Here is a 51,642-nt window from a genome sequence, read left to right on the forward strand (position 1 = left end):
GCCCTGTCGGCCGTCGCGATGACTCCGAGCCCCGCCGCCCCGGCCGCGGCTCCCGCGTCGGCCCCGGCGCCCGCGCCCACCCCCACGGCGAGCACAGTGGCCGGCGCGGCTCCGGCGCCACCGGCTCCGGCCGCGCCCGGGCCGGGTCTTTTCCCGCCCTATGTGGTCGGTCCGCCGGGTATCGGAACCGGTTCCGGGATGGGCTCGAGCGCCAGTTCGAGCGCCAAAAGGAAAGCGCCGGAACCAGATAGCGCCGCGGCCGCGGCGGCCGCCGCCGCGCGGGAAGCGGCTCGGGCACGCCGCCGCAGGCGCGCGACTCAGCGAGGGCACGGCGACGAGTTCATGGATATGAACGTCGACGTCGACCCGGACTGGGATGCCTCGCCGCAAGATCGGGACCCGGTCGCGTCCGAGTCCGGCTCCGGCGCGCTGGGGTTCGCCGGCACCGCGCGCCGAGAAGCGGCGGCTGCGGCGACGGGCCTGGCCACGCTGGACGGCGATGAGTTCGGCGGCGGTCCAACGATGCCGATGATGCCGGGCACCTGGGACCGGGGCGGCACAAATCCGGACGGCTAGTGCCGCGGACTCGGCCCGCCTCCGGCGACTTGTCCCGGGCCGCGGGGTGCCGCGCGCTGAAATAATGACCCGGTGGAGACGCTGAAGTCCCGACGCAGGTTGGGGTCAATGGAAGTGCTGGTGGGCATTCTGTTGACCTGCGCCGTGGCGGCGACGACCTTGCGCACCGCGGTCTACAACAGCGCGGCGCTGTCGACGGTGGGCACCGTGTTCTGCGGGATCTTCGTGCAGGCGATTCCGTTCCTGGTGCTCGGCGTGGTGGTCAGCGGACTGATCGCGGTGTTCGTGTCGCCGCAGCGGCTGGCACGTTGGTTGCCGCGCCGGCCGGCGTTGGCGGTGGTGGCGGCCGGCCTGGGCGGGGTCGCGTTGCCGGGTTGCGAATGTGGCTCAGTCCCGTTGGCGCGGCGGTTGTTCGGCGACGGCGGGCCGACGGGAGCCGCGGCGTTGACCTTCATGCTGGCAGCGCCGGCGATCAACCCGGTGGTCCTGGTGGCCACGGCGGTGGCGTTTCCGGGCGCCCCGAGGATGGTCTTCGCCCGCATGGGAGCGTCGCTGCTGACCGCGGTCGTCATGGGCTGGGTGTGGTCGCGGTGGGGCCGTGCGGACTGGATCACCCGTCGGCTGCCCGCCGCTGGAACGCAGACCGAACCGCGCTGGGTGGTCTTCACCGAGGCGGCCCGTCACGATTTCCTGCAGGCCGCATCGTATTTGGTGCTCGGTGCGGCCGCCGCGGCGTTGCTGCACGTGGCGGTGCCGCAGTGGGTGTTCGCGCATCTGGCGACCGACCCGGTGCTCGGGGTCACGCTGATGGCCACCCTGGCCGTGGTGCTGGCGTTGTGTTCGGAGGCGGATGCGTTCGTGGCGGCCAGCATGACGATGGTCCCGCTGTTACCCCGGCTGGTGTTTCTCGTCGTCGGTCCGGCCGTCGATGTCAAGCTGTTCGCCATGCAGGCGGGCATGTTCGGCCGGGCGTTCGCCGCGCGCTTTTCGCCGTGCACCTTCGTGGTGGCCACGGCGGGTGCCTGTGCGATCGGGCTTTTCGTGCTGGGGGCCCGATAATGAGTCGCGAAGCCGAGAACACCGTGTTGCTGTTGGTGGGCATCAGCATCGCCATGATCACCGGGTCGGGAGTGTTCACCCGTTACGTCAAGCCCGGCCTGCTGCCGTGGCTGGCCGTTTCGGCGGCGGTGCTCATCGGGTTGGCGCTGGTGGCGATCGTCGGCGATATCCGGCGGGGCGGGCCCCCGCCGAACGACGCGGCCGGCGATCACGGTCACGAGCATTCCCATCGGACCGGCATCGTCTGGTTGCTGGTGGTCGCGGTCCTCGTGCTGATGTTCGTGGCGCCACCGGCGCTGCGGCCCTCGGCCGCCGCCCCGTCCGTGACTTCGGCGTCCAATAGTGTTCTGAACAAGGCGTTTTCACCGTTGCCGCCCGGGCCGGCACCGGAGGTCTCGCTGCCGGAGGTGCTGATGCGCGAGGCGCACGACACGACCGGATCGTTGACGAACCGGACGATCACCGTCACCGGGTTCGTGCTCAACGAGGCGCAGGGCGTCGACCTCGGTCGCGTCGTCATCATCTGCTGCGCGGCCGACGCCCAGCTGGCCCGCATCCATCTGCGTGGCCCGGCCGCCGGGGGTGCGGCCGGCCTGCCGGACAACACCTGGCTTCGCGTCCAGGGCCAGGTGACTCCCGCACCACGGCAACCGAATTCGCCGGCGATCCCCACGCTGCAGGCCACCGCGGTCACGCGGATCGACGCCCCGCCCAACCCCTACGCCTATCCGCGTTGACCCCTCCCTCGCGTCGGCTCGAGGAGCCACCACCGGTGACTCGCACCGGTTCGCGCACCGCCGGGTGGCAAACACCGGGGCCGGCCCGCACCCATTGCCGTTGCGCGCCACCGGAAAAGGCATGTCGGCGACGCGGCGTAGGGTGGATCGGGTGCGAAGCGAAGGTGACACCTGGGACATCACCACGAGTGTGGGTTCGACCGCGTTGTTCGTGGCGACAGCGCGGGCATTGGAGGCGCAGAAGCCCGACCCCCTGGCCGTGGATCCATACGCGGAGGTCTTCTGCCGCGCCGTCGGCGGGTCGTGGGCCGACGTCCTCGACGGCAAGGACCCCGACCACCAGCTGAAGACCGCCGACTTCGGCGAGCATTTCGTCAACTTCCAGGGCGCCCGCACCAGATACTTCGACGGATATTTCCGCCGCGCGGCGGACGCCGGGGTGCGGCAGGTGGTCGTCCTGGCGGCGGGCCTGGACACGCGCGCCTACCGGTTGGACTGGCCGGCGGCGACGACGATCTTCGAGCTCGACCAACCGCAAGTGCTCGAGTTCAAACGCGAGGTGCTAACCGCCGCCGGCGCCCAACCACGCGCCGAGCGCCGTGAGATCGCCGTCGATCTGCGCGAAGACTGGCCGCAGGCCCTGCGCGACAGCGGCTTTGATCCCGCCAAGCCATCGGCCTGGATCGCCGAGGGCCTGTTGATCTATCTCCCGGCGACCGCCCAGGAGCAGCTGTTCACCGGTATCGACGGGCTGGCCGCGCAAGGCAGCCACGTCGCCGTCGAGGACGGCGCCCCGATGAAGCCCGAGGACTACGAGGCCGCCGTGGCCGAAGAGCGCGCGGCCACCGCGCAGGGCGACGGGCGGGTGTTCTTCCAGCTGGTCTACAACGAGCAGTGCGCGCCCGCCACCGAGTGGTTCGGCAAGCGCGGCTGGAAGGCGGTCGGGACCCCGCTGGCCGACTACCTGCGCGAGGTCGGCCGCCCGCTACCCGGACCGGAGACCGAGGCCGGCCCGATGATCGCGCGCAACACCCTGGTGAGCGCCGTCCGAGCCTGAGGCGCCGAGCCAAAAGCCGGCCACGGCCGCTGGCCGCGGCCCGGTTTCGATGAGTTCTCCCTGAATTTGGCGCCCGCCGGAACTTCTTCGCGCCGCCGCCCGACTACTACCGGGCTGACCCTAGCGCCGCCGACAGCCCGGCGGTTGCCGACATAGCCCGGCGAGGAGTCTCTGGCATGACCGCGCCGATCTGGATGGCATTGGCCCCGGAGGTCCACTCCACGCTGCTGAGCAGCGGACCAGGACCGGCCGGCCTGTTGGCCTCGGCCGCATCGTGGAGCTCGTTGAGCGAGACCTATGCGTCGGCCGCCGACGAGCTCAGCGCGACGTTGGCGGCGGCGCAGGCCGGGGCGTGGCAGGGGCCCAGCGCCGAGCGGTACGTCGCCGCGCACCTGCCCTACCTGGCGTGGCTGGAGCGGGCCAGCGCCAACAGCGCCGCGACGGCCGCCCAGCAGGAGACCGCGGCCACCGCCTACACCACGGCGTTGGCCGCGATGCCGACGCTCCCGGAGCTGGCCGGCAACCACGCCACGCACGCGGCACTGATGGCGACGAACTTCTTCGGGGTCAACACCATCCCCATCGCGGTCAACGAGGCCGACTATTCGCGGATGTGGGTTCAGGCGGCCACCACCATGTCCACCTACCAGGCGGTCGCCGGCGCGGCGGTGGCCGCGGCGCCGCAGACCGATCCGGCACCGCAGATCGTGACCTCCACCAGCTCCGACAGCGGGGACAGCGACGACACCGGCATCGTCGACAACGACGGCGGCAACCCCTACCAGCTGAGCTGGTGGATCAACCGGTTCACGGAGATCTTTCAAACCATCGGGCGAGACCTGGCGGAATTTCAGACGGACCCGGCAGACGCGATATCGGATTTGTTTACCGACGTGCCGTTGCTCATTGCAGACGAGTTCACTCACCTCGGGGAGGCCCTCCAGGCGTTCGCCCCGCAGCTGCTGGCGTTGACGTTCGCCGCGACGGCCGGAGCCGGCGGGGGGTTCGCGGCCCTGACCGCGCTGGCCGCGATCCAGCCCCAACCGGTGCCCGCCCCGGCCGTGGCCGCCGCGCCACCACCCCAGGTGCCGAGCATGCCGGCGGTGGCCGGCAGCCCGACGATGGGCGCCGCTACCGCCCCGGCACCGGCTTCCACCGCGACCACCGCACCGGTGCCCGCGTCAGCATCGGCGCCCGCGGCCGGGGCCCCGCCGCCGCCCGCGGGCGTCGAAGGCGCCGCCTTTCCCTACCTGGTCGGCGGCCCCGGCATCGGCACCGGCTCCGGGATGGGCAGCGGCGTGCGGCGCACCGCGTCCGAGCTTGCTCCCGCCAGGGCCGCCGCTCCGACCGCGGCCTCGGTGTCCGAAAGACAGCGGGCGCGGCGGCAACGTCGGGCGGCGATGCCAGACCACTACCGCGGCTACGAGTTCATCGATCTGGAACCGGGCGCCGAGCCCGCAACCGATGGGGACTCGTCGTGGGCATCGGAGCGCGGCGCCGGCTCACTGGGCTTTGCCGGAACGGCGCCCGCGCAGACCGCCGAGGCGGCGGGGCTGACCACGCTGACCGGTGACCAATTCGGCAACGGGCCGTCGGTACCGATGTTGCCGGGCAGCTGGGAGAGCGAATAGTGGCGGAACTTTTCCGTCCCGCCGCCCGACTATTGGCTGCGTGATCGTTGCACCGGTTCCCGGTCGTCGCGGTCGTCGAGCCCACCCCGATCGTCAAGGAGTCGTCGCTATGACCCGGCCGGTGTGGACGGTGTCGTCCCTGATCCGCTCGGCCGCGGGGGACGGGCGCGGACCGTGCCGGTCGAGTTGATAATGAAAATGATTTTCATTAAGGTAAAGCCTTGCTGTGAGGTCGCCCGACATGAGGCTGTGAGTATGCCGAAAATGCGGGAAAAAGCTACCGGAAATGTCCTCAACAGCGGTAAAAGAGGGGCAGCGCAGTGGTGAGCCGGACAGGCCCAAACGTCTCGACAGTTAGCTTATGCAATGCTAACTTCAGGCGGGTTAAGTTAGGGGAGACTACATTCATGAAAAGACGCGGCCGTGGAATTCGGTGACACCGGCATGCTCACAGTTCAGCCCGTCAATTCAGGCGTGGACGCACGGGTTGACGAAGACGTCGTCAGCCGGTTCGCCACCTGCTGCCGCGCTCTGGGCGTCGTCGTCTACCAACGTCAGCGTCCCGCCGATCTGACCGCCGCTCGCTCCGGTTTCACCGCGCTGACCCGCATCGCCCACGACCAGTGCGACGCGTGGACGGGTCTGGCGGCGGCCGGCGACGTGTCGCTGCGGGTGCTCGAGTCGGTGTCGCGCACCGCGGCGACGGCGGGCACGCTGCAGCGCCAGGTCGATCTGGCGCCCGGCTCGTTGGGCTTCCGCTACGACACGGGACTGTATCTACAGTTTCGCGCCGCGACGCCCGACGACTTCCACCTCGCCTACGCGGCGGCGCTGGCAACGGCCGGGCGATTTGCTGACGCCGACCAGATCGTCGCCCAGCTGACCGCCGGCCGCCCGAACTGGCGCGAGGCCCGCTGGGTGTCCGTCGTCATCAACTACCGCGCCGAGCGCTGGTCGGACGTCGTCAAGCTGCTGACCCCGATCGTCAACGACGCGGACCTCGACGAGGCGTTCTCGCACGCTGCCAAAATCGCCCTGGGCACCGCCCTGGCCCGGCTGGGCATGTTCGCCCCCTCGCTGTCGTATCTGGAGGAGCCCGACGGTCCCGTCGCGGTGGCCGCCGTCGACGGCGCGCTGGCCAAGGCGCTGGTGCTGCGCGCGCACGTGGACGAGGACTCGGCGAGCGAAGTGCTGCAGGATCTGTACGCCGCTCATCCCGAGAACGACCAGGTCGAACAGGCCCTGACCGACACCAGTTTCGGCATCGTGACCACCACGGCGGCCCGCATCGAGGCCCGCACCGATCCCTGGGATGTCGAAACTGAGCCCAGCGCAGAGGATTTCGTCGACCCGGCTGCACACGAACGCAAGGCCGTGCTGCTGCACGAGGCCGAGCGTCAGCTGGCCGAATTCATCGGACTCGATGAGGTCAAGAACCAGGTGTCGCGGCTGAAGAGTTCGGTCGCCATGGAACTGGTTCGCAAGCAGCGTGGCCTCGCGGTGGCGCAACGCGCCCACCACCTGGTCTTCGCCGGTCCGCCCGGAACCGGTAAGACCACCATCGCCCGCGTGGTCGCCAAAATCTATTGCGGCTTGGGGCTTTTGAAGCGGGAGAACATTCGAGAGGTCCACCGCGCCGACCTCATCGGCCAGCACATCGGCGAGACCGAGGCCAAGACCAACGCGATCATCGACAGCGCACTGGACGGCGTGTTGTTCCTCGACGAGGCGTACGCGCTGGTGGCCACCGGCGCCAAGAACGACTTCGGACTGGTGGCCATCGACACCCTGCTGGCGCGGATGGAGAACGACCGCGACCGCCTGGTGGTCATCATCGCCGGATACCGAGCCGACCTGGACAAGTTCCTGGATACCAACGAGGGCTTGCGTTCTCGGTTCACCCGCAACATCGACTTTCCGTCCTACGCACCGTCGGAGCTGGTCGAGATCGCGAACACGATGGCCGAGCAGCGCGACAGCATCTTCGAACAGGCTGCGCTGCAACACATGGAGGCGCTGTTCACGAAGTTGGCTACCGAGGCGACACCGGATGCCAACGGAATCTCGCGGCGCAACCTGGACATCGCCGGTAACGGGCGGTTCGTCCGGAACATCGTCGAACGCTCCGAGGAAGAACGCGAGTTCCGGCTCGATCATTCGGAACACGCGGGAACCGGCGAGTTCAGTGACGAGGAGCTGATGACGATCACCGACGACGACGTCGAACGCTCGGTAGAGCCGCTGCTGCGCGGCCTTGGCCTGTCGGTGCCGGCATGAGCTCCAATAACGAGGCCGACGAACGCCGTTCATTCGCATCCCGCACGCCGGTCAACGACAACCCCGACCAGGTCGAGTACCGCCGCGGTTTCGTCACCCGGCACCAGGTCACCGGCTGGCGGTTCGTGATGCGCCGGATCGCCTCCGGTATCGCCTTGCACGACACCAGAATGCTCGTCGACCCGCTGCGCACGCAGTCGCGCGCGGTGGCGATGGGCGCGGTCCTCCTGGTAACCGGACTGGCGGGCTGCTTCGTGTTCTCCCTGATCCGGCCCAGCGGGACGGTGGGTACCAACGCCGTACTGGCCGACCGGTCGACCGCGGCACTGTATGTCCGAGTCGGCGACGACCTGCATCCGGTGCTCAACCTGACGTCTGCCCGGCTGATCACCGGCCATGCGGTCGATCCCACCATGGTGAAAAGCGGTGAGCTGGACCGGTTTCCGCGCGGCAACCTGATCGGGATCCCCGGCGCCCCGGAGCGCATGGTGCAGAATCCCTCGCACGACGCGAACTGGACGGTGTGCGACGCCGTCAGTGAGCCGGCCCAAGGCGGGCATGCCGCGCACAGCACCGGCGTCACGGTGATCGCGGGCCGGCCGGACAGCAGCGGTGCGCGCGCCGTGACGCTGCAGTCGCGGCAGGCGATCCTCGCCGACCGGGACGGCAGCACCTGGCTGCTGTGGGACGGCAGGCGCTCGCAGATCAACCTGACCGACCACGCAATCACGAACGCACTTGGCTTGGGGCAGAACAACGCCGAGGTTCCCGCGCCCCGGCCCATCGCGCTGGGCTTGTTCAACGCGATACCGGAGGGGCCGTCGCTGACGGCGCCCGCCATCCCGAACGCCGGCGCCCCGGCGCCGTTCAGCGTGCCGGCACCGATCGGGGCGGTGGTGGTCTCCTACGCCCTGGATCAGAGTTCCTCGGGTGCGCCGCGCTACTACGCGGTGCTGCCCGACGGCCTTCAGCAGATCTCGCCGGTGCTCGCCGCGATCCTGCGCAACACCAATTCCTATGGGCTGGACCAACCGCCGCGGCTGGGCGCCGACGCGGTGGCCAAACTGCCGGTGTCGCGGATGCTGGACACCGCGCGGTACCCGGATCAGCAGGTGAGCGTGGTCGACGCGGGCAGGTCCCCCGTCACCTGCGCCTACTGGAGTAAGCCGGCCGGGGCCGCGACCAGCTCGCTGAACCTGATGTCCGGGTCGGCGCTGCCGGTCGCGGAGTCGATCCGCACCGTCGATCTGGTGGGCGGCGGCGCCGCGACCACCGCCACCCGCGTCGCGCTGGCGCCGGGCACCGGCTACTTCACTCAGACCGTCGGCGGCGGCCCGGACTCGCCGGGCACCGGGTCGTTGTTCTGGGTCTCGGACACCGGTGTCCGCTACGGCATCGACAACGAGGCCGAGCACTCGGCCGCCGGGCACGGGAAAACGGTTGAGGCCCTTGGCCTCAGCGGGCCCCCGGTCCCCGTTCCGTGGTCGGTGCTGTCGCTGTTCGCCAATGGACCGACGCTATCGCGCGCCGACGCGCTGCTGGCACATGACGGGCTGACGCCCGACCAGAAGCCGGGCCGTGTGGCATCTGCCGAGGGAGCCCCCCGATGAGCCGACTGATCTTCGAAGCGCGCCGACGGCTGGCGCCGCCGGTCACCCGCAAGGGCACCATCGCCATCGAGGCGCCGCCCGAGCTGCCCCGGGTGATTCCGCCGTCTTTTCTGCGCCGGGCGATGCCCTACGTGCTGGTGATCCTGATCGTCGGCATGATCGTCGCGCTGTTCGCCACCGGGATGCGGCTGATCTCTCCGCAGACGCTGTTCTTCCCGTTCGTGCTGTTGCTCGCCGCGACGGCGATGTATCGCGGCAACGACAACAAGACCCGCACCGAGGAGGTCGACGCCGAACGCGCCGACTACCTGCGCTACCTGTCGGTGGTCCGGGACAACATCCGCACCCAGGCCGGCGCGCAGCGCGCGGCGGCGCAGTGGTCCCACCCGGAGCCCAGCGCACTGGCGACGGTGCCGGGCTCCCGCCGGCAGTGGGAGCGTGATCCGCACGATCCCGACTTCCTGGTGCTGCGGGCCGGCCGCCACCACGTGCCACTGGCGACCGCCCTGCGGGTCAACGACACCGCGGACGAGATCGACCTGGAGCCGGTGTCGCACAGCGCGTTACGCAGCCTGCTCGATACCCATCGCACGGTGCGCGACGTGCCGACCGGAATCGACCTGGCCAAGGTCTCCCGAATCACCGTGCTGGGCGCCGAAGACGAGGCGCGGGCGGCGCTGCGCGCCTGGATCGCTCAGGCGGTGACCTGGCACGACCCGACCGTCCTCGGGATCGCGCTGGTCACCCCGAACCTGGAGAGCCCGGACTGGTCCTGGCTGAAGTGGTTGCCGCACATCGACATTCCCGGTGAGCTCGACGGGGTCGGCCCGGCCCGGTTCATGGCGACCAATGCCGACGACCTGGTGGCGAGCCTGGGTCCGGCCCTCGTCGACCGCCCGGCGTTCACCGGCGAGCCTGCCGACGCGCTCCGGCACCTGTTGATCGTCATCGACGACCCCGACTACGACCTGAACGCGTCGACGCTGGCGCTGGGCCGGGCGGGCGTCACCGTCGTGCAGCGCAGCGCCACCGCACCGAACCGTGAACAGTATTCGGACCCGGAAAAGCCGATCCTGCGCGTCATCGGCGAGGGCAGCCGAGCGAGGGCCCTGGTGCGCTGGCAGACCGGCGGCTGGCAGCCCTACATCGACAACGCCGACCAGTTGGGCGCCGACGAGGCCGCGCACCTGGCGCGCCAGCTGTCGCGCTGGGACTCCAACCCGACCCACACCGGGCTGCGGTCGGCGGCCACCCGCGGTGCCACGTTCACCACCATGCTGGGTATCCCGGATGCCTCCGCGCTGGACGTGCCCACACTGTGGGCGCCGCGCCGACGCGAGGACGAGTTGCGCGTACCGATCGGGGTCACCGCCACCGGCGAGCCGTTGATGTTCGACCTCAAGGACGAAGCCGAGGGCGGCATGGGCCCACACGGGCTGATGATCGGTATGACGGGTTCGGGCAAGTCCCAGACCCTGATGTCGATCCTGTTGTCGCTGTTGACGACTCACTCGGCGGATCGGTTGATCGTCATCTACGCCGACTTCAAGGGTGAGGCCGGCGCCGACAGCTTCCGCAACTTCCCGCAAGTGGTCGCCGTCATCTCCAACATGGCCGAGAAGAAGTCGCTGGCCGACCGGTTCGCCGACACGCTGCGCGGCGAGGTGGCTCGCCGCGAGACGCTGCTGCGCGAAGCGGGCCGCCAGGTCCAGGGCAGCGCGTTCAACTCGGTGGTGGAGTACGAGGCCGCTTGCCAATCCGGGGCCGCCGGTACCACTGACCTGCCGCCGATCCCGACGCTGTTCGTGGTCGCCGACGAATTCACCCTGATGCTCGCCGACCACCCGGAGTACGCGGAGCTGTTCGATTACGTTGCGCGTAAGGGCCGCTCGTTCCGCATCCACATCCTGTTCGCGTCGCAGACGCTGGATGTCGGCAAGATCAAGGACATCGACAAGAACACCTCCTACCGCATCGGTCTAAAGGTGGCCAGCCCCAGCGTTTCCCGCCAGATCATCGGCGTGGAGGATGCCTACCACATCGAATCCGGCAAGGAGCACAAGGGCGTGGGCTTCTTGGTGCCCGCCCCCGGCGCGACCCCGATCAAGTTCCGCAGCACCTACGTCGACGGTATCTACGACCCGCCGAAGAAGGCTAAATCCTTTGTGGTGCCGTCCATTCCGGAGCCGAAGCTGTTCACGGCCGGGCGGGTCGAGCCGGATCAGGACACCGTGATCACCGCCCCCGAGGAAGACGAACTGACCGGGCCGCCGCGCAAGCTGATCGCCACGATCGGCGAGCAGCTGGCGGGCTACGGTCCGCGGGCGCCGCAGCTGTGGCTGCCGCCGCTGGACGAGCCGATCCCGTTGACCGCCATGCTGGCCCGCGCCGGCGTGCCGCCCCGGCAGTGGCAGTGGCCACTCGGCGAGATCGACAAGCCGTTCGAGATGCGCCGCGACCCGCTGGTCTTCGACGCCGCCTCCTCGGCCGGGAACATGGTGATCCACGGCGGGCCGAAGTCGGGCAAATCGACCGCGCTGCAGACGTTCATCCTGTCCGCGGCCAACCTGCATTCGCCGCGCGAGGTCACCTTCTACTGCCTGGACTACGGCGGCGGCAAGCTGCGGGCGCTCGAAGACCTGGCGCACGTCGGCAGCGTGGCCTCGGCACTGGAGCCCGAACGCATCCGGCGCACCTTCGGGGAACTCGAACAGCTGCTGCTGTCGCGGCAGCGGCGAGAGGCGTTCCGGGACTCCCGCGGTGCGGCCCCCGACGACGGGTTCGGCGAGGTGTTCCTGGTCATCGACAACCTCTACGCGTTCGGCCGGGACAACACCGACCAGTTCAACACCCGAAACCCGTTGCTGGCCAGGGTCAGCGAACTGGTCAACATCGGTCTCGCTTACGGCATCCACGTCGTCATCACCACCCCGAGTTGGCTCGAGGTTCCGCTGGCCATGCGCGACGGCCTCGGACTGCGGCTCGAGCTCAAGCTGCACGATCCGCGGGACAGCAACGTGCGGGTGGTCGGCGCCTTGCGTCGGCCCGCCGAGGCGGTGCCGCACGAGCAGCCCGGCCGTGGATTGACCATGGCCGCCGAGCATTTCCTGTTCGCGGCCCCCGAGCTGGACCAGGTCGCCGCGCTCAATGCGCGCTACCCGGGCGTCACCGCACCGCCGGTACGGCTGTTGCCGACCAACTTGGCGCCGGAGTCGGTCGGGTCGCTGTATCGCGGGCCGGAGCGGGTCGTCATCGGCCAGCGCGAGGAAGATCTCGCGCCGGTGGTGGTCAACTTCGCCGAGAATCCGCTGCTGATGGTGTTCGGCGACAGCAAGTCCGGGAAGACCACCCTGCTGCGCCACCTCATTCGCACGGTGCGCGAGCACTCCACCCCCGATCAGGTGGCCTTCACGGTGCTGGATCGGCGGCTGCACCTCGTCGATGAGCCGTTGTTCGCCGACAACGAGTACACCGCCAACATCGACCGCATCATCCCGGCGATGCTGGGGCTGGCCAACCTGATCGAATCGCGCCGTCCACCGGCCGGCCTGTCACCCGGGGAGCTGGCCCACTGGCGGTATGCGGGCCACACCCACTACCTGATCATCGACGACGTCGACCAGATACCGGATTCGCCGGCGATGAGCGGCCCCTACGTCGGGCAGCGGCCGTGGTCTCCCTTGATCGGATTGCTCTCGCAGGCGGCCGATCTGGGGCTGCGGGTGATCGTCACCGCACGCGCCACCGGGTCGGGGCACGCGTTGATGACCAACCCGCTGCTGCGCCGGTTCAACGACTTGCAGGCGACCACGTTGATGCTGGCGGGCAATCCGCAGGACAGCGGGAAGATCCGCGGTCAGCGGTTCGGCCGGTTGCCTGCCGGACGGGCGATCCTGTTGGGCGACAGCGACGCTGGAACGTACGTGCAGTTGGTCAACCCGTTGGTCGGGGAGTCCGTGATAGAGGGCGCCAACGAGGGTTTCGCCCACTGAAGTTGATGCAAGTCCGAAGAGAAGGACCAGGAAAGGAGTAACCATGACCTTGCGAGTGGTTCCCGAAGGTCTGGCCGCGACCAGCGCCGCGGTGGAGGCCCTGACGGCACGGCTGGCGGCCGCGCATGCGGCGGCGGCTCCGGCGATCACGGCGGTGGTGCCGCCGGCGGTCGATCCGGTATCGCTCCAAACCGCAGTCGGATTCAGCGCCCAGGGCCAGGAGCACTCCGCCGTGGCGGCCCAGGGTGTCGAGGAGCTCGGCCGTGCCGGCGTCGGCGTCGGCGAGGCCGGCGCAAGCTATCTCGCGGGTGACACCGCGGCCGCCGCGACATTCGGAATCGCGGGCGCCTGACCGTGACATCCCCCTTCGGCCCCATCTGGATGGCTTCGCCGCCCGAGGTGCATTCGGCGTTGCTCAGCGCCGGACCCGGGCCGGGGCCGCTGTTGGCGGCCGCCGGCGCGTGGAGCTCGCTGAGCGCCCAATACGCCTCGGCGGCAGCCGAACTCAGTGGGCTGTTGGCCCAGGCCCAGGCCGGGGCCTGGGAGGGGCCGAGCGCCGAGCAGTACGTGGCGGCCCACCTGCCGTACCTGGCATGGTTGCAGCAGGCCAGTGTGGACAGCGCGGGTGCCGCCGCGCAGCAGGAGGTCGCGGCGACGGCGTACACCGCCGCGTTGGCGGCCATGCCGACGCTGCCGGAACTGGCCGCCAACCACACCGTGCACGGCGTGCTGGTGGCGACGAATTTCTTTGGCGTCAACACCATTCCCATCGCGGTCAACGAGGCCGACTATGCGCGGATGTGGGTCCAGGCGGCCACCACCATGGGGACCTACCAGGTCGTGTCGGGATCTGCCCTTGCCGCCGCGCCGCGCACGACGGCGGCGCCGTCCATCGTCAACCCCGGCGGCCAAACCAATAGCCTGGCGGCCAACGGCACGCAGAACAGTCCCGGGGATTGGTGGCAGAACTTCATCCAGCAGCTGTCCAAGTTCCTGCAGGACTTCTTCCAGAACATCCAGCAGATGCTGCAGAACTTCTTCTCGAATCTGCCTGCGTTTCTGGCGGCCAACGGACCGCTGCTGTTCTTCGTTGCCTACCAAGTGTTTTTCAACGCCGTCGGCTGGCCGACGTGGGGCGCGATCCTGACCGCACCGTTTTTGATACCGATCCTGCTCGGCATCGGGCTGAGCTCCTTGCTCACCACGCCCGTCGAGGTCGCGCCGGACGCCGCCCCCGCCGCCGTGGCCCCCGTGCTGACGTCGAACAAGCCGTCCATGCTTCCGGCGGTCGCGCTGGCCCCGACGGTGGCGACGCCGGCGAGCGCGCCGGCCGGCACGGTTGCCACCGGTTCCGGTGCGCCCGCCGCGCCGGCTCCGGCCGCGGCGGCGAGCAACTTCGCCTATCTGGTGGCCGTGGGTGGCGACCCGGACGCCGGGGTCGGCCCCACCGTCGGTGGTCGCGGCGGGGCCAAGGCTCCGGCGGCGACCATCCCGGCGGCCGGTGCCGTGGCGGCGAGCCGGGCCGAGTCCCGGGCGCGGCGCCGGCGCCGCGGCACACTGCGCGACCACGCCGATGAATTCGCCGACATGGACTCCGATTTCGGCGTCCCACCGGACTTCGGCGACGAGGAGGAGCTGGCCGCGGCCGTCGCGTCCGCCCAGGGGGCCGGGCCGCTGGGGTTCGCCGGAACCACGCAGCGACACAAGGCGTTTCAGGCGGCCGGATTGACCAAGCTGGCCGACGACGACTTCGGCGGCGGCCCGCGCATGCCGATGGTGCCCGGCACCTGGGAGCACGAAGCCAGTAACGGAGCGGGCCCGGCCGAGCCGGGGAAACGGGGGTGAGGCGGTCAGCCAGATGCAGGTGAATTACCGAAACCCCAACGGACACAACAGAAAGGAATCAACATGAGTATGTTGGACGCTCACATTCCGCAGTTGGTGGCGGCGCAGTCGGCATTCAGTGCCAAGGCGGCGTTGATGCGCAGCACGATCAGCCAGGCCGAGCAGGAGGCGATGTCGGCGCAGGCATTCCACCAGGGCGAGTCATCGGCCGCCTTCCAGGCCGCGCATGCTCGGTTCGTCGAGGTCGCCGCGCGGGTGAACACCCTGCTGGACATCGCCCAGGCCAACCTCGGGGACGCCGCCGGGACCTACGTGGCCGCGGACGCCGCCGCCGCATCCGGCTACACGGCGTTCTGATCCCACCGCTAGCAACCGCGAAAGGACTTGTCATGTCGCAGATCATGTACAACTACCCGGCGATGCTGAGTCACGCCGCCGACATGTCCGGCTACGCCGGCACCATGCAGGGGCTCGGTTCCGATATCGCCAGCGAGCAGGCCACGCTGTCCAACGCCTGGCAGGGTGACACCGGTATGACCTACCAGGTGTGGCAGGCCCAGTGGAACCAGGCGATGGAAAGCCTGGTGCGCGCCTACCAGTCGATGGCCAGCACCCACGAGGCGAACACCATGTCCATGCTGGCGCGCGACCAGGCCGAGGCCGCCAAGTGGGGCGGTTAGTTCGTGACTGAACGACCCTGATGGAGCAAGCGCCCAACGCCGTCGAGCTGACGGTCGATCACGCTTGGTTCGTCGCGGAAACGGTTGGGGCGGGCAGCTTTCCCTGGGTGCTGGCGATCACCTCGCCGTATCGTGATGCCGCGGAACGCAACGCGTTCCTCGACCGTCAGCGGGCCGAGCTCACCGACCTGGGTCTGGTCTCGGAAGGCGGACTCGTCAACCCCGCGGTCGCCGAGTGGATCAAAGTGGTGTGTTTTCCCGAGCGGTGGCTGGACTTGCGGTACGTCGGCCCGGCCCGGGACGCCGGTGCGGCCGGCGGTGGTGCGGAGCTGCTGCGCGGCGTCGTCGCGCAGCGCACCGGGGTGGCCGGCAAACCGTCGCTCACGGTGGTGGCGCTGCGCAGCGCGCAGCTGATCACGTTCACGGCCATGGACATCGACGATCCGCGTGCGCTGGTTCCGGTGCTCACGGTCGGCCTCGCGCAGCGCCCGCCCGCCCGGTTCGACGAGTTCGCCATGCCGATGCGAGTCGGCGCCAGGGCCGACGAACGACTGCGTTCGGGTGCTCCGCTGGCCGAAGTCCTTGACTACCTAGGTATTCCGCAATCGGCACGGGGGGTGGTGGAATCGGTGTTCAACGGACCGCGCAGTTACGTCGAGGTCGTCGCCGGCTGCCACCGCGACGGCCGGCATTCCACCACCGAGGTGGGGATGAGCATTGTCGACGCACGCGAGGGGCGGGTGCTGGTCAGTCCGTCTCGCGCGTTCGACGGCGAGTGGGTGTCGACCTTCGCGCCCGGAACACCCTTCGCGATCGCGGTCGCGATTGAACAACTGACCGCCCTACTGCCCGACGCCGGATGGTTCTCCGAACACCGGCTGGCCCGAGATTTTTCCGTCCAACACTCATAGAAGAAGAGAAGAGAGCACGATGTTCCAGCAACGGGCACAACATGTTTCGAGGGTCCGGTGACGTCCGGAACCGTCATGCCGATCGTCCGCGTGGCCATCCTCGCGGACAGCAGGTTGACGGAGATGGCCCTGCCCGCCGAGTTGCCGCTGCGCGAAATCCTGCCCGCCGTCCAGCGTTTGGTGGTCCCCGCCGCGGCCAATGGCGACTCGGAAGACGGCGCCGCGTCGCGCGGAACCGCCGAGATCGGTGCGGCGACGCAGCTGAGCCTGGCGCCCATCGGAGGCGCGCCGTTCAGCCTGGACGCCAGCCTGGACACGGTCGGCGTCGTCGACGGCGATCTGCTTGCGCTGCAGGCGGTGCCGGCCGGTCCCGCCGCGCCCGGCATCGTCGAGGACATCGCCGACGCGGCCATGATCTTCTCGAAGTCCCGCCTCAAACCCTGGGGCACAACGCATATCCAGCGTGGCGCCCTGGCCGCGGCGATCGCCGCGGCGTTCCTGGCGACCGGCCTGTCGGTCACCTACCGGGTGGCCACCGGGGCGCTGTCGGGACTGGTCGCGGTCAGTGCGGTCGCGGCGTTGACCGCGGTCGTCGGCCTGCTGGTCACCGCGCGCTCGGCGCGTACCGGAATGGCGCTCTCCATCGCCGCACTGGTTCCCATCGCCGCCGCCCTGGCGCTCGCGGTGCCGGGCAAGTTCGGTCCCGCCCAGTTGACGCTCGCCGCGGCCGGTGTGACGGCGTGGTCGCTGATCGCCTTGATGGCGCCCAGCGCCGAGCGTGAACGCATCGCTGGCTTCTTCACCGCGACCGCGGTGGTGGGCGCCGGGGTGCTGCTGGCCGCCGGCGCCGAATTGCTCTGGCACCTCAAGCCGATCGCCATCGGCTGCGGGCTGATCGTGGCGGCGCTGCTGGTCACCATCGAGGCGGCGCAGTTGTCCGCCCTGTGGGCGCGCTTCCCGTTGCCGGTCATCCCTGCGCCAGGCGACCCGACCCCGTCGGCGCCGTCGCTGCAGGTGCTCGAGGACCTGCCGCGCCGGGTCCGGATCAGCGACGCGCATCAGAGCGGATTCATCGCCGCCGCGGTGCTGCTCAGTGTCCTGGGTTCGGTGGCGATCGGGCTGCGGCCCGAGGCGCTCAGCGGTGCGGGCTGGTACGTCGTGGCGGCCACCGCCGCGACGTCCGCGCTGCGCGCCCGGGTTTGGGACTCGGCCGCATGCAAGGCGTGGCTGCTCGCCCAGCCCTTCCTGACCGCCGGCGTGCTGTTGGTCCTGTACACGTCGACCGGACGTTACGTCGCCGCCCTGGGCGCGGTGCTGGTGCTGCTGGCGCTCGTGTCGGTGTGGATCGTGGTGGCGCTGAACCCGGGTATCGCCGCGCCGGAGAGCTATTCGCTGCCGGTGCGCCGGCTGGTGGGCTTCGTCGGGACCGGACTGGACGCGTCGCTGATCCCCGTGATGGCGTTTGTGGTGGGCCTGTTCGGCTGGGTGCTCAATCGATGATTCGGCCGGCATCAGCCTGCGTCGCAGCGGCATTGGCGTTGCTGCCGGCCGCCGCGACGTGGACTTCTCCGCCGGCGTCCGCGATCAGCCCGCCGACGGTCGATCCCGGCGTCCCCCCACCCGGCGGGACGCCGGGGCCCGGGCAGCCGATGGAGCAGCGCGGACCCTGCAGCACATCCGGAGTCGTTCCCGGCAGCGATCCCGGCGCCATCACCCCCAGCCAGTCGGGGCTGAACCTGCCTGCAGCATGGCAATTCTCGCGCGGTGAGGGGCAGCTGGTCGCGGTGCTCGACACCGGCGTGCGGCCGGGCCCTCGGCTGCCCAGCGTCGAACCGGGCGGCGATTTCGTCGAGACGACCGACGGCCTGACCGACTGCGACGGGCACGGAACCCTGGTGGCCGGGATCATCGCCGGCCAGCCGTCGGCCGACGACGGGTTCTCCGGCGTGGCGCCCGCGGCGCGGGTGGTGTCCCTTCGGACGACGTCGGCCAAGTTCTCGCCGCGGAGCCCGGGCGGGGATCCGCTGATGGCTCGGGTGTCGGCCGAGGTTTCGACGCTCGCGCGGGCGATCGTCCACGCGGCCGACCTCGGCGCCCGGGTGATCGACATCGGCTCGGCCACCTGCATGCCCGTCGACCGGCCCGTCGACCAGGCCGCCCTTGGCGCCGCCGTGCGGTACGCGGCGGTGGACAAGGATGCGGTGATCGTGGCCGGCGCGGGTGACAGCGGGCCGACCGGAGCCGCCGGCGGCGGAACCTCGTGCGAGTCCAATCCGCTGACCGACCTGAGCCGCCCCAGCGATCCACGGAATTGGGCCGGCGTCACGTCGGTGTCCATCCCGTCGTGGTGGCAGCCCTACGTGCTGTCGGTGGCATCGCTGACCCCGGACGGCCAGCCGTCGAAGTTCACCGTGGCGGGGCCGTGGGTAGGCGTCGCCGCGCCGGGCGAACGCATCGTGTCGATCGGCAACGCCGACGGCGGCGGACTGGCCAACGGCCTGCCCGACGAGCACCAGCAGCTCGCCGCCCTCTCCGGAACCGGTTATGCCGCCGGCTACGTGGCCGGCGTCGCGGCGCTGGTCCGCAGCAGATATCCCGACCTGAACGCCACCGCGGTGCTGCATCGCATCACCGCAACCGCGCACAACGGCGCCCGCGACCCGTCCAACGTGGTCGGCACCGGCAGCGTGGATCCGGTGGCGGCTCTGACCTGGCAACTGCCCGCCGGTAGTCAGCCCGGCGGCGCAACGGTGAAGCCGGTCGCCGTGCCGCCGGCACCGGCGCCCAAGGACACCAAACCCCGAACCGTTGCGGTGGCCGGCACGATCGTGGTGGCCGTGCTGGTCGCGGTGGCCGGCGCGGTCACCGCAATCGCCGCACGCCGACGAAAGGACCCCACCCCGTGAGCAAGCATCGGATCCCGACCGTCGGCAGCGCTCGAATCACGTTGGCGCTGCTGGCCATTGTGCCGGCGGTGATGGCCTACCCGTGGCGTACGCCCCGCGACTACTGGTTGCTCGGCATCGCGACCGCCGTCGTGATCGTGTTGTTCGGCTGGTGGGGTGGTCTGCATTTCACCACCATCCTGCGCCGGCGCCTGGCGATGATCGGACGCGGCAATGCCGTTCCCGCAAGCACATCCGACACGGCGGCAACCGCCCTGATCCGCCTCGGCGGGCCGGGGAACGACTCCGATGTGCTTCCGCTCCCGCTGATTGCGAGCTACCTGGACCGCTACGGCATCCGGGCGGACAAGCTGCGAATCACCAGCCGCGACAACGCCGCCGACGCATCGCGCCGCGAGACCTGGATCGGGCTGACCGTGTCGGCGCCGCACAATCTCGCCGCGTTGCAGGCGCGCTCATCGCGAATCCCGTTGCACGAGACCGCACAGGTGGCGGCCCGCCGGCTGGCCGACCATCTGCGAGAGATCGGTTGGGAAGCGACCCCCGTCGCGGCCGACGACGCGCCCCGGCTACTGACGTCCAACCTTCGCGAGAGGTGGCGGGGAGTGCAGCGCGGCGCCTCGGATTACCTTGCCGCGTACCAAATACAGGTGGACGACGCGCTGCCGGAGACCTTGGAGGCGATCCGGTCGTATTCGGCCCGCGAAACGTGCATCGCGCTGGAGATCGGCGGCGACAAAAGCCGGCCCACCGTTGCGGTGGCCTGTGCGTTGCAGACCGACACCGGCCCGGACGGCAAGGCGCCGGTGGACGGGTTGACCCCGCAGCGCGGAAATCACCTGCCCGCATTGACGGCGCTCGACCTGTTGTCCACGCGGCGGCTGGACGGGCACACCGCCGCGCCGAAAGACCTTCTCTCGCAGCTGTATTGGCCCACCCTGGCCGGTGCCGCCGATCGGGGCTCGCTCGGCGAGACCGACGCCGGCGACACCGTCGAGGTGGTCAGAACATGACCTCCTGCAGGAACGCGGTCATCCGGCGCAGGTAGTCCAGCTGGCTCACGTGAATCACGTGGCTGCCCGGAAACCAGTGCAGCGCACACCGATCCCAGTGTTGCCATAGCTTGACGGCGTGGTCGGGCGGCGCCATCCGGTCGCCGAGTCCGGTGATGATCATCCGGCGGTCCCGGGGCACCAGCGGCCGGTAATTGAGCGGACAGTGGTAGGCCAGCCCGGCCGCCAGGTCGTCGTGGCCGATGTCGGAGAGGCGCAAACCCAGCCGGACCAGCACGTTGGCCGGGAACCACTCGTCGAACAGCGTCGACGGGGTGACGACGGGGCAGTTGGGGATGACGGCTTCGAGCCGATCGTCGACCGAGGCCACCAGCGCCGAGGTGTAGCCGCCCAGCGAGATCCCGGTCAGCGCGATGCGGTCGACCCCGGTGTGCCGCAGATAGTCGATGATGGAACGGAAGTCGTGCACGGCCTGGGCCATGGCCTCGGCGAACCCGCTCAGCCCACCGGCGAAATAGCCGAAACCGCTGAAGGGTGAGTACTTTTCGGCCCGCTTACCGTGAAAGGGCAACGTGTACAGCAGAACGTCGTAGCCCGACCGGTAGTACCAGGGCAACGAAAAGAACCGCCCGTTGGCCAGGTATGACGATCCCATGAAGCCGTGAATGGCGCACAGGGTGGGACGGGGTCCGTCGTCGTGGCGCCAATGCTGTGCGCGCACGATGTTGTTGGATCCCCAGGCGTCCCACTGCGCGCGCATGGCGGGGTTGATGGCCGTGAAGCTGCTGGGGAACGCGATGTTGTCGACGGTGCCGCGCGCGACCCACTCCGCCAGGGGGCTGGCCCGCCGCGACGTGACCCGGGGCACCCTGGCGGGTGGCGGAAAGGATCGCGTCGGGTCCGCGGCCGCCCCCAACTCGGCGTAGAAGTCGAGGTTGCCGCGCTCGGCGGCGGAATCGGACTGCCGCAGCGTGTTGGCGACGACGAACGGCGCCACCGTGGTGGTGAGCAGCGATGCTACCCAGGTGCGCAGGGCCAGATCGCCGAAGGCCGATGCCTCGACTACCATTCGCTGACGTGGCGACAACGCCGAGTGGGGGGGTAATCCGCCGGCGCCGGCCGGTAGATCGGCGCCGGGGACATCCGGAACGGGGATGGGCGGGTCGATCGGATCTGAGTCGGTCGCCACGAACGCCGATGGTAGCCGGACGGGCGCGCGTTTCCCGGGCGTTTTGACCGGTTTCGGTCGTAGCGGTGCTATCCGGGACCACTCGGGCCGCGTCGGCGCACCATGAGAGATATACGGTTTGCTATCGGCGGTGCGAGGAACGGGAGGATCGACATGTGGGATCCGGACGTCTACCTGGCCTTCGCCGACCACCGCGGCCGCCCGTTCTACGATCTGCTGTCGCGGGTGGGGGCCGATCGGGCGCGTCGCGTCGTCGACCTCGGTTGCGGCCCCGGTCACCTGACGAAGTATCTGGCCCGGCGCTGGCCCGACGCGGTGATCGAGGCGATGGACAGCTCGCCGGAGATGGTGGCCGCCGCCAAGGAGCGCGGCATCGACGCGGTCACCGGCGACCTGCGCGACTGGAAGCCCAAGCCCGACACCGACGTGGTGGTCAGCAACGCCGCCCTGCACTGGGTGCCCGAGCACGCCGACCTGCTGCTCCGGTGGGCTGGGGAGCTGGCGTCCGGATCGTGGATCGGTGTGCAGATGCCGGGCAATTTCGAGTCGCCGTCCTACGCGGCGGTGCGGGCGCTGGCCCGCCGCGAGCCGTACGCGAAGTTGCTGCGCGACATACCCTTTCGGGTAGGCGCGGTGGTTCAGCCGCCGGCGCACTACGCCAATCTGCTGCTCGACGCGGGATGCAAGGTCGACGTCTGGGAGACCACCTATCTGCACCAGCTGTCCGGCGAGCATCCGGTGCTGGAATGGATCACCGGCACGGCGCTGGTTCCGGTGCGCGAGCGGCTCGACGACCAGACTTGGGAGCAGTTCCGCGAGGAGCTGATCCCGCTACTGCGCGACGCCTACCCGCCCCGATCCGACGGCACGACGATCTTCCCGTTCCGGCGGGTGTTCGTCGTCGCCGAGGTGGGAGGCTCGAGCCGCTCAGCTGGGTAGCCCCAGCAGCGGCGCCTCCCTGCGGTAGCGCTCGACCCACTCGTCGGAGCGGCGGTCGGTCTGCCGTTGCAGCACCGGCGGCGGCGCCAGCGTGGGATCGAGCTCCAGCGCTTCGAGAACGGTGGCAACGATCGTCGTCAGGTTGCGCCACAACACCGGATACGCGATGTCGATGGGCGTGACATCCTCCTCGTCGAACCAGGCGCGCCAGCTGTCTTCCTGACGTCGCAGGTTCTCGATGACGTGCGCGATCGCCCCGGCGTGGTAACAGGCCCGGGAGTCGCGTTCGGGGTCCGCGTTGCCCTGCCACACCCGGGATCGCGCGGGCCGGCGGCGACGAACTTTGCGTCATCCTGACCGCAACTAGCGCTGCGTGGGCTGATCTTCCTCGATGCCCCGGTCGGCGGCGATCGCCGAGCGTGGGGTCGGCTTGGCGAAGTGGATCTGCAGATACGTTTCGGTGTACCGCGCTGAGATGCGGGTGCCGGCGAACTCCGACGGGATGACGTCGCCGGTGCGCTGGCGCCAATCATGGAGCAGCACAGCAAGATCGGCCGCGACCTCGTCCGCGCCGGCGCCGTCGTCGGCCAGCAGGTTGTTGGTCTCGCCGGGGTCGGTGCGCAGATCGTAGAGTTCACGCTCGGGCCGCGGCGCCTTGACGAACGGCGCGACGGCCAGCCCGGACGGGCTCTCCTCGATGTCCAACGGCAGATCCAGCAGCGGCCGGGGCACGTAATTCTCGATGTAGCTGTAATCCTTGGTGCGGATCGCGCGAATCGGATCGAACGAGTCGTGGTAGGTCTTCATGGTGTACACGTGATCGCGCACGGGTTCGGTTTTCGGATCCGGCTCCAGCAGGACGGATGCGTGTGAGACGCCGTCGACATCGGCCGGGGCGCCAATTCCCAACAGCCCCAACAACGTCGGGACCAAGTCGACCGCGCTGAACAGTTCGTCGTAGACGCCGGGAGGCACGGCCCGGTTGGTGGGTGGACGGATGATCATGCCGATGCCGGTACCGGCGTCGTAGAGCGTGGATTTCGCGCGGGGGAACGCAGGGCCGTGATCGGTGAAGAACACCACCCAGGTGGTGGCGTCAAACCCCGTGTCGGCCAGCGCGTCCAGCAGCCGCCCGACGGCGGCGTCGGCGGCGCTGATCGCCCCGTAGAAATCGGCGAGGTCGCCGCGCACCTCGGGGGTGTCGGGCAGGTAATCGGGCAGATCGACCTCGGCGCTGTCCGCGGGCGTGTACCGGTCCCGCGGATAGGGCCGGTGTGTCTCGAAGAAGCCGGCGGTCAACAGAAACGGTTGGCCGTCAAGGTTTTCGGCGCTTTGCCGCAGCCACTCCTCGGCCTTGTCGGCCACGTAGTCGCAGTAGGAGTTCGACACGTCGAACTCGTCGAAGCCCAGCCGCTTCGGATAGGAGGTCTCGTGCTGCATGCCGAAAAGCGCTGAGTACCAGCCTGATTCGGACAGTATCTGCGGCAGGGTGCGGATCCCGTCGCGGTATTCCCAGCCGTGGTGGGCCAGTCCGATGAGGCCGTTGCTCTGCGGGTAGCGGCCGGTGAACAGCGATCCGCGCGACGGCGAGCACAGCGGCGCGGTGGCGTGCGCCCGGGTGAACAGGATGCCCTCGGCGGCAAGGCGGTCCAGTCGCGGGCTCGATACGTCGGGGTGGCCGTAGGCGCCGAGGTAGCGGCCCAAGTCGTGCCAGTGCACGATCAGCACGTTGTCTTTTTGGCCCGTGTTCTGTTTTTGGTTCGCTATGTCGCTCGGCGCCAATTGCGTCACCTCTCACATTGCCTTGCGACCGGCGACGTTACCGCAACTTCCCCCGAGGATTCCTGAGTGCCGACGCGTCAGGGTGTCGGCAGCCGGCCCCATCGGTTTTCGCAGACGAACTCCGACAACGGTCGCCCGACGGCCCAGCCGTCCAGTTCCAGCGCCGGGCGATCGGGAAATTCGGGCACCGGCCCCAGGCACAGGATGGCCACCGGCTCGGCGCCGGGCGGCATGCCCAGCAGCGACGCCAGCCGTTGCGGATCGAACAGCGACACCCAGCCCATGCCGAGGCCTTCGGACCGGGCCGCCAGCCACAGGTTCTGGATCGCGCAGGACACCGACGCGAGATCCATCTGGGGGAGCGTTCGCCGGCCGAACACGTGCGCGTCGCGGTCGTCGCCCAAAGCGACCACGAAAAGTTCCGCGCATTCGAGGATGCCCTCCACCTTGAGCGCCAGGAACTCCTCGGCCCGCTCGCCCAGGGCGGCGGCCGTGCGCGGGCGTTCCTCGTCGACCAGGGCGTGAATCCGCCGCCGCAGCGCCGCATCGGTGATCCGGATGAAGCGCCACGGCTGCATCAGGCCGACGCTGGGCGCGGCGTGTGCGGCCTGCAGCAGGCGCGCCAGCACGGCCTCGTCCACCGCCGCACCGGGGACGAACCGGCGCATGTCACGGCGCTCGGCGATGACGCGATAGACGGCGCGCCGATCTTGCGGGCTGAATGCCTCACCGGTCACGTCAGCCATCGTATGAAATCCGCACTAGCGTGGACCCTGCCAACACCCGAGAACCAGGTGAACGCCCAGGAAGGGAGCGCTGAAGTGAAGCCTTCCGATGTACTCGATCAACTGGCCGCCGCCCCCGCCGCCGGGCGCGGCTACGGCGAGCCCTATCAGACCCCGGACGGCACCACGATCATCGTGGTGGCCAAACCGCTGGGGGTGTTCGCCATCCGCGACGGGAAGGCCTCCTGGACGCCGGCCGTGGACGGCGGCCGGATCGCGCTGATCGGGGTGATCACCGGCCTGCTGGCCGCGGTGATCGGCAGCCTGGCGGTGCTGCGGCAACCGCCCTGGCCGCGCATCACGGTCAGGGACTATAGGTAACACCGACCGCGCGGAACACGTATTCCGGGGGCATGTCGAACGCCAGCGACTGCCGGGGCAGTCCCTTGAGCACCTCGTCCGGGATGGCGACCTTGTAGTGCAGCGACAACTCGCCGCTGAACTTCTCGTCGACCCGGGAGACGTCGACGTCGACCTGCACGCCGGTGGACGAAATCTCCACCCGCGCCGCGCCGGTCTGCGGCGCGTTCCACCGAACGTTGACGGTCGGGCCGGCCAGCCGGGGCAGCATGGACAGCGTCGCAAGTACCCGCTCGGAGGTGAAGACCAGCGATCCGGTGTAGCTGGCGACGCTGTGCGGCAACCGCACGCCCGGGATACTGCCGCTGAATCGCCGGGTCACGGCGACGTAATCGGCGAGGTGGATAAGGCCTTCCGCTTCGACCTGGGCGTGAAGCGCGTCGGGCAGCTTGCCGATGCCGAACAACCTACGGACAAAGACGGCCATATCGACAGTATGACCGTGCGAGCGACTCGGTGCCGCGGGTCGCACCCATGTCACCACGGGCGATCGCAAGCGCGGCTTGTCGCCGGGTGCAGCGGGTCGCCCGCATGTCATCCCCGCGCTCCTGGTATCGGTGGTTTCATGACTCGCCCGAGGATGCCGATGGCCTCGTGGATCGCAGTGTTGGCCACGGCTGTGTACGCGGTGATGTGGGTGGGTTGCGCTCGGCAGTGGACGTGGCTGCACCGGATGGACTGGTCGTTGCTGAACGCCGCCCACGACTTCGCGGTCAAACACCCGATGTGGTTGCGGTTTTGGGAGGGCGTGTCCTATGCGTTGGGGCCGGGCCCGATGTCGGTGCTGGGCATCGCGGTGACGGTGTTCGCCCTGGCGATGCGCAAGCTGCGGGCCGCGCTGGTGCTGGCCGTTGCGTGCGGTCCGCTCAACGAGTTCGCGACTGCGGCGGCCAAGGCGCTGGTCAACCGGCCGCGCCCGGCGACCATGCTGGTCGCCGCGTCGTCCAGCTCGTTTCCGTCCGGGCATGCACTGGAGGCGACGGCCGCCCTGCTCGCGGTGTTGTGCTTCTTCTTTCCGATGATGAGCCGGATGATCCGCCGCATCGCGGTCGCGGCGGTGGCGGTGTCGGTGCCGGCGGTCGGCATCTCCCGGGTGGCGCTGAACGTGCACTATCCGTCCGACGTGCTGGCCGGATGGTCACTCGGATACCTGTATTTGCTGTTGTGCCTCTTGCTTTTTCGGCCCTCGATCGAACGATCCGCCACCCCCGGGCGCGCGACCGAACCCGCTGCCATGCGCTAACCTGGCTGTCCCCGTGAGGATTTGGTCACGACGCGGTGACCTAACCGGAGCTAAAGCTTTACTTGACCCTGAACATGCCCGCGTTCGACGATGGAGTGCATGCACCGACTGCTCACTTCACTGTGCGCCGCAGCGTGCGTGATCTTCGCCTCGGTAGTGCTCTCACCGATCAGTGCCGCGGCGGGCGCCCCCTGGTTCGCGAACGCGGTTGGCAATGCGACCCAGGTGGTTTCGGTGGTGAGCACCGGCGGTTCGAACGCGACCATGGAGATCTTCCAGCGCACCGGCACCGGCTGGCAGTCGCTGCGGTCCGGCATTCCCACCCACGTCGGTTCGGCGGGGATGGCGCCGCAGGCCAAGAGCGGTGTGCCCGCCACCCCGATGGGCGTGTACAGCCTCGACTCCGCGTTCGGCACGGCGCCGAATCCCGGAACCGGCCTGCCCTACACCCAGGTCTCCGGGCCCAACTACTGGTGGAGCGGCGACGACCACAGCCCCACGTTCAACTCGATGCAGGTGTGCCAGAAGGCGCAGTGCCCGTTCAACACGGGCGACAGCGAGAACCTGCAGATCCCGCAGTACAAGCACGCGGTGGTGATGGGCGTCAACAAGAACAAGACCCCGGGCGGGGGAGCCGCGTTCTTCTTCCACACCACGGACAACAAACCCACCGAGGGCTGCGTGGCGGTCGACGACGCTCAGCTGGTGTCGATCATGAAATGGCTACGGCCCGGGGCCGTCATCGCCATCACCAAGTAGCGGTCAGTCCAGCGCCCGGCCGGGCGTCACTTTGAAATCGAGGCCCGCCAACGACATCGTCGCCTCGTAGGTCCGATCGTAACCGGTGGCGGCGATCTTCCAGCCCTCGTCGGTGCGCCGGTAGCTGTCGCGGTAGAAGGCCGCGCCGATCAGCATGAAGTTGAAGTCGGCGACGATGACCCGGTCCTGCAGGTACCACACCCCCGAGGCCTCGTCGCCGGTCACGGTGATCTCCGGGTGGGTCACCCGGTGCTCGGTAATCACCGCCGGCCCAAGCGATTTGCGCATGTAGTTCACCAGGTCGACCCGGTTGGTGAAATGGTGCTCTTCGCCCACCGACGAGCCGTAGTCGCCGATCACGTCCTCGGCCAGGGTGTCGGCGAACTCGTCCCAACGCTTGGTGTCCAGCGCGCGCAGATAGCGGTATTTGACGTGCTTGATCGCTTCGATATCGGCGAGATCGTCGAGGGTCATCAGGTCATTGCAGCACACGGGTGACCATGGCGACGAGGGCACGTCGAAGAGTCGGCCTCGCCGAGACTTAAACCACGGTCACGTGGTGCGGCGTGTCTTGTGCGTGGTTTATGTGTCGCGGTGACCCTCACCCTGGGAGAGGTAACGGGTGACCATGTCGACGAGGGCACGTCGTTCCAGGCTCCAGTCGATGGCGGTGCCGGTGAGCATCTGCGCCAGCACCACCCCGCGCAGCGTCGCCCAAATGACCTCGGCCACACCGGCATGCGCGGGATCGGTGGTGATCAATCGCCCCAGCTGGCCGATCGCGGCGTTCATCTCGAGCAGGTGGCGCCGCGCGGACGGGTCGGGGCCGCCGCGGGTCTCGCGCAGGATTTCGAAGGCGGCCATCGACGTCGGGCTGCTGTAACAGCTCCACGCGGTGTCGACGACGACCTCGATGCGCGTCCGCAGCGGCAGCTCGCTGACATCGGCCGACGACAGGCTGTCCACCAGGCGGGCCACCCCGTCGTCCACCACGGCCATCAGCAGGCCGTTGCGATCCCCGAAGTGATACTGGATGACCCCCCAGGTCACGCCCGCCCGTTCGGCCACGTGCTTGGCGGTGGCGGCGGAGAATCCTTCCTCCACGATGCAGCGGACCGTCTCGTCGATGATCTTCGCCCGGGTGTCATCGCCGCGCTTGCGGGGCGCGGTGGTTCGCCGGGTGGGGCCAACCGGGCGATCGGGCGTCTGGCCAGCGACGATGGACATTGTTGACTTTATAACATAGTCGAGTTTATTTTTGGGGCGTGAGCAGCCCCTCGCGATACGCGCAATTGTCCCGTGACGAGCTCGTCGTCCTGATTCCCGAACTGCTGCTGATCGGGCAGTTGATCGACCGATCCGGAATGGCCTGGTGCATCTCCTCGTTCGGTCGAGACGAGATGGTGCAGATCGCCATCGAGGAGTGGGCGGGCGCCAGCCCGATCTATACCCGGCGCATGCAGAAGGCGCTCGACTACGAGGGCGACGATGTGCCGACGATCTTCAAGGGCCTGCAGCTCGATATCGGCGCCCCACCGCAATTCATGGATTTCCGGTACACCGTGCACGACCGCTGGCACGGCGAATTCCACCTCGACCACTGCGGTGCCCTGCTCGACGTGGAGCCCATGGGTGAGCAGTACGTGTTCGGCATGTGCCACACCATCGAGGACCCCACCTTCGACGCCACCGCGATCGCGACCAACCCGCGTGCCCAGGTGCGTCCCATCCACCGCCCGCCGCGCACCCCCGCGGACCGGCACCCGCACTGTGCATGGACGGTCATCATCGACGAGTCCTATCCCGAGGCGCAAAGCATCCCGGCTTTGGACATCGTCAGCCGAACTCGGGCTGCGACATGGGAATTGGCTCCCATCGACCGCTCGGACGAGGGGCAGGCGGATTACTCGGGTCCGTTGCTGTCCGATTTCGACTTTGCCGCCTTCTCGCATTCGGCGCTGGTCCGGATGGCCGACGAGGTGTGCCTGCAGATGCACCTGCTGTACCTGTCGTTCGCGATCGCGGTGCGGGCGCGCGCCGCCAGCGACGACGAAGCCCTGAGCGTGTGCACCCGCGGCCTGATCGGCATCGCGGGCGTGGCCGCCGAGCGCATTCACCGCGCGCTGAAACTTCCCGGCGGGACCGAGGGCGTGCTGCGGACCCTCGAGCTGCACCCGCTGCTGAACCCTTCTGCCTACGTTGTCGCCGAGACGGAGTCGAACCGGCTACACGTCCGCCCGTCGCCGGCCCACGACGACCAATCCTGGATCTCGCTGTGCTCGCCGGAATCCGTGCAGCCGCTCCAGGCGATCGCCACCGCGGTGGAACCGCACATCGAGGTCCGAGTTAGCGGAACGGCGACCGACTGGACGGCGGAACTGGTCGAAACCGACACTCCCGCCAAGGAACTGCCAGAGGTTTCGGTGGTCAGGGTCAGCGGCGGATCGACATTCCAATTCGAGCCCAGGCGTTCGCTGCCGCTGACGGTGTTGTAACACAAGGCTTTTTGTCAAGGGGTTTTCGGTACCGCTTCGGTGACGCAAGGGCATCGAGCGGATACCAATGACATTGCGAAGCATCGGCTTTCCGCGTGTCCGCGGCTATCGTTAACGCTGGCCACCGACCCCTATAGACGAAGGTTTTCGCTCTATGTACGACCCACTCGGGTTGTCGATCGGGACCACGAACCTGGTCGCTGCGCGTAATGGAAGCCCACCGGTTAGCCGCCGTTGTGTGCTTACCCTTTATCCGCACTGTGCACCGAAAATCGGTGCACCCGAAGAGAACCCGTACCTAGCCGAGCCCGGCGTACCGATGAAGGGCTTTATCGAGCGCATCGGTGATTCCGTCGCGCTTGTGTCGCCCGACGGTTCGGCGCACGATCCGGAGCTGCTGACGGTGGAGGCGCTGGACGCGATGGTGCTCGCCGCCGGTGCGGACGCTTCGTGCTCGGAGATCTCCATCGCCGTGCCCGCGCATTGGAAACCCGCGACGGTGCAGGCGTTGCGGGACGCGCTGCGAACCCATCTGGGGTTTGTGCGAAGCGGTATGGCCCCGCGGCTGGTCTCGGACGCGATCGCGTCGCTGACCGCGGTGCGCTCCGAACTCGGCCTGCCGGACGAGGGCGTGGTCGGGTTGCTCGACTTCGGTGGCAGCGGCACGTCGGCCACGCTGGTCAATGTCGCGGGGGAGTTCGAACTCATCAGCGCCACAATGCGTTACGCCGCGCTGTCCGGCGACGAGATCGACCAGGAGTTGCAGCTGCGGGCCTTCGAAGAGCTGGGCCGTGGCAGCGGCCTCGACCCGGCCAGCACCGGCGGCGTCGGAGAGCTCAGCGAGCTCAGGGAACAGTGCCGCGCGGGCAAGGAGCGGCTTTCGACCGAGATGACCACCGACATCACCGCGGTGCTCGGCGGGCGCAGTTGCAGCCTGACGTTGAGCCAAGACGACCTCGAAGAGCTGATCCAGGATCGGCTGACCGGCTTCATCTATGCCTTCGACGAGATGCTGGTGCGCCACCGCAAGAGCTGGTCGGACCTCGCGGCGGTGGTCACGGTCGGCGGAGGCGCACGCATTCCGCTTGTCACCGAACGGCTTTCGATGCACGGCCGCACGCCGATCCTCACGCCGTCGCAACCGGCCCTGGCCGCGGCGAGCGGGGCGCTGATCCTGGCCTCGCGCGGCGGCGAGCTGGACCTGCGCACCCGGACATCGATAGGGCTGCTCGCTTCGTCCGACGCCGTCGGCGACGTGGTGGATCTGGGCGCCGGCGATGTGCTGGTGATCGATGACGAGGCGCTGACCGATCGCGAATTGGCTTGGTCGCAGACCGAATACCCCGGCGACCTGCGGATGCGGTTCGGTGGGGAAACCTACGACGAAGACGGTCCGGCCGGCTGGTCGATGCGGCTCAACGTCATCGAGCCGCCACGCGAACGGCGGCCCTGGCTGCGTCTTCGGTTCTCCCAGCTGGTGATCGGCATGTCCGCCGTGGTCGCCATGACGGCGATCGGCGGGGTGGCCTACACGCTGACCGCGATAGAAAACCGCCAGGCACCGCCGGCGCCGTCCGTGGCCCCCCGGCCGGCGCCGCCGGCGAACTCCGTCGCGCCGCGCCCTGCCGCGCCGCCGCCGCCCACCGCGGTACCGGCACCGCCCCCGCCGCCCAGCGCGCAACCGATCCCCAGTCCGGCGCCGCCTCCGCCGGAACCACCGCCGTCGCCGCCGCCACCGCCGCCGGTGGTGGTCACCACCGCACCGCCGGCGCCCGTCTACACCCCGCGGCACACGGCGCCGCCCACAACCGCGCCGCCGCAACCGACGGTCACCACCACGGTGCCGCCGCCACCGATGGAAACCACCACGCCGCCCCCGCCACCACCGACGGAAACCACCACGACGACGACGGTGCCGATGACGACGGAGTGGATCCACGTTCCGCTGCTGCCGATACCGATTCCGGTGCCGGTTCCCCAGCAGCAGGCCCCTTCGACACCGCAGTACCCGCAATATCAGCCGTATCCGGGGAATCAGTATCCGGGGAATCAGTATCCGCAATATCCGGGGAACTCGCAGAATCCGTTCCTCGGGCCGGGTTACTAGCGTCCTTCCTGCATAAGCACACCGTCTGCGCGCCGCGGCGCACGCGGGTAACGTTTATGTCACCAAGTTCGGACGGGGGTCCATCCCGTCATGCCCTATGCGAAGGGCGTTGAAAAGACCTTGGAGGCGTTACGTGGACATCGTGCTTGGGGTGTCGATGGCTCCCAGGACAGTCCGCCTGGTAGCGATCGAAGGCCAAAATGCGGACGGCGTGACCGTTGAACAAGAAGAGTTCGCGGTTGGGGCCGTTGACAATTCGGCCGCTGGTGCGGTCGATCAAGTGATCGACGCGATCATCGGCAGCCGTGAAGGCGTCATGGAGGGCGGCCACCGGTTGGCCTCGACCGGGGTCACCTGGAGTGACCCCGCCGGCGTCGGCGCGCTCCGGGACGCGATCGCCACCCACGACCTGGGCGGCGTGATGTTGGTCGCACCGTTGCTCGCCGCGGCCGCGCTGGCACAGACAGTGGGTTACGCGCTGAGCTACGAGCGCCTCGCGATGCTGTTCGTCGAGCCGGCGAACGCGACGCTGGCCGTTGTCGATATCGCCGACGGCTCCATCGTCGACCTGCACCGGCGCCAGACCGGCGACGGTGGCGGCGGAGGGCTGGCCACCGAGCTGGCGGCGATGGTGTCCGGCCTGGACGCCCGCGGGTCCCGCGCCGACGGTGTCTTCCTGGTCGGCTGCGGCACCGACATCGTGGCGCTCAAGTCCACGCTCGAGGGGGCCACCTCGCTTCCGGTCATCGGCCCCGAGGATCCGGACATGGCGCTGGCCCGCGGGGCGGCGCTGGCGTCGGCGAACGCCCCACTGTTCGCGTCGTCGACGGCGGCCCTGGCCTACGCGCTGGACCCGGGCACCGGAGAACTGAACCCGCCCGCCCTCAGCCCGACCTACCTGGACGTCTGGGGCCATGCCGACGTCGGCACCGACGCCCGGGCGTACAGCGCCGTCCCGGACGAGGACGACAGGCCCCCGCGCCGGCCCTGGTCGATGGTGCTGGCCGGCAGCGCCCTGGCCGGCATCGCCGCCGTGATCGGCGGGGTGGTGCTGGTGACGTTGACCTCGGATCGCCCGGGGCCCGACGTCGGGCACCATGCGGGCGTCAGCGTGGCCACGCCGCAAGTCCAGCTGCCTGCGGCCCCACCAAGCAGCCCCCCGCAAGCTCAGCTGCCCGCCCCGAGCCCGGCGCCACCGCCGCCCACACCCGCGCCCAGCCCGTCGGAGGTGGCGGCCCCGGCACCCGCGCCGTCGCCGGTGCAGCAGGCTGCGCCGCAGACCCCGGTCAATCCGCCGCCGGCGGCACCGGTCCATCGCGCCCCGGCCCGGCCCGCGCCGCAGTACGTGCCGCCGCCCGTCGAGCAGGCGGCCCCGCCTCCGGTCGCCGCACCCGCGCCCCCGCCTGCGGCACCGCCTCCTCCCGCGGCACCCGCGCCTCCGCCGGCCGCGCCGCGGCCGCCCAGCCAGCCACCGGTGACCATGTACCTGCACTTCCCGTTCGTCACGGTGCCGATTCCGATCACCCCACCGCCGCCGCCCGGGCAGTAAGCACGTGGCAAACGCCCCCGACTGAGCGCACACTGGCAGTTACGACACGAGCGCCAAGGAGGTCGCGTGGGCGAGCACAGTGGATTCGGATTCGACCCCGACGAGTTCGATCGAATGATCAGGGAAGGCAGCGAAGGACTTCGCGACGTGTTCGAACGGGTCAGCAAGTTTGTCGGCGCCCCCGGTGGCCGGACGGGCTGGTCCGCCGTCTTCGAGGACCTGTCGCGGCGCCCCCGCGGTGCCCCGGAAACCGCCGGCGAAGCCGGCGAGGGCGTGTGGGCCATCTACACCGTGGACGCCGACGGCGGCGCGCGCGTCGAACAGGTCTACGCGACCGAGCTCGACGCCCTGCGGGCGAACAAGAACAACGTCGATCCCAACCGCAAGGTGCGCTTCCTGCCCTACGGCATTGCGGTCAGCGTCCTCGATGACGATGCCGAAGAGCCCGCGTAACAACACATTTCGGCTCAGCCCTGCTGCACCACGTTCGAGCCGCCGGAGTTGCTGATCTTCGGCGTGCCCGAGTGGTAGGTGACCTTGTTGTTGAAGCCGGAGGCCTCGATGCTGTCGACGGCCTCGACGGAGATCGAATTCTGGACACCAGAGACCGACAGGCTGGTGCAGTGCCCGGTGATGGTCACCGTGTTGGAAACACCGCTGACGCTGACGATGTTGTCGTTGCAGGCGATGCTGCGGTTCTCGTTGATGCCGGCGACGCTGAGCGTGGTGCCCGGCGGTGCGGCGGGCGAGGTCGACGGCGACGGTGACCTTCGCCGCGAGGTCGACGGACCGGGACTCGTCGAATTGCTCGGTGGCCCAAAGGTTGTGGAGATGGTCGGCGGTGAGGCGATGATCGACTTCACCCCGGAAATCTGGTGTGCGGCGAAGGCCGCGATGCCACCCGCGACGGCCAGCGCGGCGATGGCGACCGCCGTACCGACGATCCACCAGACGCGGTTGTTCGAGGGCTGTTGCTGGAATGGCCCGGCAATGGGGCCGCCGTAAGTCCACGGAGGCGGGGGCGGGGCGCCCGCAACGCCGGGCGGATAATTTGGGCCGGCGGGCTGCGAACTGCCCTGCTCTGACGCCCGTGCCGCCTCGGCGAGCGGGCGCTCGAGTTCCCGGATCCGGTCTTCCGGGTCTTCGTTTGCTGCCATGGGAATGAATATGCCATTCGCTTCTGCGTTTCCGGCCCGTTCGGTAGTTTTTACGATCGTGCCCGATTTGCCGAATCGCCAGGTCCTCCTTCGCCGCCGCCCCTCCGGGCTTGTCCAGCCGGATGACACGGAAATGGTCACCACGCCGGCACCCGAACCCGCCGAGGGCGAGGCCCTGCTGCGAACCACCTACGTCGGCATCGACGCCGCCGCCCGCACCTGGCTCGACGACCAGCCCAGCTACCTTCCGCCGGTGCAGCTGGGCGAGGTCATCCGGGCGGCCGGGATCGGCGAGGTGGTCGCGTCGCGGTGCGACGCCTACGCCGTCGGCGACGTCGTCACCACGCTGACCGGCTTCCAGGAGTACGCGCTCATCCGCGACGACCTGTTCAGCACGCCGATCCCGGGCGAGGACGACCAGCTGGCGATCATGTCGGTCTACGGGCCGACCGGTGCCACCGCCTATTTCGGGATGATCGACATCGGCCGCCCGCAGCCCGGGGAAACGGTGGTGGTGTCGGCGGCCGCGGGCGCCACCGGATCGGTCGCCGGGCAGATCGCCAAGATCGCCGGCGCCCGGGTGGTGGGCATCGCCGGCGGCCCGGAGAAATGCCGGGCGGTGGTGGAGGACTTCGGGTTCGACGCGTGCATCGACTACAAGAACGACGACATCGGTGCGGCGCTGAAAACGCATTGCCCGCAACGCGTCGACGTCTACTTCGATAATGTCGGTGGGCCCATCCTGGACGCCGTGCTGGGCCGGCTGGCCTCCCGCGCGCGCGTCGTCCTGTGCGGTGTCATCTCCAGCTACCTGACCGGGCAGCACCCCGGGCCGGCCAACTACGTGAACCTGCTGTCCAAGACCGCGCTGATGCAGGGGTTCAACGCACTCGATCAATGGGGCCGTTTCGACGAGGCGTTCGCCGCGCTGCGCCAGTGGGAGGCCGAGGGCCGACTTCACCACCGGCAGACCATCTTTGAGGGCATCGAGTCGTGCGTCGATGCCCTCAACGGCCTGTTCACCGGCGTCAACGTCGGCAAAACCCTGGTCAGGCTCAGTGAACCCAGTCGCCGCCAGGGCGCGCCGGCCTAGGTCGCACCGAAATCAAACCGCTCGATACCACCGCCGAGTGACATATCAATGCGATTGATGGTCGCGGGGCGAAATCGCAGAAAGTGGGCGCCGCGGCTGCTATCGTCGCCTGTTTATGCCAGGCGATGGCGGCGGCGGACCGGCGCGCGGGCGGTGAGCGGGAACACCGCGCGTGGACCGGGTGCGTGCGGCACGCGCGGACCCCGACGGCGGGATGCGGGCCACCCCACCGCGTGGTTTCATAACACCGTTTGCGAGAGTTGCCTGGGGAGATCTCGCCGAGCTTGACGAGCCGGCTTGGAACGATTGGTGGTTTAGATGGATCGTCGCAGCATGATGTTGATGTCGGGCCTGGGCATGATCGGGGCTGCGATGCGCTTGCCGGGTGCCTGGGCCACCCCGTCGGCGCCCGAAGCGCCGCCGTCGGCCGGCGGCGGGAACTTTATCTTCGCCGACGAGTTCGACGGGCCGGCGGGTTCGGCGCCCGATCCGGGCAAGTGGACGATCCAGACCTGGCAGGACGACGTGTTCCCGCCGGTCGCGGGGATATACCGCGACGACCGCCGAAACGTGTTCCAGGACGGGAACTCCAATCTCGTGCTGCGCGCCACGCGGGAAGGGGACACCTACTACGGCGCCAAACTGCGCGGCAACTTCCGCAGCATGATCAACCAAACCTGGGAGGCGCGGATCAAGCTGGACTGTTTGGACCCGGGCCTGTGGTCCGCATTCTGGGGAGTCAACGAGGATCCGCTGCCCGACGGCGAGGTCGACATCTTCGAGTGGTACGGCAACGGCCAGTGGGCCCCGGGAACCACGGTGCACGCGGCGTCCAACGGCAAGACGTGGGAAGGCAAATCGATCCCCGGCATGGTCGACGGCAACTGGCACACCTGGCGAATGCATTGGGGCGAGGAGGGTTTCGAGTTCGCGCGGGACGGGGCCGAGTACTTCAAGGTTCCCAACAAGCCGATCCACGTCCACGGCGGCGCTCCTGACGACTTCCGGTGGCCGTTCAACAATCCCGGCTACTGGATGACGCCGATGTTCACCCTCGCCGTCGGTGGGGTAGGCGCAGGGGATCCTGCCGCGGCGACCTATCCAGCGGACATGCTCGTCGACTGGATCCACATCTGGTAGAGCGCGTTACCTGGTCGCTTTGAGCACCTGAACCAGGTTGAACTGCCAGCGCTCGACCAGCCGGAAGCCCAGGTCGTGCGGGACCGCGAAGGCGGTGCTCGCCCAATAGACCGGGCCGGGCGGCAGCGCCGGGCCCTGCTCGTGCGCCGGCTGGGACGGGTCGGCCTGGGTGATGATCCAGACCACGCCGCACTGGCTCAGCGGCCTGGCCACCACCTCGGGGATGAGATTGGTGTCGAACACGTTGTTGCGGTCGGTCGCCTTCTGCCACAGCGTGAGATCGATCAGCTTGCGATAGGCGTCCGGGCGCGCCGCCAGCAGCGGGCGCATGGGGGCCGGCATGAACGTCACCGTGTCGTTCACCAGCAGGCAATCGCCCGGCGCCGCCTTCGCGGTGATCAGGTCGGCGACCTGGCTGTAGTCCATGCCGTATTTGGCGTACGGGTTGCGTTGCACCCGAACGTAATTCGGCGCGGCGGCCACGGCGAACAGGCTGACGACCGCGGTGGCCACCCAGGGTTTGGCGGCCACCGCGCCAGCGCAGACACCCAGGATCAGTGCGAGCGCCGGCGCGGTGAAGCACAGGTAGCGCGGCGTGTAGATCGGGTGAACGAGCGCCGAATACGTCACGATCGCGACGGTCGGTGCGACAAGCCACCCCGTCGCGAGCACCAGCAGCTGCCGCTCCGGCGTCGCCAGGCGCGCGGAACCGCTGAGCCACAACACTATTGCCGCACCGATCAGCAGCGCCGACAGCACGGCGAACGGCGGGCACCGCTCGAAATACTGCTGCATCAGCACGTCTTCGATGGTGCGGTGGCCGATCGGGGCGACCCAGCTGATCTGGTGTGCCTGCCCGGCGACCGTCATCAGGAACGGCAGCATCGCGCCGACGGCCGCGACCGAGGCAATGGTGAAGCCCACCAACGCCGTTCGGCTCCGGTGAAAGACACCGACGAACACAACGTACGCCGCCAGCAGCAGTGCCAGGTAGGCGTCGAGCACGATCGAGCAGGCCAGCGCGACGGCGTACGACAGCCACGGCCAGCCGGTGTTACGCCGCGCGGCATAGACCAGCACCACGGTCAGCCACACGGCGGCCATCATCGACATGGCGTAGGGGCGGGCCTCGATGCCCGCCCACGTGGTGCGCGGCAGGATCGCGCAGAACACGCCGGAGGCCACCGCGACGGTTCGGGAGGAGAACTGCTTGCCCAGCACGACGACGCCCGCCGCGGCGCCCCCCACCGCCAGGGCGCTGGGCGCGCGCGACCAGAACTCGGTGTGCGGGAAAATTCGGAACCAGCCGTGCATGAGCAGGTAGTACAAACCGTGGACGGCGTCGACGTTGCCCAGCATGTGCCACATCTGGGTCAGTGACCGGCTGTAGGCGGCCGAGATGGTCGCGGCCTCGTCGTACCAGAAGGAGGGCCGGGCGGCGCCGGCCATGCTCACCGCGGCGGCCAGTATCGCGAGGAGCGGCGGGTCCAGCGCGGCCGGCGGGCGGCGAAGCGGGTTCCGCACGCCGCTATGTTGCCAGAACCCGACCGAGCCCCCGCCGCTGGTCGATCAACTTCGGGTCAGTTGAGCAACCAGACGTGCCAGAAGCCGTCGGAGCCAAAGCGGCAGTCCCAATGGGTGTACAGGTGGTCGTTGTGCGTGATCTCGACGTTCGGGGCGTCCGCGGCGCACCCGGCCTGACTCGAGTAATTGCCCTCGACCTCGACTTCGTCGGCACTGGCCACGCCCACCCCGGTGGTGAGCAGCCCGGCCAACGCCAATAGGCCAGCGGCCCAAGCCATCTTCATGTCGATCCCCCCTTGAGGCAGTGAGCCGACTATATCGATCTACCTGGGCGCACGCCGGAAAATCGGGACTCTCGGTCCGGCTGCATTCGAACGTATGATCGATCGATGGGTCCGCTGGCGTCGATCGGATACAACGGCCAGCCGGTCCGGAGCCCGTTCCGGGTGGTCCGTCCGGCGGTCGCGGTGCTGGTCGACCTGACGGTGTTGTTCCCGCGCGAGCCGCACCGTTCGGGGCGCTACCAGCCCAACGGTCTGCAGCTGCACAAGGTCGTCGAGGGCTGGCTGAGCTGCTGGGCCCTCTGCGAGCAGGGCGACTGGTGGGGGCTGGTGACCTATCCCGTCGCCTACGGATCCAAGCGCCGGACGGTGACGCACTGGGTGCCCGCCTGGACGCTGCGCCGCAAAGGCTGACCGGTGCGCTCAACCGCTGCGTGAGCGCCACGGCGATGCGATGATTGCTGCCCGTGGACGCAAGTTGGGCCTCGGTGCTGAGCAAGCTCATCGCGTTGGCGGCGGTCATCGCCCTGTCACCGATCACGGTCATTCCCGCGGTGCTGGTGCTGCATGCGCCCCGGCCGCGCCCGGCCAGTCTCGCCTTCCTCGGCGGCTGGCTGCTGGGCCTGGTCACGCTGACCGCCGCGTTCGTCAGCGGCTCGCAGTTGCTCAGCGGGGTCCACGCGGCCCCGCCGAAATGGGCGGCGTGGGTGCGGCTGGCCTTCGGCGTGGCACTCATCGCGCTGGCGGCGTACCACTGGTTCACCCGGCATCGGCAGCGCAGCATGCCGCGCTGGATGCGTTCGTTCTCCACCCTGTCGCCGCGACGCGCCGCAGTGGTGGGGGCGGTGCTGGTGCCGCTGCGGCCCGAGGTGCTGATCCTGTGCGCGGCCGCCGGCCTGGCCGTCGGCAACAGCAGCCTGAGCGCCGGCGCGCAGTTGGTCGCCGCCGCGATCTTCGTCGTCGTCGCCGCGTCGACGGTCGCGATCCCGATACTGGCCTACGTCGGCGCCGGTGATCGTCTCGACGATGCCCTGGAACGGCTCAAAGCCTGGATGGAAGCGAACCACGACGCGATGCTGGCCGTCATCCTGTTTCTGATCGGGTTGATCGTGCTCTACAACGGGATTCACACGCTGGCCTGACTCCGGATCGGCCGAATACGGCGCGTTTCGGCGTCGCGTCGGCACGGCAATGAAAGGATGCCGCCCATGGCAGGAAGCTGGGGGACGGTGCTGACCGGTCTCGTTCCGCTCGGACTGGTCATCTCGCTCTCGCCGCTCACGGTCATCCCGGCGGTGTTGGTGCTGCAGGCGCCGCGGCCGCGGCCGAGCGGCCTGGCGTTCCTGAGCGGCTGGGCGCTGACCCTGGCCGCGCTGACGGCGCTCTCCGTCGCCGCCTCCCACCTGCTCGGCGGCCTGGACAAGTCGCCGCCGCGATGGTCGTCGTGGCTGCGCGTGGTGCTGGGGTCGGCGCTGATCCTGTACGGCATCTACAAGTGGCTGGACCGGCACGGCCAGGCCGAGTCCCCCGCCTGGATGCGCTCGTTCGCCAGCATCACCCCGGCCCGGGCCGGGGTCATGGGGGCGGTGCTGGCCGTGGTGCGGCCGGACGTGGTGCTCATCTGCATCCCGGCCGGATTGGGCATCGGCACCGCCGGGCTCGGCCTCGCCGGTGACTGGGTGGCCGCCGCGTTCTTCGTCCTCATCGCGGCGTCGAGCGTCGCGATCCCGATCCTGGCCTACGCGGCGGCCGGCAGCCGTCTCGACGACACGCTGGCACGGCTCAAGGACTGGATGGATCGCAACAACGCCGCCCTGCTCGCGGCGGTCCTGGTGCTGATCGGCGCGATGGTGCTCTACCACGGGATTCACGCCCTGTAGCCGCCGTCGGCCAGGCCGGCGTCCTCCTCGAGCCTGTTGATGGCGCCAAAGATCAACTCGCGCAACAGCTCCCGGCCGTAGCCGGCGAGCATGCCCAGGTAACCGCGGTCCGCCCATTGCGCGGCGTGCCGCTCTTCGTGGTGCAACACCCGGTCCAGGTCGAGGCGGCTCGCCCGGGGCGTGCCGGCGGCGTCCAGGTACCAGGCCCGCCCGGACGAGACGATCCGGCCAAGCTGCTCGCCGGGGTCGCTGACCCTGCCCGTGTTGACCATGAAGATGTCACCCCAGGTGGTGCCGCCGCGCTGGCTGAACAGCCGTTGGATCCGGTTGCCGCCCAGCCCCATCAGCATGCCGTTGGGGGTGGTGACCAGACGGCCCCCGTTGCGGTGCACGAAGGCCACGTCGCGGGTGTAGCTCCAGCGGTTTGCGTTCTGCCGGGCCATGATTCGCGCCACCTCGGCGGCACCGTACGGGGTGGCCGGAAAGTCGGTGGGCCGCTCGGCCGGCTTACCGTAGCCGGTGTCGGCGTTGAGGATGTAGGTCATCAGCACCGCGTCGCGCGCCCGGGCGCCGTCGGCGTAGGACGGGACGAGGAAGAACGATTTGCCGTGCGGGTCGGTGAACTCGGCCATGTCCTCGAGGACCCCGAAGTGTGCGTCGGTGACGCCGTGCCGGCGGGCGATCTCGGTGGCCACGCGGGCCGGCACGCCGCGCCGTTCGGCGTTGTCGCGCCACCTCATGCAATAGCCCTGTGCGTCCATGTCTTTTGACCAATTTAGGGTGTAGCGAATGAACAGGGGCCCCTGGCAACGCGCGCGTGGCATCAAACAGATCACCCGGGGACTGGGCACGCTCGATCGAGAGATCTTCGACGCGATCGCCGAGACCGACACCCCGCTGCTGGACACGATCATGCCGCCGCTGACCCGGGCGGCCGACAATTCCAAGCTGTGGTTCGCCATCGCCGCGGCCCTGGTGGCCTCGCGGAACAAGAGCGCCCAGCGCGGCGCGACGCGCGGTGTGGTGACGCTCGCTGCCACCAGCCTGGTCACCAACCAGGTCGCCAAACGCGTCCGCCGGCGACAGCGTCCAGGGTATGAGTTGGTGCCGCTGGTCCGGCAGGTCCGCCGCCGCCCCACCTCGAACTCCTTCCCGTCCGGGCACTCCGCGAGCGCCGCCGCGTTTGCCGTCGGGGTGGGTCTGGAGAACCCGATGGTGGGTTTCGGGCTGGCGCTGCTGGCCGGCCTGGTGGGTCTGTCGCGCGTGGCCACCGGCGCGCACTACCCCGGCGATGTCATCGCCGGGTTCGGCATCGGGGCGGGTCTGGCGGTGCTGGGCGGCCGCCTCGTCCCGCCGATCACCGAAACCGCCCTTCCCAAGACCGAACCGCTCCGCATCGAAACACCCGAACGGCCCGACGGCGCCGGGGTGGTGCTGGTCATCAATCCGGAGTCGGGCAGCGGCACCGGGGCACGCGTCGTCGACGAGGTGCGCGACGCGCTGCCGAAAGTGGACATCCGCGAATTGGGTCCCGACGACGACCCGGTGGAGGCCTTGCGCGAAGCCGCCGAGTGCGCCGAGGTGCTTGCCGTCGGCGGCGGTGACGGCACCGTCGCGGCCGCCGCCGGGGTGGCCATCGACGCCGGGCTTCCCCTGGCGGTCTTTCCCGCCGGAACGTTCAACCACTTCGCCAAGGACATCGGCTGTGACACCGTGGCCAAGACGGTCGACGCGATCCGCCGCGGCAGCGTGGCATGCGTCGACCTGGTGTGCCTCAACGAAAGTCAGATGGTCCTCAACACCGCCAGCATCGGCGCCTACCCGACCTTCGTGCAGCAGCGCGAAAAACTGGAGAAACGCATCGGCAAGCCGCTGGCCGGCATCTACGCCATGCTGCACACGCTGCGCCGCGACGAGCCCGTCCGGATCTCATACGACAACAAGACGCTGCTGACATCGCTGTTCTTCCTAGGCAATTCGCTGTACCTGCCCACCGGGTTCGCGCCATCGCGACGGACCCGGATGGACGACGGCCTGATCGACGTCCGCATGCTCGACGCGGGACGACGGTGGGCGCGGACCAGGATCCTGACCGCGCTCGCGCTGGGACGGTTGGAGCGCAGCCCGCTCTATCACGAGCTTCAGGTGCCGGAGTTCAGCTTCGCCGCCGTCGACGGCCCGACGGTCATCGCCTGCGACGGCGAGGTCGGCGACGAATACGACAAGGCCAGCTTCAGCGCCAAGTACCGGGTGCTTCCGGTGTTCCGCCCCTGCGACTAGATCCCCTCGGTCAGGTCGCGCACCCGCGCGTAGTGCGCCAGCACCTCGGGTGCGGGGTCGGCGGTGTATTCGTCCGTGGGTGGTGGATGCCACGCGGGGGGTGGGGGCGATCCGCTCAGCGCCCACGCCGCCTGCCGCGCCGCACCCAACGCCACGTACTGCGCCGGGGTGGGTGCCAGCACCGGTTTGCCGAACACCGTGGGAGCTATCTCGCGCAGCGCCCGGGATTGGGCGCCGCCGCCGACCAGCAGGATGCGGCGCGCGACGACGCCGTGCGCGGCCAGGTGCGCGACGCCGTCGGCGAGCGAGCACAGCAGTCCCTCCACCGCGGCCCGGGCCATATTGGCCGGCGTCGCATTGGACAGGCGCAGGCCGTGTAGCGCGCCAGTTGCGTTGGGCCGGTTCGGAGTCCGTTCGCCCTCCAGGTAGGGGACCAGCACCAGACCCGCGCTGCCCGGCGGCGCCGACAGCGCGAGCCGGGACAGCTCGTCATGGTCGACCCCCAGCATCGCGGCGGCCGCATCCAGCACCCGCGCGCCGTTGAGGGTGCACACCAGCGGGAGGTAGCGCCCGGCGCCGTCGGCGAATCCGGCGACGAATCCCGCGTCGTCACGGACCGGATCCGCGGCGACGGCGGCCACCACCCCCGACGTGCCGATGGAGACGACCACGTCACCCTCTTCGGCGCCCAGGCCCAGCGCCGCGGCGGCATTGTCGCCGAGGCCCGCGCCGAAAGTTCTTGTGCCACTGATGGTTCGGCCCGACGGTTCCAGTACCGTCGGCAGTTCGGGGTGACGGCCGCGCAGGGCCAGTTCCAGCAGATCGAAACGGTAAGCGCCCGTTGCGGCGTCGTAGTAGCCGGTGCCACTGGCGTCGCTGCGATCGGTGGTCAGCGCCGCGACGTCGGCCTCGCCGCGCAGCCGCCACGTCAACCAATCGTGCGGCAGACAGACCGCCGCGGTGCGGTCCGCGTGCTCCGGCTCATGGTCGGCCAGCCACCGCAATTTCGCCACCGTGATCGCGGCCAGCGGCACGACACCGACGGCCCGGGCCCACGCCCGCGCGCCGCCCAGCTCGCTGACGAGTGAGCGCGCGGCATCGGCGGATCGCACGTCGTTCCACAGCAGCGCGGGGCGAACCACCTGCCCGGTTGCGTCCAGGCACACCATGCCGTGCTGCTGCGCGCCGACGGCGACCGCGTCGACGCCATCGAGCCCGCCCGCGTCCTCGATGGCTCCCTGCACCGCGATTTCCCATGCCGCCGGGGCGATTTCGGTGCCTGGCGGGTGACTGGCGTGCCCCTCGCGAACCACCCGGCCCGTGACGGCATCGCACACCAGCACCTTGCAGGACTGCGTCGAGGAGTCGATGCCGGCGACCAGCGTCACGATCCGTCGGCCCCGATCAGCGCTCGCAACGTGGCGCGCGCGCCGTGCCGGTGCAGCGAATCCAGCGCCCACAGGTAGGCGTCCCGGAAGCGCTCGTGATCGACGAGATCGCCGAATACCGAACGGTTGGCCAGGAAGGCGGCGGGGTCGTCGCGCTGGGAGCGGGCGATCGGAACCAGGGTGTCGGCGAGGTGGTCCACCACCTCGATCGGTCGGCCCTGCTCGTCGACGCCCTCGGCGTAACGCGCCCAGCTGGCGACGATCGCCGCCGACAGGCGCACCGGACCGCCGGAGCGCAGGTTGTCGCGCACCACGGGCAACAACCACTTCGGGATGCGGTCCGAGGACTCGGCGCACAGCCTGGCCACGGTGTCGCGGATGTAGGCGTTGGCGAAGCGCGGCAGCAGCCCGGCCCGGAACTCGTCCAGCCCCGGGACGCGCTGCAGGGTCGGCGTGGCCTCCGAATTCAGGTAGCGGGCAAGGAATTCGGCGATCAGCGGGTCCTGGGCGGCGTCGTGCACCAGCCGGTATCCGGCGAGGTATGCGAAATAGCACAGGCCCTGGTGGCTTGCGTTGAGCAACCGCAACTTCATCGCCTCGTAGGGCGCCACGTCGTCGACGAGTTGCACGCCGGCCTGATCCAGCGGTGGGCGGCCGTCGGCAAAGTGATCCTCGATGACCCACATGGCGAAGGGCTCCGCGGTGACGGGCCAGGCATCGGCCACATCGTATTCGGAGTCGAGCCGCTCGAGCACGTCGGGCGTGGTCACCGGGGTGATCCGGTCGACCATCGAGTTGGGGAAAGTGGTCTCCGCACGCATCCATTGCGCGAGTTCGGGATTGATCTCCTCGGCGTACGACGTGAAGACGCGTCGCGCCACGTCTCCGTTCCCGGCGATGTTGTCGCAGGAGACGATCGTGGGGGAGGGCAGGCCGCGCTCGCGTCGCCGGTTGCACGCCTGCGCCACCAACCCGAACACCGCGCTCAGCGGCGGCTGGTACCCGCCCTCGGTGATGGTGAGCGAGATGATCCGGGTGGCCGGGTCGGCGAGCAGATCGATCACGGAGTCGGGATCGTCAGGCGCATAACGGTAGTCGACGATGGAGCCGATGACTCGCGGTTGCCGGGTGCCGTCGGGGTGTTCGAGGATCAGCGTGTACAGGTGGTCCTGGCCGCGCAGCGCGTCGCGCATGCGCTGGTCGCCCGGCAGCACACCGATGCCGCAGATACCGAAGTCCCGGGCGAGCCCGGCGTTGAGCAAGCGGTCGATGTACATGGCCTGGTGGGAGCGGTGGAAGCCGCCGACGCCGAAATGCGCTATGCCGATGCCGATTTGGCTGCGGTCATAGGTCGGGACGGGAATCTTCAGGCGGGCCAGGTTCCGTGCGTTCAGCTTCACTCGAGTGTCACCTTAGCGCGGACCGCTCAGCGCGGGGGCTGACCCGCCGTCAGGCGTTGGGGCACAGATCGCGCAGGGCGAAGATCACCACGTCCGCGGCCTGGCGACCGTTGATCCCGCCGGTGCCCTGGTCGGCGTCCGAGCGTTGCAGCGCCAGCCCTTCCAGCTGTTGGGGAGAGGCGCCCCAGGAAAGCTGCTGACATAGGTCGGCGCCCATCTGCAACAGTTCCGGGTCGCCGCCGTTGATGGCGTGGATCCCGGCGTTGTGCAGGTCGTTGAGGAAGGCGGCCTGGTCGGCCCGCGCCGGGCCGGCGCAGAGAATCCCGGCGAGCAGAAGTGGGCCGCTCGCCAGCGCCGCGCCCATGAACCGGCCATAAAGCCTGCGTGCCGCCATTCAACCTTCTCCTTTGTGTGCGCCCGATGCGGATGATGCACTTTTACACAAAAGTGCGAAAACCCGCTGCGCAAACGAATCGGGAGGGTGAATAGTCGGCAAAGACCGGTGGGCGGACGCGGCGGACCGGTGCGCGGCCGATCCGGACCGTGCTTATGGATGGGCGATGTGCGAGAGGTCGGGCGCTGCTAGCTGGGGCAGAGGTCTTGCTGGGCGTAGGCGACGATGTCGTCGGCCTGCTGGGGACTGAGCCCACCGGCGCCCTGCCTGTCGTCGGAACGTTGCAGCGCCAGGCCCTCCAGCTGGGATGCGGGGGCGCCCCATGACAGCTGCTGGCATACGTTCAGGCCCGCCTGGAGCAGCGCCGCGTCGCCACCGGTGACGGCGTGGATGCCGTTCCGGTGCATGTCGTTGAGGAAGCCGGCCGCGTCGGCCTGCGCTGGGCCGGCCCAGACGAGGCCGGCGAGAAGTGGACCTCCGAGCAGGGCCGAGCCGATGAATCCGGTGGTCAGACGAGGTCGTGACATAGTCCCTTCTCCTCCGTGCGTCAACCGTTCTAATCACGATGTTAACCTCTGCGTAACCTTCAGGGCGGTAACTGTTCACCAATAGTTTCCTGTGAATGACCTGCGGAAAAATAAAGTCCGTGGGCCTAGAAGTCGGATCGCCGACCGTGGCGGCCGTGACAGGCGGTTCGCGTCGCGGGCCGCCCCGCCCGATCCGCCGCCCGACGACGACGCGAATCGCTAGGTGGCCTTGGGGCGCAAGGGCATTCGTGCAGGTCGATCGGGGCCGGCCGGGGGCGTGCCGATTCGTGACCCCGTTGTGACGTCACCATTTGGAAACGGCGCGGTGCGGCGTGGCGCGTGTCGCGCGTCGGCTGCTGACAATTGGCCCGGTCGTGAAAGCGGCCTCGGTACGGCTAGGCGGGCCTGCTGCACCAAAAGAATGCCGAAATAGCTTGAGCGTGAATAAAGGAGAGTTGACGCTGATGGCGATCGTCGATCGGTTCAACATCAAAGTGGTTGCCGGCGCTGGGTTGTGCGGAGCTGCTATCGCGTTGAGCCCCGACGCGGCGGCCGCCCCGCTGATTACGGGCGGCCACGCGTGCATTGAGGGGCAGTCGGGCGAGGTGGCACCGGCCGCCGGTGGTCCGGCCGCAGCCGCCGGCACCGTCGCCGCGGGTGCACCTGCGGCCGGCGGTATGTGCGCGGCGCCGATGACTGACATGTCCGGGGTGCCAATGGCCGTGCCCGGGCCGCTGCCGATAGGCGCTCCGCTGCCGATCGTGCCGCCACTGCCCCTTGCGCCACCGGTGCCGGTGGTGCCGCCCGTGCCGGTGGTGCCGGCCGGTGCGCCGCTGATCGCCCTTGGCGGGCCGGCGGCCGCCGGCGCGCCGCTGGACGCCACCGCGCCGATCATCGACATGTCCGGGGTGAAGGACGCGCCGACCGGTCCGGCCCCCACCGGCGGGCCGGTGGACGGTCAGCCGGTTCGTCCCGGTCCCTCGGGCGCGAGCTGAGGCCAAGAAGTTTCCGCACGGGCCGGGCCCGCTGGCGTGATGCCAGCGGGCCCGTTTCGTTGTCGGCGATCGCTGGGCGGTGACCGGCCGGTGCTCCGTTGCCCCGCGGCGGTGAAAGGCCCACGCGGTCAAGACGATTGAAGCTCCGCACCCGGCCTGCGCCTGGGTGCGGAGCTTCGTGAACTGCGAACTATTCCTGGACGATCACCGGGTCGCCGACGTTGACGTGGTCGTAGTACCACTCGGCGTCGTCGGGGCTCAGGCTGATGCAGCCGTGGCTGACGTTTTCAAGTCCCAGCGAGTTGACGGCCCACGGAGCGGAATGCACGAACAGGCCGCGGCTGGTGATGCGAACGGCGTAGTTGACCGTGAGCAGGTAACCGTTCGGGTCGTCGACGGGGATGCCGACGCTGCTCGAATCCATGGTCACCGCTTCCTCTTTGGACAACACGGTGTAGGAGCCGACGGGCGTCGGGTATTCCGGCCGGCCCATCGAGGCGGGCATCACGCCCTGCTCCCCGAAGTGCGGCCGGTGGTGCGGCGCCGGCAGTGAGGTCGGCGGTCCCGCCTCGACGCCGTCGATGCTCACGGTGAAGGTGTGTTCGGAGATGCTGGCCACGCCGAGGACGGCGGGGCCCGTTTTGATCTCGGTGGACACCCCGCCCACGGTCAGCGCAATTGTGCTGTGCGCCGGCCAGTATCGATCCGGAATCCACTGGACGACCTTGTCGTCGAGCCACTGGAACTTGCCCGTCATCGCGGGCGTCGATCTGACGTCAACGGCCCGCTCGGCGGCCGCGCGGTTGGCCGGGTTGGTGATGGGCGCCCTGAATTTCACCATCACGGGGTGCGCCACACCCACCACCTCGTCGCGCGCCGGCAGCACCGACGCGATCGCGAAACCATGCGACTCGTTCGCCGCCGCCAGGCTTACGCCGGCCGGCGCCACGACCACATTCGCAGCGACTCCAATCACCGCAAGAACACACCGAACACCCGTCCGCATGGCTCCATTTCCTTTTAACTGACATAGTTGCAATAGGGATGATAAATGGGTGCTGACCTGCGGAAGCGTAAGGGCGCGTTGATATTTGGCCACGCGACGATCACGGTTTGGCCAAGGACGGTTTAGTCCGGGGGCGTGATTGCGGCGCCATGACCAGGCGCGTAGGACCGGCGCCGAGAACGCCAGCCCGACGGGGCGGCTGCGCCGAATTGCGAGCGCGTTGTGATCCGCCCGTGACGCTTCGCCCACGACCGCCCGGTCCGGGGCGGCGGTGAGCTCGCCCAGCAAATGCCATCGCGGGGCGCAGACCAATATGGCGAAACTGGTGGCGCTTCGTGACGTCGGGTCGAATACTTATGGGAATGAGCAGGCCCGCACCGCCCGTGCTGACGGTTCAATCTAACTGGTCACGGCGCAGTTTTGCCGCCGGCAACGATGTCGTCGTCGGCAGTGACCTGCGCGCCGACATGCGCGTCGCCCATCCCCTGATCGCCCGCGCGCACCTGCTGTTGCGCTTCGATCGGGGCAAATGGGTGGCGATCGACAACGGGTCGCCGACGGGGATGTTCGTCAACGGTGGCCGGGTGCCGGTGGTCGACATCCGCGACGGTCAGATCATCAACGTCGGAGGTCCTGACGGGCCCCGGTTGAGCTTCTCGATGGGGAACCATGACAGGGCGGTGGGCCAGCTACCGCCGACAGTGGAGGGTATGCAGGCCATCGCGCGTCCCGGCACCCCGCGGCCGTCGCGACCGGAGCCCCCGCACCAGGCCTACGGTTCGCCGCCCCGCATCGCCCGCCCGCAACCGGCGCCGCCCCGCTACCCGCCCGCGGGGCCGCCGCCACCGCCGTCGCAGCAGTTCGGCGGCCCGCACCGCGCCGTCGGCTACTCGAACCGGCCGCCCACCAGCGGACCCCAACCCGCACCGCCGGCCGAACGGCCCGCCCAGCCGGCGGCGCAAGGCCAACCGCTGACCGAAATCGGAGCGGAAGCACTCGAAGCCGCGCAATTCGACAGCACCAACCTGCGGCGCGCGGTGCAACGCTCCCGATCGAAGCTCACGGCGCCACCCACGGGCGCCGCCGTGATCGGCCGCGCCGAAGACAGCGACATCGTCATCTCGGACGTCTTGGCGTCACGCCACCACGCCTACCTGGTTCCGGGCCCGAACGGCATGGAGATCCACGACGCGCACAGCATCAACGGGACCTTCGTCAACGGCACCCGAATCCTGTCGGCACCGCTGACCCAGGGCGACGTCGTCACGATCGGCAACGTCGACCTGGTGTTCAACGGTGAGATCCTGCTTCGCCGCGCCGAAGCGGCGACCCGCACCGGCGGGCTGGAGGTGCGCGAGGTCGACTTCGAAGTCGACAGCAAACGGCTGATCCACAAGGTCTCGCTGACCGCCAGGCCCGGCACGCTGACCGCCCTCATCGGCGGGTCCGGGGCCGGCAAAAGCACGCTGTCCCGGCTGATCGCCGGGGCCACCTGTCCGAGCGGCGGCTCAATCACCTTCGAGGGTCACGACATCCACGCCAGCTTCGCCTCGTTGCGCAGCCGGATCGGGATGGTGCCGCAGGACGACGTCGTGCACCGCCAGCTGACGGTGACCCAGGCCCTGACCTACGCCGCCGAGTTGCGGCTGCCGCCCGACACCAGCAAACAGGACCGCGCGCAGGTCGTCGCGCAGGTGATCGAGGAACTCGGATTGACCAAGCACGCCGACACCCGGGTGGACAAGCTCTCCGGTGGGCAGCGCAAGCGCGCCTCGGTGGCACTCGAGCTGCTCACCGGACCGTCGCTACTGATCCTCGACGAACCGACGTCGGGCCTGGATCCGGCGCTCGACCTGCAGGTCATGACCATGCTGCGGCAATTGGCCGACGCCGGTCGCGTGGTGCTGGTGGTGACGCACTCGCTGAGCTACCTCGATCTCTGCGACCAGGTGCTGCTGATGGCGCCCGGCGGCAAGACGGCGTATTGCGGCCCGCCCGACGAAATCGAAGCAACCATGGGAACCACCAACTGGGCCAAGATCTTTGGCATGGTAGGTGCGGATCCCGACGAAGCCAACCGACGTTTCCTGGCCCAGCTCAAACCGCCGCCGGCCGCGGCCGAGGCGGAGAAGCCGGCGGATCTGGGCAGCCCGGCACGGTCCAGCACCCGTCGCCAGTTCGCCACGATCGCGCGCCGCCAGGTTCGGTTGATCGTCTCCGACCGCGCCTACTTCATCTTCCTGGCGCTGCTGCCGTTCGTGATGGGCGCGCTGGCGCTCACCGTCCCGGGCTCGACGGGATTTCGGGTCGCCGATCCCAACGGTGACGGCTCCGATGAGCCCGGCTCGGTGCTGATGCTGCTGACCATGGCCGCCGTCTTCATGGGCACCGCGCTGACCATCCGCGACCTCATCGGCGAGCGCCCCATCTTCCGCCGAGAGCAGGCGGTCGGCCTGTCCACCAAGGCGTATCTGCTCGCGAAGATGGCGGTTTTCTTCGTGTTCGCCGTCATTCAGTCGGCGATCGCGACAACCATCACGATCCTGGGCAAGGGAGCGCCGACGCGGCCGGCCCTGCTCCTCGGCAGCGCCACGCTCGAGCTGTACGTGGCCACCGCCGCGATGTGCGTCGCCGCGGCGATGGTCGGCCTGGTGCTGTCGTCCCTGGCCCGGTCCAACGAGCAGATCATGCCGCTGCTGGTGGTGTCTCTGATGCTGCAGTTGGTGCTCTGCGGGGGGATGGTGCCGGTCACCAACCGGATCGGTCTCGACCAGATGTCGTGGGCGGTGCCCTCGCGTTGGGGATATGCGGCGCAGGCCTCGACGGTCGACCTGTGGGCGATCGAGCCCGGGCCGCTCGCCCCGAAGGACAGCCACTTCAAACACACGGCGCAAACCTGGCTGTTCGACGTGGGCATGCTGGCGTTGTTGACGATCGTGTACGCGGGATTCGTGGGGTGGCGCAGCCGGCTGAAGCGGCATTGATCGCGGCGGCTAGGTGTACTGACCACGGACGTTGGTGACGGCGTGGCGTGGTGACATGACGAAGACCTCCGAGTGAAGTGCGAGCTGTCTA

General features: G+C 69.2%; 46 protein-coding genes and 2 pseudogenes. 32 read left to right on the forward strand and 16 right to left on the reverse strand.

The window, feature by feature from the left end; genetic code table 11:
- From A5688_RS03505 to eccE, 16 genes and pseudogenes are all read left to right on the forward strand, one after another.
- Window positions 1–576: pseudogene (locus A5688_RS03505) on the forward strand (hypothetical protein); the annotation flags it as partial.
- Window positions 577–684: 108 nt separating this feature from the next.
- On the forward strand, window positions 685–1,635 hold the full coding sequence (locus A5688_RS03510; RefSeq protein WP_431602705.1) for a permease: 951 nt from the start codon (window positions 685–687) through the stop codon (window positions 1,633–1,635).
- Window positions 1,635–2,372 (forward strand): TIGR03943 family putative permease subunit, encoded by a 738-nt coding sequence (locus A5688_RS03515; protein WP_067914926.1) that lies wholly within the window; start codon window positions 1,635–1,637, stop codon window positions 2,370–2,372. Before A5688_RS03510 ends, A5688_RS03515 begins: the two co-directional genes overlap by 1 nt.
- Before the next feature lie 151 nt (window positions 2,373–2,523).
- The gene (locus A5688_RS03520) at window positions 2,524–3,429 is read left to right on the forward strand and encodes a class I SAM-dependent methyltransferase (protein WP_067914975.1); all 906 of its coding nucleotides are present in this window, start codon (window positions 2,524–2,526) and stop codon (window positions 3,427–3,429) included.
- Window positions 3,430–3,605: 176 nt separating this feature from the next.
- Window positions 3,606–5,060 (forward strand): PPE family protein, encoded by a 1,455-nt coding sequence (locus A5688_RS03525; RefSeq protein WP_067914928.1) that lies wholly within the window; start codon window positions 3,606–3,608, stop codon window positions 5,058–5,060.
- 423 nt (window positions 5,061–5,483) lie between these two features.
- A complete protein-coding gene (gene eccA3 / locus A5688_RS03530; protein WP_067914929.1) occupies window positions 5,484–7,337 on the forward strand; it encodes a type VII secretion system ESX-3 AAA family ATPase EccA3 in 1,854 nt (617 codons plus the stop codon).
- On the forward strand, window positions 7,334–8,947 hold the full coding sequence (gene eccB / locus A5688_RS03535; RefSeq protein ID WP_067837393.1) for a type VII secretion protein EccB: 1,614 nt from the start codon (window positions 7,334–7,336) through the stop codon (window positions 8,945–8,947). Before eccA3 ends, eccB begins: the two co-directional genes overlap by 4 nt.
- Entirely contained in the window at window positions 8,944–12,939 is a 3,996-nt protein-coding gene (gene eccCa / locus A5688_RS03540) for a type VII secretion protein EccCa (RefSeq protein ID WP_067837390.1), read from the forward strand. The genes eccB and eccCa overlap by 4 nt, the downstream gene beginning before the upstream one ends.
- A 43-nt stretch (window positions 12,940–12,982) precedes the next feature.
- Complete coding sequence (locus tag A5688_RS03545; protein WP_064953654.1) at window positions 12,983–13,291, forward strand: PE family protein; 309 nt, start codon at window positions 12,983–12,985, stop codon at window positions 13,289–13,291.
- Between the two features lie 29 nt (window positions 13,292–13,320).
- A complete protein-coding gene (locus tag A5688_RS03550; protein WP_067914977.1) occupies window positions 13,321–14,784 on the forward strand; it encodes a PPE family protein in 1,464 nt (487 codons plus the stop codon).
- A 63-nt stretch (window positions 14,785–14,847) separates the two neighbouring features.
- A complete protein-coding gene (gene esxG / locus A5688_RS03555; protein ID WP_007768837.1) occupies window positions 14,848–15,141 on the forward strand; it encodes a type VII secretion system protein EsxG in 294 nt (97 codons plus the stop codon).
- 32 nt (window positions 15,142–15,173) lie between these two features.
- Window positions 15,174–15,464, forward strand: a complete 291-nt coding sequence (locus A5688_RS03560) for a WXG100 family type VII secretion target (protein WP_007768835.1) — start codon at window positions 15,174–15,176, stop codon at window positions 15,462–15,464.
- 20 nt (window positions 15,465–15,484) lie between these two features.
- Window positions 15,485–16,375 (forward strand): ESX secretion-associated protein EspG, encoded by an 891-nt coding sequence (locus tag A5688_RS03565; protein ID WP_067914931.1) that lies wholly within the window; start codon window positions 15,485–15,487, stop codon window positions 16,373–16,375.
- A gap of 75 nt (window positions 16,376–16,450) precedes the next feature.
- Window positions 16,451–17,875 (forward strand): type VII secretion integral membrane protein EccD, encoded by a 1,425-nt coding sequence (eccD, locus tag A5688_RS03570; RefSeq protein ID WP_120312460.1) that lies wholly within the window; start codon window positions 16,451–16,453, stop codon window positions 17,873–17,875.
- Window positions 17,872–19,281 (forward strand): type VII secretion-associated serine protease mycosin, encoded by a 1,410-nt coding sequence (gene mycP / locus A5688_RS03575; protein ID WP_068268052.1) that lies wholly within the window; start codon window positions 17,872–17,874, stop codon window positions 19,279–19,281. Before eccD ends, mycP begins: the two co-directional genes overlap by 4 nt.
- Window positions 19,278–20,294 carry a type VII secretion protein EccE gene (gene eccE, locus A5688_RS03580; RefSeq protein WP_067914933.1) on the forward strand — a complete coding sequence of 339 codons (1,017 nt, stop codon included), beginning with the start codon at window positions 19,278–19,280 and terminating at the stop codon, window positions 20,292–20,294. Before mycP ends, eccE begins: the two co-directional genes overlap by 4 nt.
- Here the strand turns inward: eccE and A5688_RS03585 are convergent.
- A complete protein-coding gene (locus A5688_RS03585; protein WP_067914935.1) occupies window positions 20,284–21,483 on the reverse strand; it encodes an alpha/beta fold hydrolase in 1,200 nt (399 codons plus the stop codon). The two genes, eccE and A5688_RS03585, sit on opposite strands and share 11 nt — an antisense overlap.
- 153 nt (window positions 21,484–21,636) lie before the next feature.
- Here A5688_RS03585 and A5688_RS03590 point away from each other — a divergent pair, with 153 nt between their 5' ends.
- Window positions 21,637–22,422 (forward strand): trans-aconitate 2-methyltransferase, encoded by a 786-nt coding sequence (locus A5688_RS03590; protein ID WP_067914937.1) that lies wholly within the window; start codon window positions 21,637–21,639, stop codon window positions 22,420–22,422.
- On the opposite strand, the pseudogene A5688_RS03595 reads toward A5688_RS03590, so the two are convergent.
- The 3 genes and pseudogenes from A5688_RS03595 to bluB all read right to left on the reverse strand — a co-directional run.
- A pseudogene (locus tag A5688_RS03595) lies at window positions 22,411–22,752 on the reverse strand (Stf0 family sulfotransferase); the annotation flags it as partial. The gene A5688_RS03590 and the pseudogene A5688_RS03595 overlap by 12 nt on opposite strands.
- A gap of 33 nt (window positions 22,753–22,785) precedes the next feature.
- Window positions 22,786–24,213 (reverse strand): sulfatase family protein, encoded by a 1,428-nt coding sequence (locus A5688_RS03600; protein WP_067914939.1) that lies wholly within the window; start codon window positions 24,211–24,213, stop codon window positions 22,786–22,788.
- Between the two features lie 68 nt (window positions 24,214–24,281).
- Entirely contained in the window at window positions 24,282–24,950 is a 669-nt protein-coding gene (gene bluB, locus A5688_RS03605) for a 5,6-dimethylbenzimidazole synthase (protein ID WP_067914941.1), read from the reverse strand.
- 75 nt (window positions 24,951–25,025) lie between these two features.
- Here bluB and A5688_RS03610 point away from each other — a divergent pair, with 75 nt between their 5' ends.
- Entirely contained in the window at window positions 25,026–25,310 is a 285-nt protein-coding gene (locus A5688_RS03610; protein WP_067914943.1) for a hypothetical protein, read from the forward strand.
- On the opposite strand, the gene A5688_RS03615 is transcribed toward A5688_RS03610, so the two are convergent.
- Window positions 25,294–25,776, reverse strand: a complete 483-nt coding sequence (locus A5688_RS03615; RefSeq protein WP_067837358.1) for a hypothetical protein — start codon at window positions 25,774–25,776, stop codon at window positions 25,294–25,296. The two genes, A5688_RS03610 and A5688_RS03615, sit on opposite strands and share 17 nt — an antisense overlap.
- Window positions 25,777–25,914: 138 nt before the next feature.
- On the opposite strand from A5688_RS03615, the gene A5688_RS03620 reads away from it, so the two are divergent.
- On the forward strand, window positions 25,915–26,592 hold the full coding sequence (locus A5688_RS03620; RefSeq protein WP_067914945.1) for a phosphatase PAP2 family protein: 678 nt from the start codon (window positions 25,915–25,917) through the stop codon (window positions 26,590–26,592).
- A 99-nt stretch (window positions 26,593–26,691) separates the two neighbouring features.
- Window positions 26,692–27,351 (forward strand): L,D-transpeptidase family protein, encoded by a 660-nt coding sequence (locus A5688_RS03625; RefSeq protein WP_067914979.1) that lies wholly within the window; start codon window positions 26,692–26,694, stop codon window positions 27,349–27,351.
- Window positions 27,352–27,354: 3 nt separating this feature from the next.
- On the opposite strand, the gene A5688_RS03630 is transcribed toward A5688_RS03625, so the two are convergent.
- Both A5688_RS03630 and A5688_RS03635 read right to left on the reverse strand, forming a co-directional pair.
- On the reverse strand, window positions 27,355–27,825 hold the full coding sequence (locus A5688_RS03630) for a nuclear transport factor 2 family protein (RefSeq protein WP_431602706.1): 471 nt from the start codon (window positions 27,823–27,825) through the stop codon (window positions 27,355–27,357).
- A 108-nt stretch (window positions 27,826–27,933) separates the two neighbouring features.
- A complete protein-coding gene (locus A5688_RS03635; protein WP_067837350.1) occupies window positions 27,934–28,578 on the reverse strand; it encodes a TetR/AcrR family transcriptional regulator in 645 nt (214 codons plus the stop codon).
- A gap of 38 nt (window positions 28,579–28,616) precedes the next feature.
- On the opposite strand from A5688_RS03635, the gene A5688_RS03640 reads away from it, so the two are divergent.
- From A5688_RS03640 to A5688_RS03655, 4 genes are all read left to right on the forward strand, one after another.
- Window positions 28,617–29,846, forward strand: a complete 1,230-nt coding sequence (locus A5688_RS03640) for a hypothetical protein (protein ID WP_067914947.1) — start codon at window positions 28,617–28,619, stop codon at window positions 29,844–29,846.
- A gap of 154 nt (window positions 29,847–30,000) precedes the next feature.
- Entirely contained in the window at window positions 30,001–31,953 is a 1,953-nt protein-coding gene (locus A5688_RS03645; RefSeq protein ID WP_067914949.1) for an Hsp70 family protein, read from the forward strand.
- A 133-nt stretch (window positions 31,954–32,086) separates the two neighbouring features.
- Window positions 32,087–33,502, forward strand: a complete 1,416-nt coding sequence (locus A5688_RS03650; protein ID WP_067914951.1) for a DUF7159 family protein — start codon at window positions 32,087–32,089, stop codon at window positions 33,500–33,502.
- 114 nt (window positions 33,503–33,616) lie between these two features.
- Window positions 33,617–33,955 carry a hypothetical protein gene (locus A5688_RS03655; protein ID WP_431602707.1) on the forward strand — a complete coding sequence of 113 codons (339 nt, stop codon included), beginning with the start codon at window positions 33,617–33,619 and terminating at the stop codon, window positions 33,953–33,955.
- Window positions 33,956–33,969: 14 nt separating this feature from the next.
- Here the strand turns inward: A5688_RS03655 and A5688_RS03660 are convergent, their stop codons facing one another.
- Window positions 33,970–34,659: a DUF3060 domain-containing protein gene (locus A5688_RS03660; RefSeq protein ID WP_067914953.1), complete on the reverse strand. Its 690-nt coding sequence runs from the start codon at window positions 34,657–34,659 to the stop codon at window positions 33,970–33,972.
- Between the two features lie 58 nt (window positions 34,660–34,717).
- On the opposite strand from A5688_RS03660, the gene A5688_RS03665 reads away from it, so the two are divergent.
- Complete coding sequence (locus tag A5688_RS03665) at window positions 34,718–35,752, forward strand: NADP-dependent oxidoreductase (RefSeq protein WP_067914955.1); 1,035 nt, start codon at window positions 34,718–34,720, stop codon at window positions 35,750–35,752.
- 318 nt (window positions 35,753–36,070) lie between these two features.
- Entirely contained in the window at window positions 36,071–36,892 is an 822-nt protein-coding gene (locus A5688_RS03670) for a glycoside hydrolase family 16 protein (protein ID WP_067837486.1), read from the forward strand.
- Between the two features lie 6 nt (window positions 36,893–36,898).
- On the opposite strand, the gene A5688_RS03675 is transcribed toward A5688_RS03670, so the two are convergent.
- The gene (locus tag A5688_RS03675) at window positions 36,899–38,341 is read right to left on the reverse strand and encodes a glycosyltransferase family 39 protein (protein WP_242660422.1); all 1,443 of its coding nucleotides are present in this window, start codon (window positions 38,339–38,341) and stop codon (window positions 36,899–36,901) included.
- A 131-nt stretch (window positions 38,342–38,472) separates the two neighbouring features.
- On the reverse strand, window positions 38,473–38,700 hold the full coding sequence (locus A5688_RS03680; RefSeq protein WP_067837493.1) for a hypothetical protein: 228 nt from the start codon (window positions 38,698–38,700) through the stop codon (window positions 38,473–38,475).
- A 105-nt stretch (window positions 38,701–38,805) separates the two neighbouring features.
- On the opposite strand from A5688_RS03680, the gene A5688_RS03685 reads away from it, so the two are divergent.
- The 3 genes from A5688_RS03685 (at window position 38,806) to A5688_RS03695 (ending at window position 40,577) form a co-directional block, all read left to right on the forward strand.
- Window positions 38,806–39,111, forward strand: a complete 306-nt coding sequence (locus tag A5688_RS03685; protein ID WP_007768747.1) for a hypothetical protein — start codon at window positions 38,806–38,808, stop codon at window positions 39,109–39,111.
- Between the two features lie 74 nt (window positions 39,112–39,185).
- Window positions 39,186–39,839, forward strand: a complete 654-nt coding sequence (locus tag A5688_RS03690; RefSeq protein ID WP_207546589.1) for a GAP family protein — start codon at window positions 39,186–39,188, stop codon at window positions 39,837–39,839.
- Between the two features lie 66 nt (window positions 39,840–39,905).
- Window positions 39,906–40,577 carry a GAP family protein gene (locus A5688_RS03695; RefSeq protein ID WP_067914961.1) on the forward strand — a complete coding sequence of 224 codons (672 nt, stop codon included), beginning with the start codon at window positions 39,906–39,908 and terminating at the stop codon, window positions 40,575–40,577.
- On the opposite strand, the gene A5688_RS03700 is transcribed toward A5688_RS03695, so the two are convergent.
- Window positions 40,565–41,338, reverse strand: coding sequence for a hypothetical protein (locus A5688_RS03700; protein ID WP_067914963.1), 774 nt, complete (start codon window positions 41,336–41,338; stop codon window positions 40,565–40,567). The genes A5688_RS03695 and A5688_RS03700 overlap by 13 nt on opposite strands.
- Before the next feature lie 28 nt (window positions 41,339–41,366).
- On the opposite strand from A5688_RS03700, the gene A5688_RS03705 reads away from it, so the two are divergent.
- Complete coding sequence (locus A5688_RS03705; protein WP_067914965.1) at window positions 41,367–42,857, forward strand: bifunctional phosphatase PAP2/diacylglycerol kinase family protein; 1,491 nt, start codon at window positions 41,367–41,369, stop codon at window positions 42,855–42,857.
- On the opposite strand, the gene A5688_RS03710 is transcribed toward A5688_RS03705, so the two are convergent.
- The 4 genes from A5688_RS03710 to A5688_RS03725 form a co-directional block, all read right to left on the reverse strand.
- Window positions 42,854–44,245, reverse strand: coding sequence for an FGGY family carbohydrate kinase (locus A5688_RS03710; RefSeq protein WP_067914967.1), 1,392 nt, complete (start codon window positions 44,243–44,245; stop codon window positions 42,854–42,856). The genes A5688_RS03705 and A5688_RS03710 overlap by 4 nt on opposite strands.
- A complete protein-coding gene (locus A5688_RS03715; protein ID WP_067914969.1) occupies window positions 44,242–45,645 on the reverse strand; it encodes a mannitol dehydrogenase family protein in 1,404 nt (467 codons plus the stop codon). Before A5688_RS03715 ends, A5688_RS03710 begins: the two co-directional genes overlap by 4 nt.
- Before the next feature lie 49 nt (window positions 45,646–45,694).
- A complete protein-coding gene (locus A5688_RS03720; RefSeq protein ID WP_067837517.1) occupies window positions 45,695–46,039 on the reverse strand; it encodes a DUF732 domain-containing protein in 345 nt (114 codons plus the stop codon).
- A gap of 188 nt (window positions 46,040–46,227) precedes the next feature.
- Window positions 46,228–46,566: a DUF732 domain-containing protein gene (locus A5688_RS03725; protein ID WP_067837521.1), complete on the reverse strand. Its 339-nt coding sequence runs from the start codon at window positions 46,564–46,566 to the stop codon at window positions 46,228–46,230.
- A gap of 455 nt (window positions 46,567–47,021) precedes the next feature.
- Between A5688_RS03725 and A5688_RS03730 the strand changes: the two genes are divergently transcribed.
- Complete coding sequence (locus A5688_RS03730; protein ID WP_068268054.1) at window positions 47,022–47,561, forward strand: hypothetical protein; 540 nt, start codon at window positions 47,022–47,024, stop codon at window positions 47,559–47,561.
- Window positions 47,562–47,751: 190 nt separating this feature from the next.
- Here A5688_RS03730 and A5688_RS03735 read toward each other — a convergent pair whose 3' ends face one another.
- Window positions 47,752–48,567, reverse strand: coding sequence for a L,D-transpeptidase (locus tag A5688_RS03735; RefSeq protein WP_067833492.1), 816 nt, complete (start codon window positions 48,565–48,567; stop codon window positions 47,752–47,754).
- Window positions 48,568–48,929: 362 nt separating this feature from the next.
- On the opposite strand from A5688_RS03735, the gene A5688_RS03740 reads away from it, so the two are divergent.
- Window positions 48,930–51,551, forward strand: coding sequence for an ATP-binding cassette domain-containing protein (locus tag A5688_RS03740; RefSeq protein ID WP_067914973.1), 2,622 nt, complete (start codon window positions 48,930–48,932; stop codon window positions 51,549–51,551).
- The last annotated feature ends 91 nt before the right edge of the window (window positions 51,552–51,642 follow it).

The sequence above is a fragment of the Mycobacterium mantenii genome (genome assembly GCF_001667865.1).
Taxonomy (GTDB): Bacteria; Actinomycetota; Actinomycetes; order Mycobacteriales; family Mycobacteriaceae; genus Mycobacterium; species Mycobacterium mantenii_A.

Bases quoted from the DNA above. Each gene is read 5' to 3' on its own strand.
- eccCa (WP_067837390.1), top strand. From the start codon at position 8,944: ATGAGCCGACTGATCTTCGAAGCGCGCCGACGGCTGGCGCCGCCGGTC.
- eccD (WP_120312460.1), top strand. From the start codon at position 16,451: ATGCCGATCGTCCGCGTGGCCATCCTCGCGGACAGCAGGTTGACGGAG.
- A5688_RS03615 (WP_067837358.1), bottom strand. From the start codon at position 25,776: ATGGCCGTCTTTGTCCGTAGGTTGTTCGGCATCGGCAAGCTGCCCGAC.
- A5688_RS03725 (WP_067837521.1), bottom strand. From the start codon at position 46,566: ATGTCACGACCTCGTCTGACCACCGGATTCATCGGCTCGGCCCTGCTC.
- A5688_RS03625 (WP_067914979.1), top strand. From the start codon at position 26,692: ATGCACCGACTGCTCACTTCACTGTGCGCCGCAGCGTGCGTGATCTTC.
- A5688_RS03560 (WP_007768835.1), top strand. From the start codon at position 15,174: ATGTCGCAGATCATGTACAACTACCCGGCGATGCTGAGTCACGCCGCC.
- A5688_RS03590 (WP_067914937.1), top strand. From the start codon at position 21,637: ATGTGGGATCCGGACGTCTACCTGGCCTTCGCCGACCACCGCGGCCGC.
- A5688_RS03550 (WP_067914977.1), top strand. From the start codon at position 13,321: ATGGCTTCGCCGCCCGAGGTGCATTCGGCGTTGCTCAGCGCCGGACCC.
- A5688_RS03515 (WP_067914926.1), top strand. From the start codon at position 1,635: ATGAGTCGCGAAGCCGAGAACACCGTGTTGCTGTTGGTGGGCATCAGC.
- eccB (WP_067837393.1), top strand. From the start codon at position 7,334: ATGAGCTCCAATAACGAGGCCGACGAACGCCGTTCATTCGCATCCCGC.
- A5688_RS03695 (WP_067914961.1), top strand. From the start codon at position 39,906: ATGGCAGGAAGCTGGGGGACGGTGCTGACCGGTCTCGTTCCGCTCGGA.
- A5688_RS03675 (WP_242660422.1), bottom strand. From the start codon at position 38,341: ATGGCCGGCGCCGCCCGGCCCTCCTTCTGGTACGACGAGGCCGCGACC.
- A5688_RS03525 (WP_067914928.1), top strand. From the start codon at position 3,606: ATGACCGCGCCGATCTGGATGGCATTGGCCCCGGAGGTCCACTCCACG.
- A5688_RS03620 (WP_067914945.1), top strand. From the start codon at position 25,915: ATGACTCGCCCGAGGATGCCGATGGCCTCGTGGATCGCAGTGTTGGCC.
- A5688_RS03510 (WP_431602705.1), top strand. From the start codon at position 685: ATGGAAGTGCTGGTGGGCATTCTGTTGACCTGCGCCGTGGCGGCGACG.
- A5688_RS03630 (WP_431602706.1), bottom strand. From the start codon at position 27,825: ATGACCCTCGACGATCTCGCCGATATCGAAGCGATCAAGCACGTCAAA.
- esxG (WP_007768837.1), top strand. From the start codon at position 14,848: ATGAGTATGTTGGACGCTCACATTCCGCAGTTGGTGGCGGCGCAGTCG.
- A5688_RS03705 (WP_067914965.1), top strand. From the start codon at position 41,367: ATGAACAGGGGCCCCTGGCAACGCGCGCGTGGCATCAAACAGATCACC.
- A5688_RS03740 (WP_067914973.1), top strand. From the start codon at position 48,930: ATGAGCAGGCCCGCACCGCCCGTGCTGACGGTTCAATCTAACTGGTCA.
- A5688_RS03660 (WP_067914953.1), bottom strand. From the start codon at position 34,659: ATGGCAGCAAACGAAGACCCGGAAGACCGGATCCGGGAACTCGAGCGC.
- A5688_RS03545 (WP_064953654.1), top strand. From the start codon at position 12,983: ATGACCTTGCGAGTGGTTCCCGAAGGTCTGGCCGCGACCAGCGCCGCG.
- A5688_RS03700 (WP_067914963.1), bottom strand. From the start codon at position 41,338: ATGGACGCACAGGGCTATTGCATGAGGTGGCGCGACAACGCCGAACGG.
- A5688_RS03720 (WP_067837517.1), bottom strand. From the start codon at position 46,039: ATGGCGGCACGCAGGCTTTATGGCCGGTTCATGGGCGCGGCGCTGGCG.
- A5688_RS03635 (WP_067837350.1), bottom strand. From the start codon at position 28,578: ATGTCCATCGTCGCTGGCCAGACGCCCGATCGCCCGGTTGGCCCCACC.
- A5688_RS03735 (WP_067833492.1), bottom strand. From the start codon at position 48,567: ATGCGGACGGGTGTTCGGTGTGTTCTTGCGGTGATTGGAGTCGCTGCG.
- A5688_RS03645 (WP_067914949.1), top strand. From the start codon at position 30,001: ATGTACGACCCACTCGGGTTGTCGATCGGGACCACGAACCTGGTCGCT.
- A5688_RS03670 (WP_067837486.1), top strand. From the start codon at position 36,071: ATGGATCGTCGCAGCATGATGTTGATGTCGGGCCTGGGCATGATCGGG.
- A5688_RS03680 (WP_067837493.1), bottom strand. From the start codon at position 38,700: ATGAAGATGGCTTGGGCCGCTGGCCTATTGGCGTTGGCCGGGCTGCTC.
- bluB (WP_067914941.1), bottom strand. From the start codon at position 24,950: ATGGCTGACGTGACCGGTGAGGCATTCAGCCCGCAAGATCGGCGCGCC.
- A5688_RS03685 (WP_007768747.1), top strand. From the start codon at position 38,806: ATGGGTCCGCTGGCGTCGATCGGATACAACGGCCAGCCGGTCCGGAGC.
- A5688_RS03565 (WP_067914931.1), top strand. From the start codon at position 15,485: ATGGAGCAAGCGCCCAACGCCGTCGAGCTGACGGTCGATCACGCTTGG.
- mycP (WP_068268052.1), top strand. From the start codon at position 17,872: ATGATTCGGCCGGCATCAGCCTGCGTCGCAGCGGCATTGGCGTTGCTG.
- A5688_RS03655 (WP_431602707.1), top strand. From the start codon at position 33,617: ATGATCAGGGAAGGCAGCGAAGGACTTCGCGACGTGTTCGAACGGGTC.